Genomic DNA, 57671 nt, shown 5'->3' with positions numbered 1-57671 from the left:
TACAGTTTTATTCTAGAGAATTTGGAGGGTAAAAGATGCCTTCTTTACATATAAATTTTTTACAGTATTTACAGAATGGATTAGACATACTAATAGTTTGGTTTGTTATTTATAGATTAATTATCATTATTCAAGGGACAAAGGCAGTCCAACTCCTAAAAGGTGTTACAATCATTATCGTTGTAAAAGTATTAAGCAGCCTATTTGGCTTGCATACTCTACAATTCTTAATGGATCAAGCATTAACATGGGGATTCTTGGCGGTTATTATTATCTTTCAACCAGAATTAAGGAGAGCACTAGAACAGCTTGGACGTGGCCGTTTCTTCTCTAGAACGACTGGTAATGGGATTAATGACCGAAATGATATTGTTGAAAACATTGCAAAAGCCACTGAATACATGGCTAAACGAAGAATAGGTGCACTTATTTCTTTTGAGAGACAAACAGGAATGGGTGACTACATAGAGTCCGGTATACGTATGAATGCTAATTTATCATCAGAGTTATTGATTAATATCTTTATACCAAATACACCACTACATGATGGAGCTGTAATTATACAAGGTGAAAAGATTACGGCAGCAGCTTGTTATTTGCCTCTGTCTGAGAGTGCATTTATTTCAAAGGAATTAGGAACCAGACATCGAGCTGCAGTTGGAATCAGTGAAGTTACTGACAGTATTACGATTGTAGTTTCCGAGGAAACAGGTGCGGTTTCAGTTGCAAGGAACGGAAATCTATACAGGGAGTTATCAAAAGACGAGCTTATAAATTTATTAAATACTGAACTAAAATCACCAGAAGAGTCCACTACATCTAAATGGAATTGGAAGGTGAAACGTAATGGATAATTTTATGGATAATCGTTGGATATTAAGAGGAATCGCTTTATTAGTAACATTATTACTTTTTATGTCTGTCAATCTAGTCCCACAATCAAGTTCATCGGGCTTAGGAGACATACCGTTTGTTAATAATAAAGAATTAGTGCGAGATGTACCAGTAACTCCTATTTATGATCAGCACAATCTAATTGCAACTGGGATTCCAAAGAATGTTTCAGTGCAATTAGATGGACCCAATAGTATTGTAAAAACAGCTGAGATGAAGAAGGATTTTGAAGTATATTTGGATTTAACTTCGTATGCTTTAGGTACATATGAAGTTCCTTTAAAAATTAGAAATATTTCAGATAAAATAAAAGCAACTATTAAACCAAGAACAGTTAGAGTAACAATTAATGAAAAAATTGAAAAAAATGTTTCAGTTAAAGTTGTTTATCTAAATGAAAAAAAGATTAAACATGGTTATAAGGCAGAGAATGCAATTGTTAAACCAGGTTTAGTTACAATAGTAGGATCAAGATATGATGTATCACAAGTGGCATATGCAAGTGTTGGTGTGGATGTTACTGATGCGAATCAGACATTTAGTCAGGTGCTACCTGTTCGATTATACAATAAAAAAGGTGTTCAACTTCCGTTCATTACAAGTCCAAGAAAAGTTGAAGTAACTGTCCCTATTGTTTCGGAAAGTGCTAGCTTCCCGATTAAGTTAGTGCAAACAGGAACACTTAAGGATGGTTTAAAACTAAGTAGTCTTGCTAGTGATGTTAATGCAGTAAGAATTTATGCGTCAAAAGATTGGTTGGACAAGTTTAATGGACCAATAGAAGTGCCAGTTGACATATCTTCATTTAATCAAAGTGGTACATATGAAGTAAATGTACCTACTCCAAATGGAGCATTTAGAGTTGACTCAAGCACGATTAATGTAAACGTTAATTTTGATCAAGAAATGGAAAAGAAATTTAGTAATATCCCAATTAATTTAGTGGGTGAAAATAATCAATTTGAATATAAGTTTACTAAGCCCCCTTTAGGAAAAGTAGTAGTTACTGCTAAAGGATTTAAGAAAGACTTGGATGCGATTAATCCAAGCGATTTAAATATTACAGCAAAAGTTAATGGACTAGAACCAGGAACTAGAGATGTAGCGCTTACTATTACCGGCCCAAAAGGAGCTATATATAGTTTAGATTTTGATACAATAACGATTGAAATTACTGATAAAAAATCATCTGCTCAAACTGATGAAAATGAGAATTCAGGCGATGTAGGACAGTCATCGAATTAGAAGGAGAGTTAAAATGGGTAAATATTTTGGTACTGATGGTGTACGAGGAGTTGCGAATAAAGAGTTAACTCCTGAATTAGCATATAAAATTGGACGCTGTGGCGGTTATGTTTTAACAAAAAATAATGTCAAACCTAAAATTATAGTTGGGCGTGACACACGTGTATCTGGACATATGCTTGAAGGAGCACTAGTTGCAGGTTTATTATCAATTGGTGCTGAAGTTATGAGATTAGGTGTTATTTCTACTCCAGGTGTTGCCTATTTAACAAAAGCACTAGGAGCACAAGCGGGTGTTATGATTTCAGCTTCGCATAATCCTGTTGCAGATAATGGAATTAAGTTTTTTGGTCCAGACGGTTTTAAACTGTTGGATGAGCAAGAAGATGAAATTGAAGAATTAATGGATGCAGAAGTTGATCGTCTACCAAGACCAACTGGAAATGATTTATGTCAAGTTAGCGATTATTTTGAAGGTGGGCAAAAATACCTACAATTCCTTAAAAACACAATTGACGAAGATTTCTCAGGCTTATTAGTTGCTCTAGATTGTGCACATGGTGCCACTTCTTCATTAGCGCCATATTTATTCGCAGATTTAGAAGCAGATATTGTTACAATGGGAACAAATCCTAATGGATTTAATATAAATGATGGTGTAGGTTCTACACATCCTGAAGCTTTAGCAGCTCTTGTGAAGGAAAAAGGTGCTGACATCGGTTTATCATTCGATGGAGATGGAGATCGTCTAATCGCAATCGATGAAAATGGTGAAATCGTTGATGGTGACCAAATAATGTATATTTGTGCAAAATATTTAAATGAAAAAGGTCGTCTAAAACAAAACACAATTGTATCAACTGTTATGAGTAACTTAGGCTTCTACAAAGCAGTAGAAACAAATGGAATGAAAAGTGCAGTTACAGGTGTTGGAGACCGTTATGTAATGGAAGAGATGAGAAAGAATGGGTTCAATCTAGGTGGCGAGCAATCTGGTCACATCATCTTTTTAGATCATATTACGACTGGTGATGGTATGTTAAGTGCGATTCAGCTCGTTAGTATTGTTAAAGAAACAGGTAAAACTTTATCACAATTAGCTGGAGAAATGAAAAAGTATCCACAATTATTAATTAATGTTCGTGTTACAGATAAAAATGAAGCACTTAATAACGAACGCATTAAAGCAATCATTTCAGAGGTAGAAGAAGAAATGAACGGCAATGGTCGTATTTTAGTTCGTCCTTCTGGTACTGAGCCACTTATTCGTGTAATGGCTGAGGCTCCTTCTGAGGCAGAATGTAAACAATATGTGGAACGTATTGTTGCTGTTGTAAAAGAAGAAGTTGGAGAATAATATAAATTAAAAAAATATGCATTGATGAGCACTTTTGTGTAAGTCTATGCATATTTTTGTTATATACAGCTATTCTATAACTTTTTTTCAACATATTTTTGTTGACCAGTTTTAATACAGTATAGTATAGTTGTTTTATTGTTTTCCTAACAGGGAAGGAGTATAGAAATAATAAAGTATTAAAAAAGCGCCAGAACTACACTAGACGTGAATGTGTAGTTGACGAGGTGGAGTTTTATCGAAGTTTCGGCGGATGACTCCCGGTTGCTGTATCACAACCGAAATTATTTATGTAAAACACATGGGTGACTGTGTGCACAAACGTAAATAATCTGATACACCGTTTAAAACAAAAAAATGAACTCGCTAATGAGCGGAATATGAAAGGTAGGTGGATATTGCTTGTAAGTCCTCTACCATTATTAAACATGACGAGGGAATAGAAAATTAAATAGTTAAACGGTTAGGAAAACAGCGTTCCATTCCTATACATTTTGTATGTCTTGTTTTAGGACTTACTAAGCAATAGTTAATTATGTGTGGAATCGTTGGATATATTGGAAATGATAATGCGAAAGAAATTTTATTAAAAGGTTTAGAGAAATTAGAGTATCGTGGATACGATTCTGCTGGGATTTCTCTTTTAACTGACAATGGTGTAGAAGTTTATAAAGAAAAAGGTAGAATTGCAGTATTACGTAAATCAATCCCTACAAAAGCGGACGGAAACGTTGGAATTGGTCATACAAGATGGGCAACACATGGTGCTCCAAGTAAACGAAATGCGCATCCTCACCAAAGCTCTACTGAACGTTTTACACTTGTTCATAACGGCGTTATCGAGAACGATGTACAATTAAAAAACGATTATTTAAATGATATTGATTTTACAAGTGATACAGATACTGAAGTAATTGTTCAGTTAGTAGAACTTCATATTAAAAAAGGTTTATCTGTGCTTGATGCTTTTAGAGAAACACTTAAGCTTCTTAAAGGTTCTTATGCAATTGCATTATTAGATAAACAAGACGATGACGTAATTTATGTAGCAAAAAATAAAAGTCCATTACTAGTTGGTGTTGGTGAAGAGTTTAATGTTATTGCATCTGATGCGATGGCAATGTTACAAATTACTGATCAATTTATTGAATTAATGGATAAAGAGGTTATTTTAGTTACTAAAGATCGTGTTCAATTAATGGATCTTAACGGAAATATTAAAGAACGTTCTCCGTATACTGCAGAAATTGATGCTAGCGATATCGAAAAAGGAACTTATCCTCATTTCATGTTAAAAGAAACAGATGAGCAACCTTTAGTAATCCGTAATATTATCCAAAAGTACCAAGATGAAAATGGCGAGCTTGTAATCGACGCAGAAATTAAAGCGGCTTTAGCAGAAGCTGACAGATTATATATTGTTGCTTGTGGAACTAGTTATCATGCTGGTCTTGTTGGAAAACAGTTTATTGAAAAAATGGCGGGAGTACCTGTAGAAGTACATGTTGCAAGTGAATTCTCTTACAATATGCCACTGCTTTCAGAAAAACCATTATTCATTTATATTTCACAAAGCGGTGAAACTGCTGATAGTAGAGCATGTCTAGTACAAACAAATAAATTAGGTCATAAAGCAATTACACTTACAAACGTTCCAGGATCAACATTATCACGTGAGGCTGATTTCACTCTTCCTTTACACGCAGGTCCTGAAATCGCAGTTGCATCAACGAAAGCTTACACTGCACAATTAGCAGTACTTGCAATTGTTGCAAATGCTCTTGCAAAAGAAAAAGGAAAATCAGTTAACTTTAACCTAGTTAAAGAACTTGGAATTGTAGCAAATGCAATGGAATCAATTACAAACCAAAAAGAAGAGTTTGAAAAAATTGCTACAGAATATTTAGCTACAACTCGTAATGCATTCTTCATCGGTCGTAACGTAGATTACTTCGTTTGCTTAGAAGGCGCATTAAAACTAAAAGAAATTTCTTACATCCAAGCAGAAGGATTTGCTGGTGGAGAGTTAAAACACGGTACAATTGCTCTAATCGAAGAAGGGACTCCAATCTTCGCATTAGCAACACAAGAATCAGTAAACTTAAACATTCGTGGAAATGTAAAAGAGGTTGTTGCTCGTGGTGCTAACCCTTGTATCATTTCTATGGAAGGATTAAATATGGAAGGCGATCGCTTCATTTTACCAAGAGTACAAGAAGAATTATCTCCAATCCTTTCAGTCGTACCATTACAATTAATTTCTTACTATGCTGCTTTACATCGTGGTTGTGATGTTGATAAACCACGTAATCTTGCAAAATCAGTTACTGTTGAATAATAAAATTAGTAATCTCAAAGTTTATTAAAAAACAGATTTGAAAATAAAAACTGAGCAGGGAGTGTAAAAAGATGACCAAATTTAACGATGAAAATATCATCCCTACAAAAGACGATTTTCACGTTAGTGAAGTTGATGAGCGTGTTGTAATAAGAAAACCAATTAAATAACTTTAAATTTAAAATACAGGGGACTAGTGGTGATAACCATTAGTCCTTTTTTATTTTGAACATGATAATACATACAAGCAGCAAAAATTTAACAAAACTAAGAATAAAACTAGAACAAGCAATCCATCTTAAGAATATGGGAAAATTCGCATTTAAATACTGAGCAGGAGTGAAAAATGATGATAAAAGTTTACGATGAAAACTTCATTCCAACAAAAGATGACTTTCATGTTAGTGAAGTTGATGAGCGTGTTGTAATAAGAAAACCAAATCAGGTTGAACTTTAATAGAAAAGAGGCTAAGTTGAAATCTAAATTTTCAGCAGCCTCTTTTTTGTTTCTTCCGTAAATTATCGAACAAAGTGATGATATTTAAAAAAATTGTTTTTTATACACGTTTTTCTTATTGCCAATATTTACGAATATCCACATGATATTCGTACAAATTAATAAAGAGGTGATGTATATGAAGTTTAAATCAATTCAAAATAACATTGATTTTCAAAAACGTAGCCTAAAAAAATATAATAAAACGATCACTCTTTACTATTTAAATTCAGTATGTGATGGGAATAAAATTACTGAACTTCTTATTACACCTTTTTATGAATATGAATCATTTGTTTTATATAAAAACTACCTTAAAACATTAAATAATTGGGAGATCGTTTCCGAAGAATCAGTCATGGTTGAAAAGATTCTAAACGGAAATATTATTATAAATTTAGATGAAATAAACTACTCAATTATGATCAGCGAATTTAGTGCAAGTTCTGTTGGAGTGTCGACCGAAGAAAATGTGTTACAAGGACCAAAGGACGGATTAAATGAAAAAATTGATGTATCTTTAAACTTGATTCGTAATCGGTATAGAAAGAGTACTTTAAAGGTTGAAAACTATATTGTAGGAAATTTATCAAAAACTAAAGTACTTGTGTTATATGATGAGAACTTAGTAGATGGTAATGTATACAAACATCTCATAGAAAAAGTTAAAGGGATAACAATTGATGTATTACAATCCTGCGGTCAACTTCAAAAAATATTAATTAATAATAAGTGGAGTTTATTTCCTCTATTTCTAACTACTGAGCGGCCAGATCGAGTCGTATTTAATCTATCAACTGGAAAGATAATTTTACTTGTTGAGGGAACGCCATGGGCGCTAATTGGACCTGCGACTTTCGCCGACTTCTTTAAATCGATGGATGATACGGTGGAACTAACGTTAGTGTCGAAGTTTTTTATTTCAATCCGTTATATAGCTTTAATGATTACAGTGTTTTTACCAGCTATTTATGTCGCAGTTATTTCTTATTCTCCAGAAGTTTTACAAGTCCAATTCGCCTTACTCGTTGCCGGAAGTAGAATGTCAGTGCCGTTTCCTTCTTATATTGAAATTCTTTTTCTCATGTTAATGGCAGAATTTTTAATAGAAGCAAGTTTGAGATTACCTAAATCAATTAGTTCTACAGCTACTACTGTAGGGGGGCTAATTTTAGGGCAAACTGCATCACAGGCAGGTCTAGTAGCAGACATCATGATTATCGTTGTTTCATTAGTTGCCATCTCTTTATTTAGTATTCCAATTAATGCGATGCATCAAGCAATTAGAATTGTTCGATATCCGATTATACTATTTGCCTCATTGTTTGGGATGATTGGCGTTATAGTAGGTACACTAGCTATACTTTGCCATTTATGTAATTTAAGAAGCTTAGGAAAACCTTATTTGACACTTTTTAATAAAAATTAAATAATGGGGTGCATTTTTTGCTAGGGAAAAGATATATTACATACCTATTTTATTTAAATACGGTTATTAGCATAACTGCATTTGGGCCACAAATATTGTATAGGAATAGTTTAGATGGAAGTATTACAAGTATTGGTTTGGCCATTATAGTAGGTGGCTTTTTTATTTATATTTTACAAAAGTTATTTAGTAAATTTCCTGAACAAAATATTAGTCAAATCATAAAAAATGTAGTTCCCGACTGGTGTCGAAAATGCTACATAATTTATAGCTTAATTTTTTGGTACTTGACGGGTGCATTATTTATTATTGCGTTAATTCACGTTGTAAATATATTTATCAATCCAAATACCCCTATCTTAATAACTTATATTGTATTTCTCTTAGTAATAATTTTTGCGATTTTACTAAAAACAGAATCATTATTATACGTTACAGAAATACTCGTAATACTTCATATTCCAATTGTTTTATTTGTGCTTATAAGATTTTTGACTGATCGTTTTGTTGTAGTCGATTCCCTTTACCAATCTATTAACTATTTCAAACATCTACCAAAAATTAGTGCGTTCACCGCTGCCCTATTTGTCTTTACGGGATTCTCTAATTTAATTATTTTTAATGAAAAAATAAATTTAAATTTTATAACCAAAAAATTTCTTCTTTGGATTTTTCTATGTGGGATGTTTATAATCTGCAGTAATTATTTAATACCAATCGGATACTTAGGCTTAAACGGTGTTAGGAAAGAAGTGTTTGTTTGGTTAACGACAGTTGATAGTATGCATTTTGACTATTTGATAGTAGAGAGGGTTATTTACATTCTACTGTTTGGCCAAATCATTATTTCATTAATATATATCATACTTAGCTGGCATACCTCATTAGAGCTTTTTAAAACTCTCAATTTAAGTTATGGAGGATCTTATAAATGGTTATTAATTTCCTTCTTTATCTGTTTAACTACAGTTATTCAACTTCTAATAAGAGAAACAGATTTAGTAAAATATTTTACTTTGTATTTCAATTTAAATGCTATCTCAAACTTCTTATTAATCATTTCGTTATTGTATGCGTCTATAAAAAAAAGGAACGTTATTTAAGTCTTAGCTTTTTTATGATTGGTGCAACGCTCCTATTATCTGGATGTACCTTTAAAGATATTGATAAGAGAGCATTCGTAACATCTATTGGAATTGATCAATCTGAGGATCCTCAAAAAAAATATAAAGTGATGATTAAAGTAGCAATTCCTAATGGAGATCCGAAAATACCAAAATCAGAATTTCTTATACTCACAGCAAATACTGACTCGATTTCAGAAGGTCTTAACTTAATGAAATCACAGATTGATAAGGAATTGGTTTATGGACATAGTAGTGCGATTGTGATTGGAGAAAAATTAGCTAAAAGTAATATACAACCGCTATTAGAGTTTTTTGTAAGAAGACCGGATATTCAAATGACGTCTTATTTAAGCGTTGCTAAACCGAATGCATTTGAAGTGCTTAACTTTAAACCTATACAAGAACAAGTATCAGGCGGTGTTTTAAAATCATATTTTGATTTTAGTAGAACTGAATCGCCATACATAGATTCAGTTTGTCTTTTCGACGCATATAGGAGAGAAACAGAAGACGGAATAGACATCGTTATGCCTATTATTGAATCAAATAAAAAAGATTTATTAGTAGACCGAATAGCATTATTTGATAAGAGTAAAATGATTATGGACCTCAGTCCAAGTGAATCAGAAACTTATCGACTTTTAACGACTGGAATTTACGATGAAAGCTTAAAGGTCAAAAACAAGAAAGTTATGTTTGTAATGAATTTAGAAAAAGGAAAGGCAAATTACAAATTAAAACATCAAAATAAAAATATTGTTGCCAATTATACGATTAAGGTGAGAGCGGTTATAGAAGAAAAGATTGATGACCTTGATTCGATCAAAGAAAGTGACATACCAAAACTTAATAAGCAATTGGAAGATAAAATAAGTGCAGAGACTAAAGCTTTACTAATTAAAATAAAAGAAAAAGACATTGATCCAATCGGTTTTGGTTTAAGATACTTATCTAGGAATAGCGAAAATAGAAATTTATCATTATGGAACAAAAAGTACGATAGCCTAGCCTTTAAGATTAAGTCTGAAGTGAAAATTAAAGGGACCGGATTAATCAAATAATTTTAAAAGAAAAAGAGATAGGAATGCAGATGAAAATCTGTTACCTATCTTTTTTTATGAACAAAATTAATTTTTGGTTTTCACCATAATTTCACCATCCTCTATTAGAATTCAATTTATTAAGAAATGAGAGGAGGGAAATAACATGAATAAAAGAGTAAAGAGAATATTTACGTGGGTCTCTATAACTGCAGTTTTTGTTTTAGGGGTACACTTTTTTCTTAGATTACTAGGTGGCTTTCATGAAAGACGTTTTGCTGATCAACATTCAATGTACATGGATAGAGGCGGTCGAAACGAATTTAGATCACATCAGATAATGCATGGTCCACACCATTTTCATGATTTTTCTTGGATTGGTTTAGTATTATTCCTTTTAATCGCAATTGCGGTAGTGACTTTTATCTTTAAAAAGTTAGTTAAAAAGGGACAAGCTAGCCAGGTTAATCAAATTTCATTAGATACAACTAGTTTTAATACACCTATAAACAGAACAAACGCAGACTTATTGGATAAATGGGAAAAAAATCTATTGTCAAAAAAGGAGAATAAATAAAATGGGCATTTTTAAAAGAATGAAATCAATATCATTGGCTAAAGTGAATGGAGCATTGGATGGTTTAGAAGATCCAATCTCAATGTTAAATCAATATATTAGAGAAATGGAAGAAGATCTTTTGAAAGGTCAGGAAGCACTCTCTCGTCAAATCTATCTAGAGAATAAGCAAAAAGCATTGATTTTAGAGACAGAAGGGCTGGTAAACAAAAGAAGTGGACAAGCTAAGCTAGCAGTTGAAAATGGTGAAGATTCCATTGCAAAACTGGCAATACAGGAAAAACTTGTTCATGAAAAACAGTTAAGTCTCTATACAGAGCAACTAAATACAATTCAAAATCAAACTCAGTCACTTTATGAAAAATTAGATGAACTGAAAGGTAAATATGATGAATATCTGCATAAGAGACTGTTACTAGTTTCTAGAGCAAATATTGCAAAATCAATTAAACAAATTCAACAAACATCTGTTTCATTTAATTCAGAAACAATCGCAAATGGCATATCACGTGCAGAAGATCGAATACTTATGATGGAGGCAGAAGTACAAGCTCAAAATAAATTTGCATATCATACTAACCTATCTAATGGATATAAAGATAACGTAATGAGTGAAGAAGTAGAAGAAGAGCTACAAAAGCTAAAACAGCTAAAACAGCATGCTGTGGAAACTGCGTAAGGTCATGATCTAAAAGAAATATAGGGGAGCACCGTATTAATTAACGGGTGCTTCCTTTTATTTTATAATTGATTTGAAAATGGAAAAGATGAAGAAGATAACCGAAAAAAAATAGAGATACTTATATAAAACGAGGGAGTATTTTTGATGATGAATATACTAGTAGCTGAAGATGATTTGAAACTCGGTGAGCTAATCAGTTATATGTTAAAGAAAAAAGCAGGTTATAAAGTGGAATGGGTTACAGAGGGAGAAGAAGCCTACTATTACTCTACAAACAGTCATTATGATGTATTAGTATTAGATTGGATGATGCCAGGTGGAACAGGAATAGAAGTGTGTCGTAGGTTACGCAAAGAAGGATATTCAGGAGCGATTTTAATCCTTACGGCTAAAGACGCCCTAGAGGACCGCATTGTAGGACTGGACTCAGGAGCTGATGATTATTTAGTTAAACCTTTTGAAATTGATGAGCTACTTGCTCGATTAAGAGCGCTTTCTAGACGTAATTATGCTCCTATATTAGAGGAAGAAATTATTATTAGTGATATGATTCTTAATCGTACAAGCCAATCAATCAGAGGTGGAGATACTGAAATTCAATTAAGCCCTCGCGAATTTCAATTAGTTGATTTTTTAATACAAAATAAAGGGCAAGTATTACCTCGTGAAATTATTTTGGAGCGGGTATGGGGTTTTGATTCAGATGTTGCAATGAAAACGATTGATGCCACTGTTAAACTTCTTCGAAAGAAACTAGATTTGCTTGGTAAACAAGATTTGCTACAAAGCATTAGAGGGGTAGGATATAAATTTGATAACTAATCTTATTTCTTCTTTACGTGATTTTCGAAATCGCGGAGGTAGAGATGTTTTTAAGCGTACGCAAAATCGCCTAACGATACTATATAGCGGACTTGTTATGCTTTTTCTAATTATATTCATCATCATCGTCTTTGCAGCGTTATATGTAGTCATAATGAATGATCAAAGACGTACAGTGGAATCATTGGCTAGTCAAGAAGCAAAGATTATCGAAAACTATATGATTCAAAATCAACAAGGAAACCTCCAGGATGATGACAAAGAGGTAGTTTTAGCAGGTGTCGATCAATTTTTTTATTATGTCGTTAATCCAAATGGTGAATTAATAATGGGACAGGAGGATATCCCACAAATAAGGTCAAGGCTGTTTGGGCAAATAAAAGATTGGATTCCTAAAGGAAATGAAACACGAAAGGTAAAAATTAAATTAGAACATGAAGAGTTTGAAAAGGACATGAGAAAATTCCATGATCATGAAATACATGTTCCTTCAAATCGAAAAGAGATTAGTTTGATGGTATCAGGTAAACCACTATTTTATAAGGGAGATTTCATCGGTACGATCTATGTTGGAAAAGATATTTCAGATGTTTACCATTTATTTAAATTTGTTGTCATCATATTGGTTGGCTTAACAATCGTATTTTCTGGAGTTGCACTATATATCAGTTTTTTTATGTCAAAAAAAGCGATGATTCCTATCTTTAAATCATTTAACCGACAACGCGAATTTGTTGCAGATGCTTCTCATGAATTAAGAACACCATTAAGCGTTTTGTTATCGTCGATAGATGCAATGGAAATGACGATTGATACAGAGAAAGATGATTTTTCTCGAAAGCTTTTATTTAATATGAAAGACGAAGTAAAAAGGATGACAAACTTAGTCAGCGGATTATTAACTTTAGCTCGTTCAGACTCAGATCAAGTTGAAATTAAATTAGAAAAGTTTGAGTTTCGCTCCATTGCAGAAAAGGCGATAGGATCTCTACAACCGTTAGCTGCATCTAAACAAATCAATTTAAACTTAACTGCTTCAGAGAATGTAATCGCTGAGGGAGACTCTGAAAAGTTATCACAGCTCTTATATATATTAATAGATAATGGGATTAAGTATACGCCAATTGGAGGAGAGGTTCAGTTAGTTCTTTCGAATAAAGAAAATGAACTATGTATTCAAGTAACAGATACTGGTATTGGGATTAAACCGGAGGACCACGCCCGAATATTTGATCGTTTTTATCGATCAGATAAAGCTAGATCTAGACAAATTGGTAGCCATGGTTTAGGCTTGGCAATTGCAAAATGGATCGTGGAAATTCATAATGGAACTATTCAAGTAAATAGTGAAGTTGGAAAAGGAAGTACGTTTACTATTCGGATTCCAACTTCTAATATGAGTAGTAAAAAGACATATGCCACAAGAGTAGAATAACCGATACAAAGAAGTAAAAAATATAAATGGTAAATTTGAATGGCGTATTTCCCAATGTTTAAAAAGAACAATTGCCGAAATTGGAAATCCATTTTTCCTAAAAGAGAGGAATGTTGACGTTGAAAATTGCTTTCATTGCACACGATCAAAAGAAAAAAGATTTAGTAAATTTTGCAATGGCATATGAATCTATCTTATCAAAACATGAATTATATTCAACAGGAACAACTGGAACAAAAATAATGGAAAATACAAATTTAAAAATACACCGATTTAATTCTGGACCACTAGGGGGAGATCAAGAAATCGGTGCCTTAATAGCTAAGAATTTGATGGATATTGTAATCTTCTTTCGCGATCCACTCACAGCGCAACCACATGAACCGGATATTTTGGCTTTAATTCGTTTATGTGATGTTTACTCAATTCCTTTAGCAACAAACATGGGAACAGCAGAAATTTTAATTCATGGTTTAGAGCGAGGGGACTTAAAGTGGAGAAACATCGTACATGATAAACAAATTCGAGAAAGATAAGCAAAAAATCCTAAAAAAGATGTAGTAATCGAATAATTAACTTTGATGAAGGAAATAGTAATTCTAGTTCAGTTGAAAAGGAGGTTTATCATGGATAATCAAGGATTTGGACATACACATGATACAGGTGAAACAGTTATGATCTCGGGCTACTATACTGACGCAGACGGGGAGCATATTGAATTAGAAGCAGGACAAAAGTTCCCTAATTGCCCTAAATCAGGAAAACCAACTAAATGGAGACATGGAAGTTAAGATAGAAATTCAGTAAAAAAAGATTGTACTATGTACAATCTTTTTTTACTGAACAAATACGCTATACATTAGTCCAAGATACATTGTAAACAAAAAGCAAAGACTAAATGTAATTGGTAACATGATTTTTGTCTTTTTCATAAAGCTGATGACTAGTAATACTAGGAAGATGATCGACATACTCATTAACATCGTTCCTTCAACCGTAAAACTAAAAGCTATTCTAATAGGTAAAGTAATATCAATCCCCATAATCCATTCAATCCATTTAGATGGACCCTCATTTTGCAAAGTTAAATTAATATTATGCGGTGGAGATTTAGTACCCATTATAGCTGTAAAAAAGAATACAATTATGATGGTAATATACTCTGCTTTTAACCAACTACGAATATTACTCGAAGGGCCTTCAGCGGACTTTCTCATTAGTACACCATTGAAAAAAGCAAAAAACAATACTGGAATGATGCTGATGTGCTTCAAGACTAACATCTGTCCATAAGGAAGCAACCAAGCATTTGTATAGTCTTTTAATTTAACGACTTCTAGCATTAAGACTACACCACTAATAAATATAATAACAACACATATGATGGCTAAAGGTGTAAACCATTTTAAGAAACGACCATAGTTATTAGTGTCCTTAGCTAGCCAAGTGACGTTAAATAGAATTCCACTCCAAATAGAAACCATTAGAAAATGACTACTTTGAAAGATAAAACCCGTCCAAAAATTCATAGAGGTTATATGACCAGCATAACCGATACTTAAAATCATCATAAATAGCCAAAAGAAATTAAAAAACTTTTTACCATCGCTATAAATATTAATGACAAGCATAATGGCAAACATACTCGAGTAAATCCATGCATTACCAACAGCTGTTTTTATGAAAACAGAATAAAGGGCTGTTTTAAGATGAACATCATCTAAGAAAAAAGTAATAATTCGTAGAGCAGGAAATAGTGAAAAGAATAATATGCCGACAATAACTAAATAAACAGCACCTTTCGAAATTCTGATTGTTGGTTTTTTATCTGACGGTACAAAATCTAAAACAAACTTTCCTGCTAATATCGAATAAAGGATATATGTTATGAACTCCGTGATTGGAACAATATAACTCATTTTCTATTCCAAAGAACAACTCCACCAACCATTAACGCGATTCCAAAAAGCCCAATTGCGATTAATGGAATAAGATATTTAGATCTTTCTTTTTTAGGAGTAGCCTCTTTTTGTTTTTCTTTAGCTGGCGTTTGATCCTTAACTGCTTTGTCAGTTGTTTTACTTTCAGTTGTCGTTTTAGTTTCAACTTGCTTCAATTGCACTTTGAATGGAATTTGACCTGTTACTGGATGACCATCTTCACTTACAACTTTCCACTCAATCTTATAATCACCATTTTCTAGATCGTTTGGTAAATCAGCAATTAATTTATTCTCTTTAACTTGCACATTTGTAACAGCTGTAGCAGTTCCAGCTTTATACAATTTGATCGTACCTAATTGCTCAAGTGCTTCTTCAAATTCAAGCGTAATTTGTTTAATTGGTTCAGTGATTATTTGCCCATTTGATGGATAAGAAGAAACAAGCTTGGTATGGGCACTCGCCATAGATGGGAATAAAAATAGCAGTAAAATAATAATTGATAAACCTTTTTTCATATAAATCTCCTTCTTTGTGTAAAATTCGTGCTTAATTTAATATAATGTAAAACCTTGTGATTATGAAATATTATTGTTTTAGTTAAATTAACCACTCTATTCAATTAGATAGTTTAGTTCAAAAATGTGATGTATTTGTGAAGAAGACGGAACTAGTCAGTTTATATTTGAATGCTAAGAAAAGTTGTGGTTGGTTTTAATTAAGAAAATTAATATAGTAAAAACAATTCTTAATACTCTATTTACAGAACCTCCAAAGTAAATTAATAAAATTTCATTAAAATTAAGAGGTGAAATCTAATGAAATTTTAATTTTTAGGGGGTTTTTTTATGTTCAGAAACAAACTTAAGAAAAAGTTAATTCCAGTGGCGGTGCTTTCAACAATGGCATTTGGTTCGTTTATTGGCTCATTTGCAAATCATAAAGTACAAGCTAAGGAAACAAACAAGAATGAAATCAGAAATGTAATCTTTTTAATTGGAGATGGAATGGGTGTATCATACACGACTGCCTATCGTTATTTAAAAGATAATCCAAAAACAAATGTAGTAGAACAAACAGAATTCGATCATTACTTAGTAGGGCAACAAATGACATATCCTGAGGATCCAAAGCAAAATATTACTGACTCTGCAGCAGCGGCAACAGCTATGTCAGCGGGAGTTAAAACATATAATGCTGCAATAGGCGTAGATAATGATGGCTCAAGTGTAAAAACAGTACTAGAGGCTGCAAAGGAAAAAGGAAAAGCAACAGGGCTTGTAGCTACTTCAGAAATTACACATGCTACACCGGCGTCTTATGGAGCTCACGATGTAAGTCGTAAAAATATGAATGCAATTGCAGATGATTATTATGATGAACTAATTAAAGGTGGACATAAAATAGATGTCATGCTTGGTGGCGGATTAAGTAATTTTGTACGAGAAGACCGTGATTTAACAAAGCAATTTAAAAAAGATGGCTACTCTTATGTAACGAATAAAAATCAAATGTTAAATGATAAAAATAATAAAATGTTAGGCTTATTCGCACCAGGTGGAATGCCGAAAATGATCGATCGTGATGATTCAATGCCATCATTAAACGATATGACAAATACAGCTATTAATAAATTAAGTAGAGATAAAGATGGCTTCTTTTTAATGGTAGAAGGTAGTCAAATTGATTGGGCTGGACATGACAATGATATTGTAGCAGCTATGAGTGAAATGGAAGATTTTGAAAAAGCATTTAAAGCTGCAATCGCATTTGCTAAAAAGGACAAGCATACATTAGTCGTTGCAACAGCTGACCACTCAACAGGTGGCTATTCTATCGGTGCAAAAGGTGATTACAATTGGTACGGTGCACCGATTGCTGCAGCTAAACGTACGCCAGATTTCATGGCTGAACAAATTAGTAAAGGTGCAGAAGTAGAAAAAACATTAAAATCGAATATTAACTTAGAATTGAAGCCTGAAGAAATTCAATCTGTTAAAAAAGCAGCAGAGTCAAAAAATATGGTAGAGATTGATAATGCAATCGAAGCAATTTTTGATAACCGTTCAGTAACTGGTTGGACTACTGGTGGTCATACAGGTGAAGACGTAAATGTTTATGCATATGGACCTGGCAGCCAATTATTTGCAGGGAAAATTGATAATACTGACCAAGCAAAAAACATCTTTAGAATATTAAAGAATGGTAAATAAGTAATAAATCAGATCCCGTTAAATGAACTTATTTAACGGGATTTAAGGATGAAAGGGGATTTAGATGAAAAAATTGATTCCATTTATTTTACTTTCTTTAATGCTTTCAGGATGTAGCTTAGTTCAGAAAGAGAAAACAACTGCTTCAGCAGAGAATATAAAAAAGGTCTCTACAATCTCTAAAAGCCGAGCAAAGTCTTTAAACGATGTATATGTTCCTAATCCACAGGTTTCAGATGATACGGGTTTACTCCTTAAAGGTCAAACACTTAAAGATGATAAAGGAGAAGTTACTTTAGAGGGCATTGCTTCATTAAATGAGTCCTATTCAATTGGTCCAATTGAAATGAAACTTAAACAGATTAAGCTGATTAAAAACTTACCGACCTATTCTTTAATGGATTATTTTCATTATTATACAGAAAGCTATGAAAGTTTTCGATTCATTAAGGTAGAGGTAGAAATCATTAATCACTCGAATAAACAATTACACTTTGGTCCAGTTGCCCATTTGATGACGAGTAATAATGAAGTAAAGGAATTTAAAGATGACTTCTATATTGAATATTTAGGTGGGGAAATGAGTCCTAATAGTTCAAAGCAAGGAGCAATGGGATTTATAGTTGATCATACGGATCCTAGCTTGAAATGGATTGAGCTAACAACTAGCGATGTATTGGATAATCAGCATAAAGTAATTGCGAAAGCACAAAAAATAAAAGTTAATTTTAATTAGATTGCAGATAAAAACTCCTTTCATTTAGAAGGAGTTTTTTCACGCTATTGAAAAACAATTTTGTCAATTAAATTACCAAATTTTCGTAAAAGGAGTAGAGTGATGTTGATTTCCACTACTGGATGCTCGCTTTCCATGGGGCGAGATTCTTTAGCCTCCTCGGCAAGCCTGCGGGGTCTCAGCCTTCCCGCTTATCCCATAGGAGTCGAGCACCCCTCCGTTCCAATCAACTTATTCATCAAAAAAAGTCTCTGCAATAAATACTAATCAAATAGCCTTTACTAAAGTAACCTAACAGTTGTTTATTAATCAGTTTGTAGGTCAATTAATATCGAACATTATTTAAACTAAACTAATCAATTGAATTTGTTTTTCTAAAAATTAGCTCATAATTTTTTAACTTCTGAAAAAAATCATTACTTGTGTTATTAGAATCATGAAATTGCTCAAACATATTAACATTTAAAACCATTAAAAATGATAATTTCATCATTAAATAATGTTCATTTAATGTCTGTTTCCCCTATTAACCATTTTATATTTCAACACTCTTAAAAAAACTCCTTTCAATAGAAGGAGTTTTTATTTTATAGAGTTACTTCATCCTCAACTGGTGGAAGAAGTACGTCATTTTTATTAGGATACATTGTTTCAATATGGTTTTCTCCCCAAGTGCACAGTAGATCTAATACTTCTTTTAAAGACCATCCGTAATCCGTTAAGGAATATTCCACTTTTGGAGGAACCTGATTAAATACTTTTCGATGAACGATATTGTCTTCTTGTAATTCTTTCAGTTGTTGAGTTAACATTTTTTGGGTAATGTTCGGCATTAACTTTTTTAACTGAGAAGTTCTTTTCGTCCCTTTTGTCAAATGACAAAGAATTACTACCTTCCATTTACCACCAATTACATCTAATGAAGCTTCAACCGGAATATTGTATTTTTTCATTTTCTCCTCTCCCTCATTCATATTTAAACAAAACGACCTATGCAACATATTTTTAATGATTAAAATATCATAACATTCTCTTCGCAAACTGTGTAGTTTCAAGTCTGTTAAAAAACTTTTTGTAATTTTTTCTCTGTTTTAAGCCTTTATTCTCTTAAATGTTACTAAAAAGTAACTATATCACTTCAAAGTACATACTTCTCTAACTTATTCCTATCGCTCATAATGACAAATAGTTAATTGATTAACAAACATTTACTAAAAAGTATTTTTATAAAGAAACGTTGATCATTTTACTATTCCATTTCATTTATGTTTTGAATGACAATGAGACTTTATTCAGGCGCCACGTCTCTTGTATTCAAACTAATCATAAAAAATAACAATAACAAGGAGGATTCTCTATGAGTTCAACCGCTGCTTCAATTGAGATGCAAGAGAAAAAAAGTGGCACTCCTGCGTTAATGGCTCTTGCCATTAGTGCATTTGGTATCGGAACAACCGAATTTGTTCCCGTTGGTTTATTATCAACTCTTGCTGGTGATTTGAACATTTCAATCACTTTAGCGGGATTATTAATTTCTGTATATGCGATGGGTGTTGCATTTGGAGCACCAATTTTAACCGCATTAACAAACAAAATTGGTCGAAAATCGTTACTAATGCTATTAATGGTTATTTTTATCATAGGAAATAGTGTTGCTGCTTTTTCAACTAGTTTTGGTTTATTGTTAGTTGCTCGAATCATTACTTCATTTTCACATGGTGTATTCTTCTCAATCGGTTCAACAATTGCCGCCGATGTAGTGCCTGAAAACAAACGTGCAAGTGCGATTGCATTTATGTTTACAGGTTTGACTGTTGCGACTGTAACAGGTGTTCCATTAGGCACGTTTATTGGTCAACATTTTGGATGGAGATCAACTTTTGGAGCTGTAGCATTACTAGGTGTTATAGCAATCATTGCAATTGCAATACTAGTTCCAAAAACAATTAAACAGCCACCGGCATCAAAATTTAGTGATAACCTGAAAGTTTTAAAAAATGGACCATTACTTTTAGCTTTTGCTATTACAGCATTAGGATATGGAGGTACTTTTGTAGCATTCACATACTTGTCACCAATCCTTGAAAATATTACCGGCTTTGCTCCAAACTCTGTAAGTATTATCTTACTTGTTTATGGAATTGCAGTAGCACTTGGTAACACGATCGGTGGAAAAGCGGCTAATAAAAATCCTTTAAAAGCATTAACGTGGATGTTTGCCGTTCAAGCGATTGTTCTCATCATTCTATCGTTTACGGCTCCATTTAAACTAGTAGGAATTGTAACGATTTTCTTTTTAGGCTTGCTTGCTTTTATGAATGTACCTGGTCTACAAATTTATGTTGTGAAATTAGCTGAGAAGTATGTCCCATCTGCAGTAGATATTGCATCAGCGTTAAATATAGCAGCATTCAACGTAGGTATTGCAATTGGAGCATTTATTGGTGGTTTAGTCGTTGATACAATTGGCTTGATTCATACACCGTGGATAGGTGGAATCATGGTATTAGGAGCAGTTCTGCTAAGTATATGGAGCGCTTCTTTAGAAAAGAAAAAGTAAATTTTAAAAAATAAAATAGATAAAAGGAGAAATAAAAATGAATAATTTAGTTAAGTTAAATAATGGTTTAGAAATGCCAGTTATAGGGTTAGGAGTTTTCCAAGTAGAAGACGGACAAGTCGTAATTGATTCTGTAAAAGCTGCAATACGTAATGGCTACCGTAGTATCGATACTGCAGCGATCTATCAAAACGAAGAAGGTGTAGGGCAAGGGATTAGAGAAGCTCTTGAAGAAAATGATCTTAAACGAGAAGACTTATTTATTACTTCAAAGGTTTGGAATGCCGATCTAGGCTACCAATCAACTATCGATGCTTTTGAATTAAGTTTGAAAAAACTAGGTCTTGATTATTTAGACCTATATTTAATCCACTGGCCAGTTGAAGGTAAATATGTTGAATCATGGAAAGCACTTGAAACACTATATAAAAACGGAAAAGTAAAAGCAATTGGAATGAGTAACTTCCAAATTCACCACTTGAAAGAAGTCATGGCGCATGCTGAAATAATGCCTATGATTAATCAAGTTGAATTACACCCAATGCTAAGTCAAGTTGAACTAAGAGAATTTTTAAAAGAAAATTCAATTCAAGTAGAAGCGTGGGCTCCATTAATGCAAGGACAATTATTTGAAAACGAAACCTTATCACAAATAGCAAACAAACATAATAAATCAATTGCTCAAGTTGTATTACGTTGGCATTTACAAAACGGTGTAGTAATCATACCAAAATCAATCAAAGAACACCGCATTCAAGAAAACGCAAATATTTTTGATTTTGAACTAACAGAAGAAGATATGAACCAAATTAACTCACTGAACCAAAATCTTCGTGTTGGCCCAGACCCTGACAATTTTGATTTCTAATTTTAAAAAAGTAAACGACTGTCAAACCTTTGACAGTCGTTTTTAGAGTGTTGAAATATAAAATGGTCAAAAGTATAGTAAGTGAATTGATAATTAATTCATTTTTAGATTTCTTAATAATGATTTTAAATGTTAGTTGTTTAAGCAGTTTTATAATATCAACGAACTCTAGTAATTGTTTATTCCGGAGAAGTAAAAATATTTGAGGGCTAATTTTTAAATGATTATTTTAATACTCTGATGTTATATCTAAATTTATCTATAAACCCATTATCAAACTGTTATGATACTCTAAGTAAAGGATTTTAGATTGGTTTTTTAGAGTAACCTTTCTTTTGATGAATAAGTTGATTGGAGCGGAGGGGTGCTCGACTCCTATGGGATATGCGGGAAGGCTGAGACCCCACAGGCTCGCCGAGGCGGCTCAGGTCTCGCCCCATGGAAAGCGAGCATCCCGGAGTGGAAATCAACATCACTAAGATTCCTTTACGAAAATTTGGTTATTAGTTGACAAGGTTGTTTTCAACAGCGTGTAAACGACTTTCAAATCTTTTTAAAAAAATTAATATATTCGATCTAAATCATAGAGGCATTTTGTACTAAGGGTCGAATATTCGAATATAACAATTTCAATTACAAAAACTTCCTCACCGTAAGACTTAAGACTTAGTAAGTTTAATACTTAAGTTCGTTTCAAATTATTTACAGTTTCGTTACGATAAACATAGTAGCGAAAAACATTGAACGGTCAAGCTGTAGTAGAGGAGTTGATTACTTTGAAGAAAGAGAATAAACAGTTTAATACGATGAAAGAACTTACGCTACACATAGTATTAGCTACAATATCGATCTTAATATTAGTCACTAGTTTACCTACTGTCGTAACGATCTATAAAATATCATTCATTTTTGCAATCATGGGAATTCTGCTACTAGATTTCTATCTAGTTGTCTCGAATCATAGAAAGTTTTTAAAGGTTACAAAAATAGCGCTAATTAGTTTACTACTTTGTATAGCAGTAGTTGGAATTGTATTTTATGCTAGTCAATTTCTAGTATTTATAGATCAGTACGGAGTTGAGCGATTATTAACCAATCATATCGCAACTGCAAAATTACTATTTTTCTTAATCTGTTTATTTCAACCGATTTTTTTACCTTTACCAGAAGCACTTACTATTCCTGCTGGTAGTGCAGTAATTGGATCGTTTTCAGGAGCATTAATTGGATTTTTAGGTTCAACTTTAGGTATTGTCATTATGTATTTCTTAGCAAGAATAGGTGGACTTAAACTAGTTTCAAAGTTTGTTAAAGAAAGACAGTTAAAAAAATATCAGGAATATGTCAAAAAAAATGAAACAATTATATTAACTTTAATGTTTATCATTCCGATTTTACCAGATGAAATTATTTGTGTCGGGGCAGGAATTAGTAAAGTATCTTTCAAAAAGTTTCTATTAATTGCTTCGATTTCAAAATTAATTACATCATCTCTACTATCATACTCTGTCTATTTGGCTAAATTTTTCTCCTTAACAACATCGCAAATAGCTTTAACTAGCTCCATTGTAATTGCCTGCATCTTATCTTTATCATTTATAATTAAGAAATCAATTAAACGAACTAATTCAAAAGAAGCTTATGTTACCCAAAGTGAATAATAAAAAAAGGCAATGTAATGGTTTAACATTACATTGCCTTTTTACTTATTAAGAAAGTTTAAAATTGCATTTGTCGAAATTGAAAATTTCCTGAGAAATAATGTAGAAAACATGACGAATTTACATCAGCACTTTAATACCTTGAACAATATTCCATATAAAGACGATTAAATTAACAATGAATGCTAATATAAATCCACCTATAAGAGCAAAACCTGCACCGTCACCAAAAGTATTAAAAGTGAAAAGGGAAATAATCGCTAAAATAATAATTGTTAGAAATGGTAGGATATGTGAAAAAAATGCTCGTTTAGAATGCGATTTTAGTTGTTGATCCTTTGCGACGAAATAAACAATTATTGGGAATAAGAAAGGTGCGAAGAATACGCTAAAATAACATAATGAGGACAAAATCTTATTTGTTTCCATCTTTTTACCTCGGTTTCTTAAAAAATTCTAATTAATCTTAGTATAGTTTAATTTATATATAAAAATCGATTTATTTATTAATAATTTTTTAAAATACATATTGAAAAAGTTTAGGCTGAGAAATGTGTATCCTTTTTTTGTCTCTTTTTTAAAGAAATGAAAATGAAAAATCCGACTAAGATTGTAGCAGTAATACAGATTGTAATCCACGGTGAGCCAAGTAAGAAATTTCCGTATAACGTATAAAGAACTGCAATCGGAATATTACCAGCAAACACAATTGCTATATAGGACAAGTATTTCATATTAGTTGAGGCTGCGATGAAGCATGCACCATCTGTTGGAGCTAGTGGAGTGGCAACTGTTAAGAATAAGTATCTCTTTCGGTTCGAAATAATCTCTTCAAATAGAGAGGGATATTTATTCTCCATGAATTGCTGGATCGAATCACTAAAAATACTTCTACTTAATAAGTAAATAATTGTTTCTGTGATGGCCATTCCAATTAATGATAAGAGAATGGTTTCAAACGGGTGGAAAAACAAGCTACCTACTACAATTAATACAGAGCTCGGAATGAATAGAAAGATTCTTGCACAGAAAATTGCGACAAATAATAGCATCGGATTGAAGGAAGAATTAGCAATAAACTGTTTTATATCTTGCAATGATAAATGAAATAAATGATATCGAATTGCGAGTAGTAGCATTAAAATCCAAAAGCCGATTACAGTTAGTGGAACGACTTTTTTCATGATTCATGCTCTCCTTTTGAGTTAGAAAATCTTCTGTTATAGTATTCTATTCCTCAAAGACAAGAAAACTGATTCATTTTTAAAAATTTATAATAAAGGTCATATATATGTCAAAAAAAGAATAAAAATAATTATGCACTAAATATCTCAAATTAAAGAGAATTGAGGTGGAGATATGCTTGATGAAGGCCTATTAGTTATTAGACTTGTTTTAGGTATTATTTTATTAGGTCACGGGGTGCAGAAAGTATTTGGTTGGTTTGGTGGTTACGGTATTAAAGGAACTGGACAATGGCTAGAGTCGATTGGAATCAAACCTGGAGCATTTTTTGCTTTTATAACAGGAGTGGCAGAAGTTGTAGGTGGATTCTTTGTAGCGGCTGGGGTATATACAGAAATAGGTGCATGGTTGATAATAGTAGTGATGGCAGTAGCGGTAATAAAGGTTCATATAAAGAACGGATTCTGGAATAGTTCGAATGGATTTGAGTTTAATCTATTAATTATTGCAGCCGCAGTAGGGTTATTGCTCACTGGTCCAGGATCAATGGTATTATTTTAAGGCATTGATTGTTAATAAGACTGGAGGGAGTCTCACTATTGAGGCTCTTTTTTTGATTCTTAATGATCGTTTAAACAGTCATCTGTTCTATCGAGAAAACATCTTTTTCATGAAAAATATCCCTCATTCGTGATACGATCATTTTAGTAATAATATGATATGGAGGGATCAAGATGGCAGATGCTATTTTTGAACAACTTAGGTTTACAAGAGTTTATACATTGAAAGTTCTTAGTTCTGTTTCAAAAGAATCTGTAGATGTAATACCGGCAGGATTCAATAATAATATTCTTTGGAATGCAGGTCATGTGCTAGGGGCATATGAGCAATTACTTTATGCTAACACTGGTGATGCTGGCCAACTTTCAAAAGAATTCATTGATTTCTTCAAGGGTGGGACTAAACCAGGTGACTGGCAAGCAGAGCCACCATCATATGAGGAAATTGTTACTTTATTAGAACAGCAAGTTGAACAAGTTATTTCTACATATGAAGGACGTTTAGATGAAATCATTTTAAAAGAGATGAAACTAGGTAGTTTTGAAATAAAGACTGTTCGAGACATGATTAGCTTTAACATTTTCCATGAAGGGCTACATGCTGGATTAATAAACGGTTTAAAAAGATCACTTCGCCAGTAAAGTTATTTTTTGACTTTGTCCACACATTAAATCTAAGAGTTTATGCTCTTAGATTTTTTTGGTATAATCATGTTTAACAATTTGTCATTTTGATAGTTTGAAAATTGTGGTTATTCAAAATAAAATATGGCTCTTTCTAATTGATTTTTGTTTTTTAGTAACAATAATAATAATATAAAATAGCAATGATTATGACGAAAAAGACCAAAAAAAACGAGGTTATATAAATGAAGAAAGAAAGTAATTTAATTATTTACGATCTAATTTTGTATTTAGTATTTCCGCTTGTTTTATATAAAGTTTTACAACACTATTTTAGTGATTATTGGGCGATGCTTTTACCGACGGTTCCAGGGATCTTATATACTTTATTTCGTTTTTGGTATACAAAACAGTTTAATGTTACTGGTATTTTTATTATCTCAACATTAACTGTAAGTACAGCTGTTGATTTAATGGCATTAGGTTCTGCGAAAAACTTAATTTTGTATAATGTGTATTACCATTTTGGGGTTGTCGCAGTATTTTTAGTTTTATTAGCTTTGAAAAAGCCATTACCATATTATTTTATGATTGATATTGCTGCAATACAGGGGCAAGATCGTGAAGAAAGTAAAAAATTATATAAACATCCTTCACTATTTAAAGTATTTCAATATTTGTTTGTCGCATGGATTATTAAAGATATCGTTTTTGCTGTTGCACAATGGTGGATGGTTGATACGTATGGATTAAAAGCATATTACTCACGTACGATTATCTTTACAGTTGGTGGATATGTTTTTGGCATAATTATGGCGATTGGCTATGCGATGGTTACGATGAGAGCTCAAAAATTAAAAGGAGACGACCCAGAGCAACCTTCCGATGAAATTATTATTTAGTAAAAGCCCTTTAAATAGAATGAACCCCACAAGTTCTTTGTGGGGTTTTTTTAATTACTGATGTCCATTTATCCCTTGAATGAATTTCCTACTCTTTGTAATTCCTGCTCTTCTTTGTTTGCTGCGTTTATGAAATCACGTTTTTGTATTCTTTCATTTTCTGGTTCGACATGAATTAATATTTTAGGATCAACTAAAACCTTTTTTATTTCTTCTTCTATTTTGTCACATAGTAAATGGGCTTCTTCAATGCTCATGTGTGATGGTAATACTAAATGGAAATCAATATGCTCCTCAGCACCCGAACGTCTCGTGCGTAAATCATGGTATTCGATAAATTGGGATTTAAAAGAATATAATACATTTTCGATTTGTTTTAATTCATCTGTAGATAGCCCAGTATCAAGTAGGGGGGTAAACGACTTACGCCCAAGTTCGATTGATTCTTTCATTATATAAATTGCGATTCCAATTCCGATCAATGCATCGAGAAATTCCCAACCAGTAAGACTTACTAAAATTAAACTTACTGCGACTCCGAGTGATGAATAAACGTCTGTTAATAAATGCAAAGCGTTTGATTGCATTGCGACAGAATGAGTATCATTACCTACTTTTTGAACGATTTTTCCTACTCTCCAATTGATTAACGCTCCAATTAACATAACGATTACACCGATCATTGGCATTTTAATTGGAGTAGGATGAAGTAACTTTTCAACAGATTCAATGATAATCCAAATACCAGCTACAAATATTAAGATTGTTTCGACTGTACCTGAAATATTTTCAAACTTACCATGACCATAAGGATGTTCCTTATCAGGTGGTCTATTTGAAATCCTTACAGAGAAAAATGCAATGACTGAAGCGACTAAATCCAATAAAGAATGAATTGCCTCAGAGATAATTGCTACGGAACCAGTAAAAATCCCGACAATTAATTTTAATAAAACGATGAATGTGTTACTACATATTGAAAGTACTGCTATTTTGCTTGAACGCAATCTATTCACCCCTGTCCAATTTTTTCTACTTAAGTTAAGAGTTTTGTAATAAGGCAACAAAAAAGAAAAACCACTAACAGTTTGTTAGTGGTTTGTTTTTTTTTAGATTTAATTTAAATTTATTGAAATGATTTTTCATTTTTGAATCACCTTTTCTCTCGCATAAAACATATTCTATATTATAGATATTATTTTGAAAAGGAAAAGCTGTGTGTATGAAGTGAATATAAATCGACAATATTATTCAAAAATGGTTTGACATCTATTTTTAGACTGTGTTATACATAGACTAATATAAAAAATAACAGTCTATTCGTAGAGGTTGCATTGTATATGAGTATCATTTTAGAGAACTGTGGGTTTTATGACAAAATGAGAAAGGATCCTATGCCGAAGAAATAAATTGCCACACATTTTATTTCTGGGACTACATTTAATAAATGTAGTACTGTCACATGTGTTTGTGAAGAGCTATTGAAGAGATGTGATTGGCTAAGTCCTTTTTTTAAAAGCGATAGGCACATGAACATATCCTTCATGTGTCTTTTTTAATACACTAATACATTGAGGGAAGCTTCTTAGAATGATCTTACATTTGATTTGAAGGGAGAATACGAATGTATTTACATGGTAATAGTCGAATTAATAATGAAGGACATTTAGAAATCGGAGGTTGTGATACTGTAGATTTAGTAAAAAATTACGGTACCCCTCTATACATTTATGACGAAGCATTAATTGAATCAAAATGTAGGGAATTCCATGAAGCTTTAAGAGAAACGGGAATGAAATATCAGGTTGCTTACGCGAGTAAAGCGTTTCTATGTGTTGAACAAGCCCGCTTAATAGAAAGAGAAGGTCTATGTTTAGATGTTGTTTCTGGTGGAGAGCTATATACAGCTTTGCAAGCAGGATATCCAACTGAGAAAATTCATTTTCACGGAAACAACAAAACAATTGAAGAAATAGAAGAAGCTTTAAATGCAAAAATCGGTTGTTTTGTAGTTGATAATTTCTTTGAGCTAGAAGTATTACAGGCCTTAGCTGAACAACGAAATGAAGAAGTATCAATCTTATTACGTGTTACGCCAGGTGTTGAAGCACATACACATGAATATGTAATGACGGGCCAAGAAGACTCTAAATTCGGTTTCGATATTATGTCAGGTCAAGCTAATGAAGCAGTTGAAGTTTCGTTAAATTCAACTAACCTAAAATTATTAGGAGTACATTCACATATAGGATCTCAAATTTTCGAACCAGATGGATTTGTTCATGCAATCAATGTATTAATGAGCTTTTTAAATGGACTTAAAAATGATTTAGGTTTTACAGCTGATATATTAAATGTAGGTGGAGGCTTTGGTATTCGTTATACTTCAGAAGATGAGCCTTTAGCTATTGCTAAACATATAGAAAAAATTACTACTATTATTAAACAACAATGTGAAGAGCTAGACTACAAACTACCAGAACTATGGTTAGAGCCTGGACGCAGTATTGTTGGTGAAGCTGGAACAACACTTTATACGATTGGTTCAACAAAAACTCTTCCTTCAATTCGTAAATATGTATCTGTTGATGGGGGAATGACTGATAATATTCGTCCTGCACTATACGGATCAAAATACGAAGCGATGCTTGCAAATCGAGCAAATGATGAGAATAAAGAAGTTGTATCGATTGCTGGTAAATGCTGTGAAAGTGGCGATATGCTAATTTGGGATTGTAACTTACCTGTTGTACAAAACAAAGATCTATTAGCTGTATCTTGCACTGGTGCTTATGGCTATTCAATGGCTAATAATTATAACCGTATCCGTCGCCCAGCAGTAGTATTTGTTAAAGATGGTGTTTCAAGAGAAGTAGTCCGTCGTGAAACATATGAAGATTTAGTTAGAAATGACAGAGTTTACATCGAAAACTCTAGTAGATAGATAATTAACGTTTTTGTGTTATTTGTATCAATACTGACACTTCTATATAATATAGAAGTGTTTTATTTCGTTTCCTTTAATAAAAGATGATAATTTATCGACATATAAAGACATATTTATCATTTATATTACAATATTGTAACAATTGCGACTCTCTTCGGGAATCTATGGTATAAATATTTACGTAGATTAGCGAGAGGAGAAACGCTGAAATGTTAAGAAAAAAACTAGCAGTGCTGGCGATGGCAAGTACAATAGTATTATCATTAGCGCCAAATGCTTCAGTATTAGCTGATAGCAAAGTTGAAACAAAGCAAGCTGAAGTAGATAAGTTCCAATCACAATTTAAAGAATTAAGCAACGAGATAGAGAAAATAGATCAACAAATTAAAACTACTAAGCAAAACATAGAAGCTAAAAAAGCAGAAATTTCTGAAACAGAAGAAATTATTAAAGATAAAAATGCAAGAATTACATACTTACAAGACAGAATTCAAAAACGTAACGATTTATTAGAGGATCGTTTAGTTGCAATGCAAAAGCAACCAAAAGTGAATCTAGTAACAGACGTTTTATTTAATTCAGACTCAATCGTAGATTTCTTTAATCGAGTAAACTCAATTTCAACACTTTTTGAAGCTGATGAAAATATCATTAAAGAACAAAAGTCTGAACAAGCAGAAGTATTAAAAGAAAAACAACTTGTTGATGAGAAGAAAGCATCTTTAGTAACAGCAAAAGAAGATTTAGTTGCTCAACAAAGTGAACTTTCTAAATCACAAGCTGAAAAGCAAAAATCATTAATTACTGCTGAAGCAAACTTAAAGTTAGCTGTTAAAGAACTAGAGAATGCAAAAGAAGATGAGAGAGTTCAACGTCTTGAGCAACAATCTCTTGAATTAGCTGCTTTATCTAGCGATGATGGTGAAGATGACAGCGTTAGCAGCACTCCAGCCGCTAAATCTAGTTCAAATTCTGATTCGAAATCTGATTCAAATTCTAGTTCAGATTCAAATTCAAATTCTAAACCTGATTCAGGTTCAAATAATGATGGTCCAGTAGCAACTGGAGGCCTTGTAGATTATGCTTTACAATTCCAAGGTGTACCTTATGTATTTGGTGGAACGTCTCCAAGCGGTTTTGATTGCAGTGGTTTCATCTGGTATGTATATTCACATAATGGATATGGCATCTCTCGTGGAAATGTAAAAACATATTGGAGCAATGCGACAAAAATCAGCTCTCCACAACCTGGTGACCTAGTATTCTTACAAAATACTTATATTAATGGTCCTTCACATATGGGTATTTATATTGGTGGAAATAAAATGGTTCATGCTGGAAGTAAAGGAATCAGCGTAATCAGCTTAAGTAATAGCTGGGTTCGTTCTCACTTCTTAGGTTATGGAAAATTCTAATAGTTTATTAACCTCGTATTATAATTAGTATAGTACGAGGTTTTTTATATATTCTTACGGGTAATCAAAAAGGTATAAGCTTTTAGCTTATACCTTTTTGATTTGAAACCTGTTCTTTTAATAAATCACGTATTTCAATAAGTAGTGCTTCTTCTTTAGTAGGAACCACAGGTTTTGCTTCTTCTACTTCTTTCTTTCTAAATGAAAGTCTATTAATTAATCGAATAAAGAAAAATACTGAGATTGAGATGATTAGGAAGTCGACTACTGTTTGGATGAATGAACCATATTTAATTTGAGTTTTATTGTATGTGTACATTAAACTTGAGAAATCTACACCTCCAGAGATCAATCCGATTAGAGGCATCATAATATCTCCAACTAAAGAAGATACGATCTTACCAAAAGCACCCCCAATAATTACCCCGACTGCTAAATCAAGTACATTCCCTTTAAGGGCAAACTTCTTAAATTCTTCAAACATTTTTATTTCCTCCTGTGTAATTATCGTATAAGTTTACATACAAATCTCAATTCTTTCAAGTTAAGAATTGGTCTTTTTTAAGCAAAAATATTTATATCGGCTATTAGATATGGTAAATATAATTAATGACAATTTTTAGGAGGAGTAAAGGTATGGGCACAGAATTGGCTACATTTGCTGGTGGATGTTTTTGGTGTATGGTAAAACCGTTTGATCAACAGGACGGAATTATAAAAGTTGTTTCAGGCTATACAGGTGGGGAAAAAGAAAACCCGACATATGAAGAAGTATGCACACATTTAACAGGTCATTATGAAGCTGTTCAAATTACATTTGATCCAGAAGTCTATCCGTATGAAAAATTATTGGACTTATTTTGGCAACAAATTGACCCAACAGATGTAGGTGGGCAATTTAATGATCGAGGTAGTTCGTATAAAACTGCAATTTTTTATCATAATGAAAGTCAAAAAGAGCAAGCTCTAGCTTCGAAAGATAAACTAGAGAAAAGTGGCGTTTTCAAGAAATCAATTGTGACTGAAATTTTACCTGCAAAACCATTTTATGAAGCAGAAGAATATCATCAGCATTATTATAAAAAGCACCCGGTTCGTTACCAACTTTACTTTAAAGGATCTGGTCGTCAAAAATTTTTAAAGGAACACTGGAAAACGGGCCAAGAGGAGCTTAAGCAAAGACTAACACCGATTCAGTATGCTGTTACTCAGGAAGATGCAACTGAACCACCATTTAGAAATGAGTTTTGGAATCATAAAGAAAAAGGAATTTATGTTGATATCGTATCAGGACTTCCTTTATTTAGTTCATTAGATAAATTTGATTCAGGCTGTGGATGGCCAAGTTTTACAAAGCCGATTCTAAAAGGTGAAATTGAGGAGAAGAAGGACTATAGTCATGGAATGTTGCGTATTGAAGTCAGAAGTTCTGAAGCTGACTCGCATCTAGGGCATGTATTTGATGATGGACCTGGACCTGAGGGCCTTCGCTACTGTATAAACTCTGCGGCATTAAGATTTGTTCCATATGAAAAAATGGATGAAGAGGGCTATGGTAATTATAAGAGTATCTTTCTTAAATAGACACTAAGGATATTTAACTAGGTACAATCAAAGTGAAATAATTAAAATTTTAACCGAGATGACTATTTGTCTCGGTTTTTTTGTTTTTTATTTAGAAGGGGGAGGTTTGTTACTATTGAACAAAATATTTTCAAAAAAGTTTTCTGAAAATATTTACAATTGTGAAATAAGTGTGTTACTATAAAAGTGTCACAAAGTTGTCACAAATTAGGTATTGCAATTCACAAAAAAGATGAAAACAGGAGGTTAATCATTATGAAGCGAACTGATTATGAAATCGTTGAAACATATACTCAATATTCTGGTATTGCCTTTTTTATTGGTCTTATTCTTTTTTTACTATATTTTACTGGAAGCGGTTTCTTACATACAGGCATAAGCTTAACGGTGAGCATAGTATTGATGGGCTCTTGTTCAACCTTATTTCTATTAGGTACTTTTTTGGGATTGATGTTCTCAGTTCCTTCAAAAGAACAAGTTTAAAAGTTAAAAAAAGAGTGGGTGTTCAAATGGCGATAAGTCAATTTGAACGCCCTTTTGTTTTGTATAACATATTTTATCGGATACGTATATAAAGTAATTTGAAACTTAAAATTCTTCCGATATGATTAAAATATGGAAGTTATGATGCACTAGGAGGTGCTGCTAAGGATGAATTTTTTTAAAAAGTTAAAAGGTATGGATCGTAATGTGTGGATTCGAGTAATCGGAGAAACGATTACGAGTAGTGCAATGATGATGCTTATGCCATTTTTTGCTCTATACCTAGAAGGAAAAGTTGATTCAATGCTAAAGGTAGGATTTATTATGTCGATTTCACCTATAGCATCATTATTTGGTTCGATGGCTGGTGGTAGACTCGCTGATTTATATGGACGAAAACGTATGATGGTTTTTTCGACGCTTGGAACATCTCTTATTTTAGTATCCTTTGCTTTAGTAGAAGGCTATACAGCATTTTTAATTTTATCAATTTTACTAGGTATTAGTAACTCGTTCTTTAGTCCAGCAGCTTCTGCTATGGTAGCTGATGTTACTAAACCAGAGAAAAGAACTGAAGCATATGGATTATTAAGGGTTGGAAGTAATGTAGGTACCGTAATCGGTCCGTTATTAGGAAGTTCTGTTGTTTACTTTTCGAAAGACAGTTTATTTTATATTGCAGCAATCACTTTAGGGCTTTATAGTATTGCACAATTAATTCTATTAAAAGAAACACTTCCTGCAGAAAAGAATGTTAAAGAAAAGACTGAAGTAACGAAAATACCTTTTAAAAAGGTTATGAAAATCATTAGATCTGATAAATTATTAATTTTTTACGTAGCAACAGGTGTAATTATTTCAATGGGTTTCTCACAAATTGAGGGAATGTTACCACTTTATTTTAAACAAACCTTTCAATCTCAATTTGGTATGTGGAATCCTTACCCATTTTTAATGTCGCTTAATGGATTGTTAGTTGTTCTTTTGCAATTTCCGATTTCAAGTTATTTATCGAATCGTTCAATTGGAAAAACGATGTTTTATGGAACCATCTTATTCGGCTTAGGTATTTTATCAATCGGCCTTGCACCTCCATTATTACTTACAGGTGGTGTAGGTAAGTGGATGATTCTATTTTTCTTAGCAATAATCTTCATATACTACACCTTTGGAGAAATGGTTATGTCACCAGTTCAAATGACATTTGTGGCCAACATTGCACCTGAAGAATTAAGAGCGACCTATATGGCGGTTGGTAGTATGAAATGGACGATTGGTGGATTTCTTGGGCCTTTATTAGGTGGATTTTTATTTGATTTAAAACTTGGAATATGGCTATTTATAATTCTTGGAACAGGAGTTGTGCTATCAGGAATAATGTATCGCTCACTTGATGAAAAAGTAGCGATTAGAGATAATCAACAGGGTATAGCGCAATAGGTCGCAGGATGCTTGTTTCTTTGTTGCTTCGTCAATTGAGCAGTGCTTATTACACTTATCAAACTGCCCGAAAACGCTTGTAATCAATCTGAAATTCAAGTTTTTATATTCTTGTCTACGAACTAAGTATAGCTTAAGTAGAGCTATGCTTTTTTTAGTTGTAAAGAAATCACAAAACAGATATCATTGCATATGTTGTAAAGAAAAATAGGTTTCTACCCATAAAAGCTTATACACATTTGTATAAAGTGGTACAATAGGGAGAGCAAAAAATAGTAGGGGGAACATCATGAAGATTAAGTTAGGATTATTATATGGCGGTAAATCTGCAGAACACAAAGTATCATTACAAACAGCTTTTGCCGTTATTTCTGCTTTAGATCACACAAAATTTGATGTGTATCCAATTTATATAACAGAACAAGGCGAATGGTTACAAGGGAAACAAATTGAGGGGAAAGTAGAAAGTGTTGCAGCTTTAAAATTCTCAAATGAAGATCAACATGTAAATGAAATCGCTCCTGTCGCGTTAACTTCATCAATTATTCCTGCAGCTTCAAATCAAGATTCAACTGGCCCAGTTGACGTTATTTTCCCATTATTACATGGACCAAATGGTGAAGATGGAACAGTTCAAGGTTTACTTGAGCTATTAAATATCCCTTATGTAGGAAATGGTGTATTAGCTTCAGCGGCTGGTATGGATAAAGTGATTATGAAAAACTTATTTGCTCAAGCTGGAATTCCTCAAGCTAAATATGTACACTTCTTAAAAACAGAGTGGAAATCAAATGCAGAGTCTTGCTATGAAGCAGTCGAGAAAGAATTAGGCTATCCTGTATTTGTTAAACCTGCAAACTTAGGTTCAAGTGTTGGTATTACGAAAGCTAAGAATCGTGAAGCATTAATGGCTTCATTTGAAGAAGCATTCCAATTTGACCGTAAAATAATTATTGAAGAAAATATTGTTGGACGTGAAATTGAAATTGCTGTATTAGGTAACGATCAAGTTGAATGTTCTGTTGTTGGCGAAATCAAACCATCAGTAGAATTTTATGATTATACTGCAAAATATGAGAGTGGCGATACTGGTCTAATTATCCCAGCTCCTGTAGAAACTGAAACATATGAAAAAATTAAGCATTATGCAGAAGTGGCGTTCAAAGCAATCGATGGATCAGGCTTAACTCGTGCTGATTTCTTCGTAACAGAAGATGGTGGCGTATTAATGAATGAAGTTAATACAATGCCTGGATTTACTCCGTTCAGTATGTATCCACAATTATGGCAGGCTACTGGATTAACATATCCAAAATTAATTGAAAAATTAATCGATCTAGCAATTGAACGTTACGAACAAAAACAACAAATTAAATATAATATTTAACAATTGAAAACACTATTCATGGTTGAATAGTGTTTTCATGTGAATAGAAGAAAAATGCTATAGAAGAGGAGTCGGTGACAATGTCAATCGTACGTACTTTATCTCAAATCATTAACATGATCCCCGGTAGCGAATTAAAGGGTAAAGATTTAACAATCAACGGAGTTTCAACAGACTCTCGTGTAGATTTAAATGGAAAATTATTTATACCGCTAATTGGTGAAAAATTCGATGCACATCAATTTTTACCTCAAGCAATTGAAAATGGTGCTAGTGCAGTACTTTGTTCTAGAAAGTTTTCAAATGTACCAACTAATGCATCTGTCATCTTAGTTGATGATACATTAGAAGCCTTACAAAAACTGTCCAAATCATATTTAAGTGAGTGGAATGGAAAAATAGTTGGTATAACAGGAAGTAATGGGAAAACATCGACAAAAGATATTTTAACTAGCATTCTTTCAGCAAAATATAAAGTACATAAAACACAAGGGAACTTTAATAATCATATCGGACTTCCGTTAACAGTTTTAGCGATGGCAGAAGATACAGAGGTTGCTGTCTTAGAAATGGGTATGAGCAATTATGGAGAAATTGAATTTTTGTCTAATTTAGCTGAGCCTGACGCGGCAATCATTACAAACATCGGTGAGTCTCATATGCAGGAACTAGGCTCAAGGGCTGGGATCGCAAAGGCGAAGCTTGAGATTGCTAGCGGACTATCAAAAAATGGTTTACTTGTCATTAATGGCGATGAACCATTATTAATCGAAGGTACAAAAGACAAAAACTTAATCTATACGATCGAAACTTTTGGTTTAAGCGAAAGTAATGATGTATATCCAACATTTATTGAAATGAATGAATCTGGAAGTGAATTTGAAATAAATAAAGCGAAGGATTTCCGTTTCAAATTGGCCGTACTAGGCAAACATAATATTAGTAATACATTGGCAGCTATTGCAGTTGCGAGGAAGTTTTCATTAACATGGGATGAAATTAGTTCTGGAATGCAGAATTTAGAAATGACAAAAATGCGTATGGAACTATTAAAGAATGAAAATAATGGAATAACTGTTATTAATGATGCCTATAATGCAAGTGTTACATCAATGAAAGCGGCTCTTTTATTTGCTTCGGAACTGAAGAGTTATAATCGAAAATTTGTAGTATTTGGCGATATGTTAGAATTAGGTGATCAAGAAATTGCTTTTCATGAAGAAATTGGAGAAGAAGTTGTAAACCTTCATTTCGATTTTCTTTATACTTTTGGACCATTAAGTAAATTTGCAGCAACGTCAGCTTTTGAACAAATGGACTCTTCAAGAGTAAAAAGCTTCGATGATAAAAATAAGTTAATTGAAGATTTATTACAACAAGTTCGACCAAATGACTTAGTATTAGTAAAAGCTTCTAGGGGAATGAAATTAGAAGAAGTTGTAAATGCGTTAGTAAATCAAGTGTAAGCATATAATAAGGAAGGGAAGGCAGGAGAAATAGGGATTAAAAAATTTCCTTATTCCATTCGTTCTGCTCTTCGCTTCTTGTATGTAAAAATATGCGAAGTGAAAACTTTATACGCGTAATTTAACAAATGAAAACTGTTCGTAATATAAGGGATGAAGAAGGCTATAAACATGATTTTATAGCGAATTTAACTATAATATAAGGGCAAAATATAGTTTGGAAATCAAATTGTTAGAATATAACTTCATTTGCTTTTTAGATAGAATGTCCGTATAATGGGTAGATATTGTTTCCTTTTCATGATACTTCGGACTATTGTTTTCCACTAAAAACGAACCTTCCATATGAACAGTCACGAAACATATAATTTTTTTAAATTTTTATAGATCAATTGAGATACAAAGGAGATTAACCAAATTGACAACATTTCAAGAATTAGGATTAAGTAGTAAGATCCTGTTTGCGATTGAAAAATTAGGCTTCGAGGAAGCTACTCCAATTCAAGCGCAGACTATTCCATTAGCAAAACAAGGCCATGATGTAATTGGTCAAGCGCAAACTGGTACTGGTAAAACTGCCGCTTTTGGTATTCCATTACTAGAAAAAATTGATGTAGATAGTAACAATGTTCAAGGACTTGTTATCGCACCTACACGTGAGTTAGCTATTCAAGTTGGTGAAGAATTACACAAAATTGGTATGAATAAAGGTGTAAAAATCCTTCCAATATACGGTGGACAAGATATTAATCGTCAAATGCGTTCATTAAAAAAATTCCCACATATTATTGTTGGAACTCCTGGTCGTATTCAAGACCATATTAACCGCCGTACAATTCGCTTAAACAATGTAAACACAGTTGTTTTAGATGAAGCGGATGAAATGTTAAACATGGGATTCATTGAAGATATTGAAGCGATCTTAAAAGAAGTTCCAGAAAACAAACAAACACTTCTTTTCTCTGCTACAATGCCTGATCCAATTCGTCGCATTGCAGAAACTTTCATGACAAATCCACAAATCGTAAAAGTAAAAGCAAAAGAAGTAACAATGCCGAACATTGAACAACATTTTATTGAAGTTCAAGAAAAGAAAAAGTTTGACGTTCTTACACGTTTATTAGATATTCAAACACCAGAATTAGCAATTATTTTCGGACGTACAAAACGTCGTGTTGATGAATTATCAGAAGCGTTAAACTTACGTGGTTATGCTGCAGAAGGTATTCATGGTGATTTATCACAAGCAAAACGTGAGCAAGTACTTCGTAAATTTAAAGCTGGTTCAATTGATGTTTTAGTTGCAACTGATGTAGCAGCTCGTGGATTAGATATTTCTGGCGTTACACATGTATACAACTTTGATATTCCTCAAGATCCTGAAAGCTACGTTCATCGTATTGGACGTACAGGACGTGCTGGGAAATCAGGTATAGCGATGTTATTTATTACTCCTCGTGAGTTTAATCAATTAAAAAATATCGAACGTACAACTAAACGTCGTATGGAACGTATGACTGCACCTACATTAGACGAAGCAATTGAAAGTCAACAACGTATCATTGCAGAAAAATTAACTTCGACTATGGAAAGTGATAATTTAGCGTTCTACAAACGTATTGCAGAAGAATTACTTGAAGAGCATGATTCTGTAAGTGTTGTAGCTGCAGCTTTAAAAATGTTAACAAAAGAGCCTAATGAAACACCAGTTCGTTTAACTGATGAGCCACCAATGGTCAAACGTGACCGTGGCGGACGCGGAGGAAACGGTGGCGGCGGCGGTGGATTCCGTCGTGGTGAAAATAGACGTGGCGGTGGAGATGGACGTCGTAGCGATAATCGTCGTGGAGATGGACGTCGTGGAGACCGTGACAACCGTGGAGGAAACTTCCGTGGCAAACGAAACGAAGGTTCTCGCGATAACAACCGTGGTGGACAACGTAAACCACAAGACAGCAGTAAATAAGATAATAGATAAGGTGCATGGATAATATTCCATGTACCTTTTTTATTGCCAATTAATATAAAAAACTGTGTGAATTTGGACAGATTCCATACACTAACTAAAAACGTATGAGAGTTGGAATAAAAATGTTAGTAAGACTTGGATATGTCGCAATGAGTATGAATTTACAAAACGCCTCACCATCAAAGACAATGACGGTTACTCAATTTTTAAAACAAAAGGATAAAGATGCGGCGATTCGTAAGTTAGAGCAAATTGCTAATACTAATATTAATAACTGTCTAAGATTACTAAAGCACAACAAAGCACATGATATATCTTTTTTTCGCCTGAGCAGTAAATTAATCCCTTTAGCAAATCATGAAGAAGTAGCAGACTGGAATTACATAAAGCCATTAAAGGAGAGTTTACTTGAGTTAGGTAAATTTGCAATTACGAATGAAATGAGGATTGATTTTCATCCGGATCATTTCGTAATCTTAAACTCAACTGATGAAGAGTTATTAAAAACATCGGTAAAAACCTTGAAAATGCATTATCAGCTTTTAAAAGCAATGAAGATTAATACAGAACAACGATGTGTACTCCATATTGGTGGAGGGTATGATGATAAGGAAAAATCACTTGAACAATTAATAGAGAATTTTAGCCTTGTTCCTGCGCAAATTCAAAAAATGCTAATGTTTGAAAATGATGATACTACCTTTACGTTTGATGAAACTTTATTTGCTTGTGAAAAATTAGGAGTCCCACTTGTATTTGACTATCATCATCATCTAGTTAATCATACAAATGAAGATTGGGTAAAAAATTGGGGTTATGCAGTTGATACATGGAAAACTTCAAACTTGCCTATGAAAATGCATATATCAAGTCCTAGAGATGAGAAAGACATACGTGCTCATGCTGATTTTGTGGACCCTAACATGTTTATTACATTTTTAAATGAAATTTATGGCTCGGTTAAGCAAATTGATTGTATGATTGAAGCAAAACAAAAAGATAATGCACTATTTCAATTAATGGATGATATGAAAGCCCATCCGTCTATTGAAATAATTAATGATTCAAGCTTTTATTTTAAACCGTAGTACTCGAAAGTTAGGGTGTGGAAATATGATTGTAGGTATTGGATTAGATTTAGTAGAAATTGAACGAATGAAAGAAATTATAAGCTCGCAGCCACGGTTTGCGAAAAGGATTTTAACTGAAGCAGAATATCAAATATACGACAACTTATCAGAACGAAGAAAACTTGAATTTTTATCAGGAAGATTCGCCGCAAAAGAAGCTTGTTCAAAAGCTTTTGGTACAGGAATTGGGAAAGAATTAGGGTTTCATGATATTGAAATCTTAAATGACGAAAAAGGTAAGCCTGTATTGACCGTTGATTTGCCATTTATACCGTTTTTATCAATTACGCATACAGAACATTATGCTGCAGCTCAAGTGGTCTTACAGCAAATATAATACCCTTTTAAACAGTCACTCTTTTGAGTGGCTTTTCTTTTTTGTACTCGACGTAGTTGCTAAATTTAAGGATTAATTAATATGTGTAACAATACCATTGTCTTCACTTACACCCCTCGCCAATCTGAACGTTTTCTTTAAATTTTTTAAATTAGCTTGTCATGCTAGTCTGCATATTTTAGAGCTTGACCTCATATAGTTTCATGAGGATATGAGAAGCAAGGTTGCAACGTGCATGAATAAATCAAGATTTTACTTCTAAGCTACTCGCGCACATTTATTCATAAGCCTTTGCATAAAATTCTCTTTTTTTCAATTTAAGAGGAATAAAGGAGCTGGGGAGATGAAGAAAAAGCTTGTAGCGATGCTTTTGACAATCATGTTAGTACTATCATTGGCTGCATGTGGCAAGAAATCGAAAGATGATGTTGTAGGTTCACTTAGCAATCAGATGGAAAAAATGAATGGCTATAAGGCTGATGCAACATTAACGATTAATAATGGGAATGATCCTCAAAAGTATGAAGTAGTCATTTGGCATAAAAAGCCTTCTTACTACCGAGTACAATTAAAAAATGCTAAGAGTGATCAAAACCAAATTATTTTAAGAAACAAAGAGGGTGTCTTTGTTTTAACGCCAGCATTAAATAAAAGCTATCGCTTCCAAAGTGATTGGCCATCAAACAGCAGTCAGCCATATTTACCGGAATCATTAGTTAATGACTTAGTACAAGATAAGAATGCAACGTTTAAAACAACTAAACTAGGGTATGTGTTTGAAACAAAAACAAATTACACAAATAGACAATTGCTCCCAACACAAGAAATTACTTTTAATAAAAAAGGTCTGACACCAGAATCAGTAAAACTATTAGATACAGATAAAAATGTTGTGTTGGATGTTAAATTCGATAAAGTACAATACAATGCAAAGTTTGATAATGATGCTTTTGATGTGAAGAAAAATATGACAAGCGCTCGTTTAAGTGTACCTACATCTACAAATCCAAATAATGATCCTAATTTATTAGTTACACTTTACCCTAATTATTTAATGAAGGGTGTTGTGTTAGATGACCAACAAGAAGTAAAAACAAACAATGGTGTTCAGGTTATACTTTCATATAAAGGTGATAAAAAATCGTTTACTTTAATCGAGGAAAAAGCAAGAATTTCAGAGTCTGGAACAACGATGGAAATCACTGGTGAACCAGTAGATTTAGGTAAAACAGTAGGAGCTTTATCAGATAAGATGATCACATGGTCATACGGTGGAACAGATTTCACGATTGTTTCTAAAAACTTAACTCAAGGTGAGTTAATTCAAGTTGCCCAATCAGTCGGAGATACAGGCACAAAATAATATTTTTTTCAAACTTAAAAAGGGCGTGATGATGCTTTATCACGCCTTTTTAAATTTTAAATAAACTATAAATGAGTAGTATATTGGTTGACATTTATAGTAAAATAAGCAAATAATTTTACACATATAAAAAAGAGTAATGGGTAAATCGATAAGGAAGTGTAGATCATGACAGAAACATCATTTTATCGCGACACTTGGGTAGAAGTAGACTTAGATGCAATTGAGGAAAACATCAAAAATATTGTATCGCTTTACCCTAATCATCAAGAAATATATGTAGCTTTAAAAGCGAATGCATATGGACATGGTTACGTTGAAGTAGCGAAACAAGCATTGGAGTCTGGAGCAACAAGATTATTAGTTGCTTTTATTGATGAAGGGATTTTTCTGCGTAACGCGGGTATAGAGGCGCCGATATTAGTTTTAGGAGCTACTAGACCAGAGGATATTAACGTTGCCATCAAGAATAAATTAACTTTAACGGCATATAATGTTGATTGGTTAGAAGGTATTTCTAAAAATCTAAAAAGCACAGATCGTACAATGATTCATATTAAATTTGATACTGGGATGGGTAGATTAGGCCTAAAAACAAAATCTGAATGGGAGCAAGCTGCATCGATCTTACGAAAAAATCCATCAATTATACTGGAAGGTTTGTTTACACATTTCGCTACTGCAGATGAGCTAAATAGATCCTATTTTAAAGAGCAAGTCGACAAATTTTATGAATGTATAGAATGGGTTAAGAGCAGTGGATTCTCTCCAGAGCTAATTCATTGTGCTAATAGTGCAGCGGCTGCATTAGAAACAAATTTATTTAATACTGTACGTGTTGGTATTATCATGTATGGTTTAACTCCATCTTTAGAAATAAAACCAATGTTACCATTTATATTAAAGCCAGCACTATCGCTTTATACGAAAATCTCTCATATTAAGCAATTACCAGCTAATAGTGGTGTAAGCTATGGTGCAACGTATTTTACTTCTGATTCTGAGTGGATTGCGACGTTACCAGTTGGGTATGCAGATGGCTGGCTTAGAGATATGCAAGGATTTTCTGTGTTGGTTGAAGGTGAAAAGGCAGAAATCGTTGGTAGAGTTTGTATGGATCAGTGTATGATCAAGCTTTCTAAACATTATCCTGTTGGTACAAAAGTAACTTTAATAGGAGAAAGTAAGGATGGAGCAGTAACGGCTGAGGAAGTCGCTACACATATGAATACAATCAACTATGAAGTAACTTGCCTTATAAATCATAGAGTACCAAGGGTATATAAAAAGGATGGAAATATTAAGTCCATAAGTAATTATCTAGTATCAGATAAATTGTAATTTGATGTATTAAAGTATGAAACACTGTTATTTGGTTAAGATAAACGAAGATATGTGTCTTTCCAATCACTGAAAATAATGGTATGATGTAGTATAGGGAGATATATGGGTAATAGTTGATTCTGGAGGTGCTGAAACTTGTCCGAACTAAATGCGACAACTGAAATAACAGTACGTTTACCAAAACATGTAGTAAGCGAACTAGATGGATTAGTAAAGCAAGAAAACGGTAATCGAAATGAGTATATTTATCAAGCGACTAAGATGTTTTTAAAAGATCGTAAAAGACGCCAAAGTCGCGAACAAATGCGACGTGGATACATGGAAATGGCTAAAATCAACTTATTAATATCTTCTGAGTCATTCTATGCTGAGTCTGAAGCGGATTCTAAAGTGGAGCGCTTAGTTAGCGGGGGGTAATCACTTGATAGTAAAACGTGGCGACGTATATTTTGCAGACCTTTCCCCTGTAGTTGGCTCAGAACAAGGTGGAGTTCGTCCGGTTCTCATAATACAAAATGATATCGGTAATCGTTTTAGTCCTACCGTTATAGTCGCTGCGATTACAGCACAAATCCAAAAAGCAAAGCTTCCAACACATGTTGAAATCGATGCTAAAAAATATGGATTTGAACGTGATTCGGTTATACTACTAGAACAAATTCGAACGATTGACAAACAACGATTAACCGATAAGATAACACATCTTGATGATGAGATGATGGATCAGGTTGACGAAGCGTTGCAAATCAGTTTAGGACTTGTTGATTTTTAAAGTTGCTTTTATAGCAGCTTTACCTACATAGATTATAATAAATTGTTTTGTAACCCTTTCGTCTTGAAAGGGTTATTTTAGGTCTGTTAAAATTGCCAAAAAATTGGAGGCGTTATTTTTGTCACAACAATTGATTAATAAAATTGCATCTGATTTATCGATTACTACAAAACAAGTAGCTACTGTAATTGAATTAAAGGAAGAAGGAAATACGATTCCCTTTATTGCCAGGTATCGAAAAGAAAAAACGGGTTCTCTAGATGAGGTGCAAATTCATTCCATTTTAGAAAAATATGAGTATGCTGTAAATCTTCAAACTAGAAAAGATGAAGTAATCCGTTTAATTGAGGAAAAAGGGAAACTGACTGAAGACTTACGTAAAAGTATTACATTAGCTACAAAGCTACAAGAAGTTGAAGATTTATACCGACCATATAAAGAAAAAAGAAGAACTCGCGCTACAGTTGCAAAAGATAAAGGGTTAGAACCTTTTGCAGAATGGTTATTTTCAATGCCAAAAGAAGGTTCACTTGCGGATGAAGCGTTAAAATACATAAATGTTGAACTAGAAGTTAATACAGTTGATGAAGTTATTCAAGGTGGAAAAGATATTATTGCGGAATGGATTGCAGATGATGCTACTTATCGCAAGTGGATTCGTGAAGTCACTTTCAAAAAAGGAACGATTGATAGTACGGTAAAAGACTCCGAAAAAGACGAGAAAAAAGTATATGAAATGTATTACGAGTACTCTGAACCAATTTCAAAGATTGTTCCACATAGAATATTAGCCATGAATCGTGCTGAAAAAGAAGATATTTTAAAGGTTGCAATTCAATCTCCTTTTGATGAGATTATTTTATACTTAGAAAAAAGAGTTATTACAAAGGATACTTTTGTACGACCAATCTTAATGGAAGTCGTTGAAGATGCATATAAAAGATTAATTCAGCCTTCAATTGAAAGAGAGATTCGTAAAGAATTATCTGAAAAAGCTGATTCACACGCGATTAATATTTTCTCAGAAAACTTGCGTTCATTATTACTACAACCACCATTAAAAGGGAAAATCGTTCTAGGAGTAGACCCTGCATTTCGTACAGGTTGTAAACTAGCAGTAGTAGATGAGACGGGCAAAGTACTCAAAATAGATGTGATTTACCCTCATCCTTTCAGAGGAGAAAGGGAAGAGGTTCAAAGAAATAAACGAGAACAAGCAATTGCAAAAATTAAAGATATTCTTATCAAATATAAAATAGAAATGATCGCAATTGGAAATGGTACGGCTTCGAGAGAAACAGAGCTGTTTATATCTGGTATTTTAAAAGAAATGAAAAATAATACTTACTATGTAATCGTAAATGAAGCTGGCGCAAGTGTTTATTCAGCATCTGAGCTAGCAAGAGAAGAGTTCCCAGATTTCCAAGTTGAGGAACGAAGCGCTGTATCAATTGCTAGAAGACTACAAGATCCATTAGCAGAACTAGTTAAAATTGATCCGAAATCTGTTGGGGTAGGATTATATCAACACGATGTGTCTCAAAAGAGCTTAAATGAATCATTATCATTTGTCGTTGAAACTTCTGTTAACCAAGTTGGTGTAAATGTAAATACAGCATCAGTTTCATTACTTCAATACGTATCGGGCTTGTCTAAAACAGTAGCGAAAAATATTGTTAATTATCGTGATGAAAAAGGAAAAATTACAAACCGAAAAGAGCTTAAAACAATACCGAGATTAGGCGCTAAAACATATGAGCAATGTATTGGATTTTTACGTGTTCTTGAAGGAGATGAGCCATTAGACCGTACAAGTATTCACCCGGAGAGTTACATACAAGTAAAAAAATTATTAAAGCAATTAAATTTCTCAACGAGTCAAATTGGTTCAAATGAATTGAAAGAACAGTTAAAAACGATTAATTTAAAAGAAGTATCAGAGCAACTAGATATTGGTGAAATTACGTTAAAAGATATTTTTGCATCATTAATGCAACCTGAAAGAGATTTACGAGATGAATTAGCAGCACCAATCCTTCGCCAAGATGTTCTTCAAATTGAAGACCTAAAAATAGGGATGGAACTTGAAGGAACAGTAAGAAACGTAGTCGATTTTGGTGCGTTTGTTGATATTGGATTAAAGAACGATGGCCTTGTTCATATTTCTAGAATGAGTAGTAAATTTATTAAGCACCCACTTGATGTTGTATCGGTAGGTCAAGTAGTAAAAGTATGGATTGCTGAAGTAGACCAAAAGAAACAAAGAGTAGGTTTATCTATGCTACCAATTGAATCGAAAGAAATCGTCAAAGCTTAATTTTTTGATAATAAAACCAACATTGATTCAATAATTTAATTTGATAACGGTTTTTTTCATAAAATGCTTTTTGAATTTGAGTTTTAAGCCAACTAGGCATTACCATGATGAAAACCTCCAACTTAAAAATCTTCGCCCATCTTTTTTGAGGATGGGCGATGAAATAAATGAGTGAGGGGTAACCTTCCGATACATTGTATAAAAAGGATAACTGTATTGTTCATTTTGATAGTAAAAATTACGCCGTTGTAGAGAGATTTACTAAGAGCAGCCCATTTAGCATAAATCGTACTAATAAGATCTTTTGAAATTCTCATTTGTAAGTTTAATGTATGCGCATACCCAAGAATTTGTGAGTTGTTCAGTTAGAATAAAGAGAAAAAAAGGATGGAGATTCATAAATGGATAATGAGGAGATACAAAAACTGGTTGAAGAACTATCAATCACTTATTTCGATCGACCATTTCTCCACCAAGCTTCTTTTAATACTAGATTGAGGACAACTGGTGGTAGGTATTTATTAAAAACAAGCAATATCGAATTAAATAAGTTTTATTATGAAGAACACGGAATTGAAGAGTTAAAAGGGATCATATTACACGAGCTCTGTCATTATCATCTTCATATTATGAAGAAAGGCTATAAACACGAAGATAGAGATTTTAAAGAGCTATTAAAAAAGGTAGGTGCTCCTAGGTATTGCAAACCACTAAATTCAATAAAAAAAAGAACGCATTCATATAAGTATAAATATAGATGTTCAGGGTGTGGGCAAGCTTTCTTAAGAAAAAGAAAAGTGGACATAAACCGCTATGTATGTGGATTATGCAAAAGTCCATTAAAACTATATAAATAGTGTTGACATCTAATATGCATTTAGTTTATATTAATACTTGTCATCATGTTTCAGCACCTGATGAAAAGATTAGTATTTTTCCGCAGTAGCTCAGTGGTAGAGCACTCGGCTGTTAACCGAGTGGTCGTAGGTTCGAACCCTACCTGCGGAGCCATTATTATAGAGAAGTACCCAAGTGGCTCAAGGGGCGCCCCTGCTAAGGGTGTAGATCGTTTACGCGGTGCGAGGGTTCGAATCCCTTCTTCTCTGCCATATTTTTTTTTGGCCCGTTGGTCAAGCGGTTAAGACACCGCCCTTTCACGGCGGTAACACGGGTTCGAGTCCCGTACGGGTCACCATTTTATCCTGGAGGATTAGCTCAGCTGGGAGAGCACCTGCCTTACAAGCAGGGGGTCGGCGGTTCGAGCCCGTCATCCTCCACCATTAACTTCATATGGTCCCGTGGTGTAGCGGTTAACATGCCTGCCTGTCACGCAGGAGATCGCCGGTTCGATCCCGGTCGGGACCGCCACTAATTACTACAAATTGTAGTATTTTTTTCTTTATTTGGAGAAAATTAGTAAGAGTGGATGGTTGGAGTTGGATTGAATGTCGGATTGTTTTTTATCTTGAGGAGTAATTCGAGAGGTAGAAGCAATACAAATTCTACGGTGTGGGTTCATGTAGGATATTCGTATCTTTTATAAAGATGAGTGTCGAAATGTCGGATTGTTTTTATCTTGAGGAGATTATTCGAGAGGTAGAGGCATTACAACATAAAAAAAATCCTGCGGTGTGGGTTCATGTAGTTAATTCGAGGGAGTTAGTTCATGATGCTAAATCAATGGGCTATAGCCAAGCGGTAAGGCAACGGATTTTGATTCCGTCATGCCCTGGTTCGAATCCAGGTAGCCCAGCCATTTTGTTTTTTTGTAAGATAGAGTATATTTGTATTTTTTTAGGATGTCGGATTGTTTTTTATCTTGAGAGGTTGATTCAAGAGGTAAAAGCTCATGAAGATTACTCGTATTCTATAAAAAGATGTATACCGAAATGTCGGATTGTTTTTATCTTGAGGAGTAGATTCGAGGGGTTAAAACAATACAACATAAAAAAATCCTGCGGTGCAGGTTCATGTAGCATACTCTTACCTTAGGTAGAGATGAATACCGAAATTGTCGGATTGTTTTTTATCTTGAGGAGTTGATTCGAGAGGTAAGGACAATACAACATAAAAAAAAATCCTGCGGAGCGGGTTCATGGAGTTAATTCGAAGGAGTTAGTTCATGATGCTAAATCAATGGGCTATAGCCAAGCGGTAAGGCAACGGATTTTGATTCCGTCATGCCCTGGTTCGAATCCAGGTAGCCCAGCCATTTTAGTTTTTTATAAATATGTTTAAGGTAAGGGGATTGGCTTTTATCTTAGACGCGATCGTGTAAACAGTAAGTTGGTTTAAAAATATATGGTTTTTAGTTATAATTGTAATATCTTATATTATGAAAGTGTAATTGCTCTCTGGGGCAAGAACGTCTTTTAGAAACAGGCTATATTTTATAAACTTTGTTATTACGAGCCATTAGCTCAGTAGGTAGAGCATCTGACTTTTAATCAGAGGGTCGAAGGTTCGAATCCTTCATGGCTCACTTTTGTTTATTCGCGGTCGTGGCGGAATGGCAGACGCGCTAGGTTGAGGGCCTAGTGGAGGTTTCTCCGTGGAGGTTCAAGTCCTCTCGGCCGCATCAAATTTAATATATAAGTAATAAGGCTTCTACGTAATGTAGAGGCCTTTTTTGTGTTTAAAAATTGTTTGAATTTTATAGGTTAAGTTGAAGTAAGGTACTAAACTTTAGAAGTATTGGTAAACCGTTTCTTAAAATCATTGTTTGATTGGAATCTGGACTTTGCGGTTTTTAAAAATGAATATTAAAAATTTTTAAAATTCATTGTATTTTATGTTACTCTTGATTATAATACAAAGCATAACAAATAAAACAACTTTGAGAGAAAGGAGGTAATTAATGAAAGTAGCAGGGATGAATATTACATTCAAGCATTATCCTATCCAATATTTTTTTGATTGTATGGACCAATTAGGCATCAGTAGCATTGAATTATGGGCTGGTGAACCTCACCTCTATGTTTATAGAAACTTGCTTTGCAATTTGAGAGAGATAAAGAAAGAAATTAAGGCTAGAAGTATGGAAATAGTCTGCTATACTCCAGAACAATGCATTTATCCATACAACCTTGCTGCTTCAGATTCAAATTGGCGAAAAAAGAGTATTGATTATTTTATTGAAAATATTCACTCTGCGGTGGAGTTGGATACTGATAAGATGCTAATTACTTCAGGGATTGGCGATTTCTCCCTAACAAAAGAAGAATCGTGGAAATATGTAAGTGAATCAATATATCAAATTACAAAGGTGGCAGAGCACGAGGGGATCACACTTGCACTAGAACCTTTAACAAGATTTGAATCTAATTTAATTATTAATACACAGGGATTAAAGAGAATGGTTGATGAAATAAAATCCCCTTCCTTAAAAGGGATGATTGATACCGTTGCTATGAACTTGGCGGGTGAAACACCAGATGATTTTTTCTTATTGCTTCCTGAGTTATGTCATTTCCATTTAATAGATGGTGATAGCAAGACAGATTCTCATCTTGCTTTAGATGATGGTAATTTACATTGGAGGGAATATGTGAAAAGCGTGCAAAAGCACCAATACGATGGGGCATTCACTCTTGAAATTATGGGGTCAACTTACTATCAAAATCCACTAGATGCTGTTAAAAAATCCTTAGTTAAACTAAATGAATTAGGAATTGTATAATCTAAAAATTTGGAGGAGCCTTTATGAGTAATACTATGCTTACAAGAAAGCTCGGATTTTGGTCGGCATTAGCAATTGCTGTTGGTACGACCGTAGGATCAGGTATCTTTGTCTCGTCTGGTGATGTAGCAAAAGCAGCGGGAACCCCCTCTATTTCTATATTAGCTTGGATTATTGGCGGTATTATTGCTATTCCGCAAGTGATGGTTCTTGCTGAGTTGTCGACTGCTTATCCTGAAAATGGAAGCGGTTACGTCTATTTGAATAAAGCAGGCTGGAGACCTTTAGCCTTTTTATATGGATGGGCAACATTTTGGGCGCTTGATCCACCGTCAATTTCAATTATGGCTCTAGCAGTCGTTTCATACTTGGCAAGCTTTTTCCCGTTTTTCTCTGGAGTTGCTGGCAAGTTGTTAGGGGTTGCGATAATTTTAATAATTACTTCAATTCATTATCGAAGTGTAAAAGAGGGCGGGCTTTTTCAAGTAATTATTACCGCTGTGAAAATCATTCCGTTCATTATCGTTATTGTTCTAGGTTTAATGTATATGCACCCGGGGAACTTCTCCTATACGGCTCATGGAGAAGTGGTAAAAACAAGTCTAATCGGTGGTGTCTCTGCTACAACATGGGCTTATACCGGTATGGCCGCTATTTGTTTTATGGCAGGTGAATTTAAAAATCCCGGAAAAACGCTACCTCGTGCCTTGATTAGTTCTGTCTTTATTGTATTAATTTTGTATACTTTGCTTGCAGTCTGTGTAATTGGGTTAATGCCTTTTAGTAAATTGATGAGTTCTAGTGCAGCTGTTTCTGATGCGGTTAAGTATATACCAGGCCTATCTCATATTGCTTCTTCGTTTGTTGCGATTACTGCAATTATCGTTATTTTAGGCTCACTAAGTTCATGTATCATGTTTCAGCCTAGGTTAGAATACGCGATGGCGAAGGACGGGCTGTTTTTCCAGCGTTTTGGTCGTGTCCATCCAAAGTATGAAACTCCAAGTTTTTCAATTATTGTTCAAGTTACCTATGCATGTATTCTAGTTTTTGCAACTAATTTAACGACTTTACTAGGCTATTTTACATTAATTCAATTAGTGATTAATATTTTGGATTTTGTAGCAGTTTATAAATGCCGTAAGCGTGAGGACTATAACCCGATTTACAGGATGCCAATGTGGAGACTAACGACGATTTTAGCAATTCTTGGAGCTTCTTGGCTTGCTTGGGGTACGTTTACTTGGGCTCCATGGCAAGGGATGGTAGCAGCATTCATTGTCATCGCTACCGGACTACCTGTTTACTTTTACTGGGAAAAACGGTACGGTCCGAATAAGAAAAATGACGGTAATCTAGTAACAAAGAAGAATTCAATTATCTCAGGAAGCTAGTGAACTTTTGCTAGCTTCTTAATTTTTTGAAAAAGCAATTGCTTTATTTGTTATATTTAATTATAATACAAGGCATAACAAATATGTTTTAGGGGGATCTAACCATGTTAAAATTTGATGAAGCGTTATTTTTAAAACTTGTAGAAAAAGAAGGACTTGCATTTAGAAGTAAAATTGAGGATATCGTAGATTCAATCTGTCAAAAAGGTTACAGCAATCTTTTCCTGATTGGTGCTGGCGGAACGATTGCAATGATGTATCCTTATAAATATATTTTAGAATCAAACTCTACAATCAATGTACATGCCGAAATCGCAGCCGAGTTTATGGTCATGAACAATAAGCACTTTTCAAAGGATTCCGTATGTATTTTCACCTCAGTTTCAGGGACAACACAAGAAACTGTAGCGGCGGCAGAGTTTTGTAAAGAAAGAGGGGCTACTACAATTGCTTTAGTAGCGGAACCAAATACTCCATTAACGCAAGTAGTAGATTACTGTATTACAACCGGCTCGGAAAAACATTCGTTTGATACATTCTTTATGCTGTTGTACATCGTAGTATTTCGCTTCATGTATAATAACAATGAATTTCAGCAATATGAACAGTTCACAAAAGAAGTTTCCTTGTTGCCACAAGCTATTTTAGCTGCTGTAAAAGACTTTGATAATAAGGCTGAGGAATTTGCTATTAAACATAAGGATACAGATTATCATATGATGGTGGGTTCAGGTAACTTATGGGGTAACACTTATTCATATGCAATGTGCATTTTGGAGGAAATGCAATGGATTCACACAAAATCCATCCATGCAGCGGAGTTTTTCCATGGTACGCTTGAGCTAGTAGTTGAAGATACTAGTGTTATTTTACTGAAAGGTGAAGATGAAACAAGACCATTGATGGATCGAGTAGAAAGGTTTGCGGAAAAAATTACGAATCAATTAACTGTTATTGATACAAAGGACTTTGAATTGCTAGGTATTAGTGAGGAATTTAGAAAACACTTTTCTGTCAGTGTTAACTGGGCAGTTTTAAGTCGAATTAGTGTTTACCTTGAAAGGGAAAGAAATCACTCATTAGACCTAAGAAGATACTACCGTAAAGTAGAATATTAAAAAAATTAGTGGGCACTACATAGTAGTGCTCGTTTCTTAGATTAAAAAGAAGGTTGGGATTAGATGAGAATTGTTACAGTCGGCGATAACTGTATGGATGTCTATCTTGCAAACGAGAAAGTGTATCCTGGAGGAAATCCGGTAAATGTTGCTGTCTACTTAAAAGAGCTTGGGGCAGACTCTTCGTATATAGGTTGGGTTGGAAGTGATTCCTTTGGTGAACAAATGATTAAATCGATTCAAAGTAAGGGGGTCGATACATCATTTATTTCTAAAAAGATAGGAAAAACAGCAGTTACCCATGTAGAATTGGTTAATAATGACCGCCATTTTGGAGATTACGATGAAGGGGTAATGGCCCAGTTCACATTAACTGGTGAAGAACAGGAGTTTATTCAAACCCATCAACTTGTCCACGCTGGTATATGGGGACATGTTGAGGAGTATTATCCACTTTTTAAACAAAAAGGATTGCTTACTGCATTTGATTTTTCAGACCAGTTAGAGCACGATTTAGTAAAGACGCTACCTTGTTATGTGGACTATTCCTTTTTTTCTTATAAAAAGGATGATGAGTTTATCAGGGGATTTTTAAAGGATGTAAAAACACAAGGATCCAAGGTTGCCGTTGCCACGCTTGGAGAAAATGGATCTCTAGCTTTCGATGGGAAACATTTTTATCAATTTGGTGTATTGGAAGATAACGTTGTAGATACGATGGGAGCAGGAGATTCTTTCATAGCTGGATATATTTATGGTACTTTACAGGGCTTTTCGATCGAACAGTGTTTGGAATTGGGAACTAAAACGGCTGCAAAAACAATTGGCTATTTCGGTGCATGGTGACGATAACTAGTCGGCAGTGTATAATAATGTTGAAAAACATTGACGGATAGGATGAAAATTATGAACCTAAATTCTTCAACCCCACAACCTCTCTATATGCAGATTAGGCAAATGCTACAGAATGATATTCAACAAGGGAAATATAAACCAGATCAACAGATTCCCACAGAAGCTGAGCTTTGTGAAATGTATAATGTCAGTCGAATCACTATTCGAAAGGCCATTGAGGAATTAGTGAAGGATGGTACATTAACACGCATACCACGTAGGGGCACGTTTGTAGCTTCAAATAAGTTTAATAATGAACTGTTATCTGTAAGCGGATTCTCAGAGTTTAGTCACCAACTAGGAATGATTCCAAATTCCCGAATCCTTAGAAGTGAAGTCATCCCGGCATCAAAGGATGTTGCAGAACATCTTAAAGTTGAAGAGGGAAGTCGAGTACTTGAGCTTGAGCGACTTATGTATGTGAATGAACGTCCACTTTTTTATGATATTGCACATTATTCACTAACTCGTTTTCCTGATTTGGAAAAGAAAATTGCAACAGACGAATCTACATATAAAGTACTCTCAAAGGACTATAATACAGAAATCCTAAGCAACGATAAAATTATCGACGTAATAGGAGCGACAAAAGTATATGCCAATTACCTTGAATGCGATATAGGAGCCAATCTTTTTAAAATCCTAAAAATTGCCTACGATTCAAATGAGGAACCTGTCCACCTTTCAACGTTTATGTGTGAAACAAGTAAAGTAACCTTAACCGTTCATCGTACAAAATAGAGTTAACTCTATTTTATATGAATTACATATTTTAATAAAAAAACTCACTTTTGATTTTATTCAAAAGTGAGTTTTTTTATTAATAATTTGCAGGATTTACCTGGATAGCTTTAAAGTTTTGATTATTATCTGAGTAATGCCACCATTCTTTAGAATAGCCTACAAAACCTACTTGTCTCATTGCCTTATCCATAATATGATAACTCTTTTCCTGTACACTGCTTCGTTTATAGCTTCGAGATGCTCGTGAAGAAAAATCATCGAAATTAGATTGCATTTGTACTTCTTTTCCATCTAAAGTACATAGTGTTATATCCACCGTTGCACCAAGTTGGTGTCCACGGATATTTTTAGGATCAGGTTTAGCTACATAATCCGAATTAGGATATGCGTTCCAAAGTGTTTGTTGTGCAGATAAAGGTCGGTAAGCATCCCATACTTTAATTATATATCCTTGTTTTTTAAGTATTGCGTTTGCTTTTGCTAATTTTTTTGCTGTACTTGTCCTAAGTATTGCTTGACTAAAATTATAAATACGTTTGCCAGTGAAGTTATTAGTTGTGTTATATTTCAAATCAACAATAATACTTTTATCTAATGATTTAACGTTATTGAACTCCGCTATCACATATTTTCCATTTATAAATCCTATTGTCTTTTTAAACTTAATTTTATACCATCCATTGGAGTGTTTATTAATAACCGTTAAAAGTTGGCCTTTTTTAACTGAACCGATCAACTTATATGATGTACTAGGCCCACCACGGACATTCAATTTATTTGCAGTTACAGTATAAACTTTATTTGCTGCATAGGTAGATGTTGGATTTGTAAAGAAACTTATCGATAGAAATGAAAGAGTGGAAAAAAATACAAATATCTTCTTAATAATTCTCATATTTCACCTTCTTTGATTTTTTAATAATCTGTTAACTATAACCATTATTCTACAGAATGGCTCACATCACCTTTCATTTTGAAACTATAAAGATAAAATAAAAAACATTACTATTAAGTAATGTTTTTTATTTACAATATAGGAGATAAGAGGCGTGAGATTGCTTCTTTTAACCTGATTAAGACTGATCGCTCTTGATATTTTTCAATTGTAAGCTCACTACTATGATGACTATCAAGTAAAAAAAAGTTTTGTAGTTCAGAAGCTTTTTCTTCTGAATAGGTAATCGCATTAATTTCAAAATTTAACTTAAAACTACGTGTATCAATATTCGTAGTTCCTACTGAAGCTATTTCGTGATCAACAACGATGGTTTTAGCATGTAAAAACCCATTCTCGTAAAGTAAGATTTTTGCACCATACGATAAAAGTTCTCCAGCGTATGATAGAGAAGCCCAATACACGAATGGGTGATCAGGTTTACTTGGGATCATTATTCTTACATCGATACCGGATAAAATTGCGATTTTACACGCATCCATAATACTTGTATCTGGAATAAAATAAGGTGTTTGAATATAAACACATTTTTTGGCAGACATAATTAACTTAACGTACATGTTTTTTAAATGTTCTGTTTCTGAATTTGGCCCACTAGCAACAATTTGGATAGGGGTACTTCCAATATTTTTTTCATTATTAAATGAGAATTCTTCTATATTATGTACAGGTTGATTAGTAGCTTGTTGCCAATCTAAAATAAATCTACCTTGAATTTGGTTTACTGATTCTCCCATTATACGAAAATGAGTGTCTCTCCAATAACCAAATTTCTGATCAATTCCAAGATATTCATTTCCAATATTGAACCCACCTATATAAGCAATTTTTCCATCTATAATACATAGTTTTCTGTGATTCCTATTATTTAACCGGAAATTGATGAGTCTTAAAAATGAAGGGAAGAAAGCTCTCACTTCGCCACCATGTTTAACAAGTTCTTTGAAAAAAGAAGGGGTAATTCTTTTGGAACCAATGTCATCATACAGGACTCGTACTTTCACACCTTCTTCTGCTTTTTTCGAAAGTTCATCTCTAAGTTTCTTTCCTAACGAATCACGCTGGATAATATAGTACTGGATATTAATTTCTCTTTGGGCAAGTTGTATATCTTTAAATAGTGAATTAAATTTTTCGTGTCCATCTCGAAATGTTTGGATCTCGTTATCTGTCGTTAATAAAGCATTAGCTGACTTTAAATTCATCATAATTAAATGTGAATGCTTGGATAGTAGCTCATCTTGAAGAAAACTTTGATCATTATGAATTTTATTAGCCTGGTCTGTAACCGCCAATTGTAGATAAGTTCTTTCTTTAGTCGATAGATGGTAGAAATTCTTTTGTTTTAGCTGCCTACCTAAAAATAGATATAGTAAAAATCCTACTATAGGTATAAAAAGTAAGATCATTAGCCACGCCCATGTGGCAACAACATCTCTTTTTTCTATAAATACTAGTACTCCTGCTAGAAGTATATTGATGATAAGGAGGATTGTAAGAAAATTATTAATATCCATTTTTCACACTTCCTATTAGTCAAATTTCCTTATATTAGTTTAATATCTTTTTTAATGCTCATTAATAATATTTTTTATATAAAAGAACAAAGTATTCGAAAACACTTCATAGTAACTCCAAAATACAGTAATATTATTTATCCCGTTAAAATATCAAAAAATGAAACATAGAACTTTTTTATAAGAAAAAGGAGCTGCGCTACTTTTATCGGGTCTTGTCCTTAAATTGTACTATAGTAAGTCGGATATTGTTGAGTCGTACTTTGTCAGAAACGTTAAATATGTACTGTTTAAAGCTACATTATTAACTTAAAAAGCACTTAAACCAAGTTAAATCAAATAAGTAATAAACTTATGATTTTTTTTATTTGAAAAGTGTTGACATTAAATGTTCGATGCTTTAATATAGTTTAAGTCACGTCAGACAAGTTAACGAAGTCAACGAAAGCTTATCGTAGTAAGCTTTTAAAGTTTAAAAAAACTTTTAAAAAAGTGTTGACATAAACAGTTAGATGTTATAAACTGTAAAAGTCGCTAACGAAGACGACACACTTTATAATATGCGCCCGTAGCTCAATTGGATAGAGCGTTTGACTACGGATCAAAAGGTTATGGGTTCGAGTCCTTTCGGGCGCGCCATATTACGGGAAGTGGCTCAGCTTGGTAGAGCACCTGGTTTGGGACCAGGGGGTCGCAGGTTCAAATCCTGTCTTCCCGACCATTTC

General features: G+C 33.5%; 52 protein-coding genes, 11 tRNA genes and 1 riboswitch. Of the genes, 53 read left to right on the top strand and 10 right to left on the bottom strand.

Annotated features, from left to right (window positions below):
- Positions 1–35: 35 nt before the first annotated feature.
- The 13 genes from cdaA (at position 36) to BED47_RS23735 (ending at position 14233) form a co-directional block, all read left to right on the top strand.
- Positions 36–854, top strand: a complete 819-nt coding sequence (gene cdaA, locus BED47_RS12415; RefSeq protein WP_025671686.1) for a diadenylate cyclase CdaA — start codon at positions 36–38, stop codon at positions 852–854.
- Complete coding sequence (locus BED47_RS12410) at positions 847–2139, top strand: CdaR family protein (protein WP_069033930.1); 1293 nt, start codon at positions 847–849, stop codon at positions 2137–2139. The genes cdaA and BED47_RS12410 overlap by 8 nt, the downstream gene beginning before the upstream one ends.
- A gap of 13 nt (positions 2140–2152) precedes the next feature.
- A complete protein-coding gene (gene glmM / locus BED47_RS12405; RefSeq protein ID WP_025671688.1) occupies positions 2153–3496 on the top strand; it encodes a phosphoglucosamine mutase in 1344 nt (447 codons plus the stop codon).
- A 535-nt stretch (positions 3497–4031) separates the two neighbouring features.
- Positions 4032–5834 carry a glutamine--fructose-6-phosphate transaminase (isomerizing) gene (gene glmS, locus BED47_RS12400; RefSeq protein WP_069033929.1) on the top strand — a complete coding sequence of 601 codons (1803 nt, stop codon included), beginning with the start codon at positions 4032–4034 and terminating at the stop codon, positions 5832–5834.
- A 635-nt stretch (positions 5835–6469) separates the two neighbouring features.
- The gene (locus BED47_RS12395; protein ID WP_175403495.1) at positions 6470–7759 is read left to right on the top strand and encodes a spore germination protein; all 1290 of its coding nucleotides are present in this window, start codon (positions 6470–6472) and stop codon (positions 7757–7759) included.
- Positions 7760–7776: 17 nt separating this feature from the next.
- Positions 7777–8862: a GerAB/ArcD/ProY family transporter gene (locus BED47_RS12390; protein WP_069033927.1), complete on the top strand. Its 1086-nt coding sequence runs from the start codon at positions 7777–7779 to the stop codon at positions 8860–8862.
- Between the two features lie 14 nt (positions 8863–8876).
- Positions 8877–9947 carry a Ger(x)C family spore germination protein gene (locus BED47_RS12385; RefSeq protein ID WP_069033926.1) on the top strand — a complete coding sequence of 357 codons (1071 nt, stop codon included), beginning with the start codon at positions 8877–8879 and terminating at the stop codon, positions 9945–9947.
- 145 nt (positions 9948–10092) lie between these two features.
- Positions 10093–10503: a hypothetical protein gene (locus tag BED47_RS12380; RefSeq protein WP_069033925.1), complete on the top strand. Its 411-nt coding sequence runs from the start codon at positions 10093–10095 to the stop codon at positions 10501–10503.
- A gap of 1 nt (position 10504) precedes the next feature.
- The gene (locus tag BED47_RS12375; RefSeq protein WP_069033924.1) at positions 10505–11182 is read left to right on the top strand and encodes a PspA/IM30 family protein; all 678 of its coding nucleotides are present in this window, start codon (positions 10505–10507) and stop codon (positions 11180–11182) included.
- A gap of 150 nt (positions 11183–11332) precedes the next feature.
- Positions 11333–12007 (top strand): response regulator transcription factor, encoded by a 675-nt coding sequence (locus tag BED47_RS12370; RefSeq protein ID WP_069033936.1) that lies wholly within the window; start codon positions 11333–11335, stop codon positions 12005–12007.
- Positions 11997–13442: a sensor histidine kinase gene (locus tag BED47_RS12365; RefSeq protein WP_084006897.1), complete on the top strand. Its 1446-nt coding sequence runs from the start codon at positions 11997–11999 to the stop codon at positions 13440–13442. Before BED47_RS12370 ends, BED47_RS12365 begins: the two co-directional genes overlap by 11 nt.
- 119 nt (positions 13443–13561) lie before the next feature.
- A complete protein-coding gene (gene mgsA, locus BED47_RS12360) occupies positions 13562–13978 on the top strand; it encodes a methylglyoxal synthase (protein ID WP_056476125.1) in 417 nt (138 codons plus the stop codon).
- 90 nt (positions 13979–14068) lie between these two features.
- Positions 14069–14233 (top strand): hypothetical protein, encoded by a 165-nt coding sequence (locus BED47_RS23735; protein ID WP_175403494.1) that lies wholly within the window; start codon positions 14069–14071, stop codon positions 14231–14233.
- Between the two features lie 45 nt (positions 14234–14278).
- On the opposite strand, the gene BED47_RS12355 is transcribed toward BED47_RS23735, so the two are convergent.
- Both BED47_RS12355 and BED47_RS12350 read right to left on the bottom strand, forming a co-directional pair.
- Positions 14279–15361: a copper resistance D family protein gene (locus BED47_RS12355; protein ID WP_069033923.1), complete on the bottom strand. Its 1083-nt coding sequence runs from the start codon at positions 15359–15361 to the stop codon at positions 14279–14281.
- Complete coding sequence (locus tag BED47_RS12350) at positions 15358–15900, bottom strand: copper resistance CopC family protein (protein WP_069033922.1); 543 nt, start codon at positions 15898–15900, stop codon at positions 15358–15360. Before BED47_RS12350 ends, BED47_RS12355 begins: the two co-directional genes overlap by 4 nt.
- Positions 15901–16230: 330 nt before the next feature.
- Here BED47_RS12350 and BED47_RS12345 point away from each other — a divergent pair, with 330 nt between their 5' ends.
- Together BED47_RS12345 and BED47_RS12340 are read left to right on the top strand one after the other, a co-directional pair.
- Positions 16231–17595, top strand: coding sequence for an alkaline phosphatase (locus tag BED47_RS12345; RefSeq protein WP_069033921.1), 1365 nt, complete (start codon positions 16231–16233; stop codon positions 17593–17595).
- Positions 17596–17659: 64 nt separating this feature from the next.
- Complete coding sequence (locus BED47_RS12340; RefSeq protein ID WP_069033920.1) at positions 17660–18331, top strand: hypothetical protein; 672 nt, start codon at positions 17660–17662, stop codon at positions 18329–18331.
- Between the two features lie 587 nt (positions 18332–18918).
- Here BED47_RS12340 and BED47_RS12335 read toward each other — a convergent pair.
- On the bottom strand, positions 18919–19284 hold the full coding sequence (locus BED47_RS12335) for a winged helix-turn-helix transcriptional regulator (RefSeq protein ID WP_069033919.1): 366 nt from the start codon (positions 19282–19284) through the stop codon (positions 18919–18921).
- Positions 19285–19688: 404 nt separating this feature from the next.
- On the opposite strand from BED47_RS12335, the gene BED47_RS12330 reads away from it, so the two are divergent.
- The 3 genes from BED47_RS12330 (at position 19689) to BED47_RS12320 (ending at position 23420) form a co-directional block, all read left to right on the top strand.
- Positions 19689–20891, top strand: a complete 1203-nt coding sequence (locus BED47_RS12330) for an MFS transporter (protein ID WP_069033918.1) — start codon at positions 19689–19691, stop codon at positions 20889–20891.
- A gap of 37 nt (positions 20892–20928) precedes the next feature.
- Positions 20929–21759 carry an aldo/keto reductase gene (locus BED47_RS12325; protein ID WP_069033917.1) on the top strand — a complete coding sequence of 277 codons (831 nt, stop codon included), beginning with the start codon at positions 20929–20931 and terminating at the stop codon, positions 21757–21759.
- A 776-nt stretch (positions 21760–22535) separates the two neighbouring features.
- A complete protein-coding gene (locus tag BED47_RS12320; RefSeq protein ID WP_254664598.1) occupies positions 22536–23420 on the top strand; it encodes a TVP38/TMEM64 family protein in 885 nt (294 codons plus the stop codon).
- A gap of 120 nt (positions 23421–23540) precedes the next feature.
- On the opposite strand, the gene BED47_RS12315 is transcribed toward BED47_RS12320, so the two are convergent.
- Both BED47_RS12315 and BED47_RS12310 read right to left on the bottom strand, forming a co-directional pair.
- Entirely contained in the window at positions 23541–23849 is a 309-nt protein-coding gene (locus tag BED47_RS12315) for a DUF4870 domain-containing protein (RefSeq protein ID WP_069033916.1), read from the bottom strand.
- Between the two features lie 110 nt (positions 23850–23959).
- On the bottom strand, positions 23960–24604 hold the full coding sequence (locus BED47_RS12310; protein ID WP_069033915.1) for a TVP38/TMEM64 family protein: 645 nt from the start codon (positions 24602–24604) through the stop codon (positions 23960–23962).
- Positions 24605–24779: 175 nt separating this feature from the next.
- On the opposite strand from BED47_RS12310, the gene BED47_RS12305 reads away from it, so the two are divergent.
- From BED47_RS12305 to BED47_RS12295, 3 genes are all read left to right on the top strand, one after another.
- On the top strand, positions 24780–25166 hold the full coding sequence (locus tag BED47_RS12305) for a DoxX family protein (RefSeq protein WP_069033914.1): 387 nt from the start codon (positions 24780–24782) through the stop codon (positions 25164–25166).
- A 173-nt stretch (positions 25167–25339) separates the two neighbouring features.
- Positions 25340–25807: a DinB family protein gene (locus BED47_RS12300; protein WP_069033913.1), complete on the top strand. Its 468-nt coding sequence runs from the start codon at positions 25340–25342 to the stop codon at positions 25805–25807.
- Between the two features lie 227 nt (positions 25808–26034).
- Positions 26035–26691, top strand: coding sequence for a VC0807 family protein (locus BED47_RS12295; protein ID WP_069033912.1), 657 nt, complete (start codon positions 26035–26037; stop codon positions 26689–26691).
- A gap of 68 nt (positions 26692–26759) precedes the next feature.
- Here the strand turns inward: BED47_RS12295 and BED47_RS12290 are convergent, their stop codons facing one another.
- Entirely contained in the window at positions 26760–27698 is a 939-nt protein-coding gene (locus BED47_RS12290; protein WP_069033911.1) for a cation diffusion facilitator family transporter, read from the bottom strand.
- A 308-nt stretch (positions 27699–28006) separates the two neighbouring features.
- Positions 28007–28180, top strand: a riboswitch (Lysine riboswitch).
- A 135-nt stretch (positions 28181–28315) separates the two neighbouring features.
- Here BED47_RS12290 and lysA point away from each other — a divergent pair.
- Entirely contained in the window at positions 28316–29635 is a 1320-nt protein-coding gene (gene lysA, locus BED47_RS12285) for a diaminopimelate decarboxylase (RefSeq protein WP_069033910.1), read from the top strand.
- Positions 29636–29847: 212 nt separating this feature from the next.
- On the top strand, positions 29848–31053 hold the full coding sequence (locus BED47_RS12280; RefSeq protein ID WP_069033909.1) for a C40 family peptidase: 1206 nt from the start codon (positions 29848–29850) through the stop codon (positions 31051–31053).
- A gap of 82 nt (positions 31054–31135) precedes the next feature.
- Here the strand turns inward: BED47_RS12280 and mscL are convergent, their stop codons facing one another.
- Positions 31136–31537 carry a large conductance mechanosensitive channel protein MscL gene (gene mscL, locus BED47_RS12275; RefSeq protein WP_069033908.1) on the bottom strand — a complete coding sequence of 134 codons (402 nt, stop codon included), beginning with the start codon at positions 31535–31537 and terminating at the stop codon, positions 31136–31138.
- Positions 31538–31689: 152 nt separating this feature from the next.
- On the opposite strand from mscL, the gene msrA reads away from it, so the two are divergent.
- From msrA to BED47_RS12210, 13 genes are all read left to right on the top strand, one after another.
- Entirely contained in the window at positions 31690–32637 is a 948-nt protein-coding gene (gene msrA / locus BED47_RS12270) for a peptide-methionine (S)-S-oxide reductase MsrA (protein ID WP_254664597.1), read from the top strand.
- Positions 32638–32892: 255 nt separating this feature from the next.
- Positions 32893–33120, top strand: coding sequence for a hypothetical protein (locus BED47_RS12265; protein ID WP_069033906.1), 228 nt, complete (start codon positions 32893–32895; stop codon positions 33118–33120).
- Positions 33121–33288: 168 nt separating this feature from the next.
- The gene (locus BED47_RS12260; RefSeq protein ID WP_069033905.1) at positions 33289–34560 is read left to right on the top strand and encodes an MDR family MFS transporter; all 1272 of its coding nucleotides are present in this window, start codon (positions 33289–33291) and stop codon (positions 34558–34560) included.
- Positions 34561–34846: 286 nt separating this feature from the next.
- Positions 34847–35947 (top strand): D-alanine--D-alanine ligase, encoded by a 1101-nt coding sequence (locus BED47_RS12255; RefSeq protein WP_069033904.1) that lies wholly within the window; start codon positions 34847–34849, stop codon positions 35945–35947.
- Between the two features lie 80 nt (positions 35948–36027).
- Positions 36028–37413, top strand: coding sequence for a UDP-N-acetylmuramoyl-tripeptide--D-alanyl-D-alanine ligase (locus BED47_RS12250; RefSeq protein WP_069033903.1), 1386 nt, complete (start codon positions 36028–36030; stop codon positions 37411–37413).
- A gap of 418 nt (positions 37414–37831) precedes the next feature.
- Entirely contained in the window at positions 37832–39379 is a 1548-nt protein-coding gene (locus tag BED47_RS12245) for a DEAD/DEAH box helicase (RefSeq protein WP_069033902.1), read from the top strand.
- 125 nt (positions 39380–39504) lie between these two features.
- Complete coding sequence (uvsE, locus tag BED47_RS12240) at positions 39505–40470, top strand: UV DNA damage repair endonuclease UvsE (RefSeq protein WP_069033901.1); 966 nt, start codon at positions 39505–39507, stop codon at positions 40468–40470.
- A gap of 25 nt (positions 40471–40495) precedes the next feature.
- Positions 40496–40849, top strand: coding sequence for a holo-ACP synthase (gene acpS / locus BED47_RS12235; protein WP_069033933.1), 354 nt, complete (start codon positions 40496–40498; stop codon positions 40847–40849).
- Between the two features lie 343 nt (positions 40850–41192).
- Positions 41193–42212: a LolA family protein gene (locus BED47_RS12230; RefSeq protein WP_091024772.1), complete on the top strand. Its 1020-nt coding sequence runs from the start codon at positions 41193–41195 to the stop codon at positions 42210–42212.
- A 168-nt stretch (positions 42213–42380) separates the two neighbouring features.
- A complete protein-coding gene (alr, locus tag BED47_RS12225) occupies positions 42381–43553 on the top strand; it encodes an alanine racemase (protein WP_069033899.1) in 1173 nt (390 codons plus the stop codon).
- A 138-nt stretch (positions 43554–43691) separates the two neighbouring features.
- Positions 43692–43973 carry a CopG family ribbon-helix-helix protein gene (locus tag BED47_RS12220; protein WP_069033898.1) on the top strand — a complete coding sequence of 94 codons (282 nt, stop codon included), beginning with the start codon at positions 43692–43694 and terminating at the stop codon, positions 43971–43973.
- Between the two features lie 4 nt (positions 43974–43977).
- A complete protein-coding gene (gene ndoA / locus BED47_RS12215) occupies positions 43978–44328 on the top strand; it encodes a type II toxin-antitoxin system endoribonuclease NdoA (protein WP_056476047.1) in 351 nt (116 codons plus the stop codon).
- A gap of 118 nt (positions 44329–44446) precedes the next feature.
- Positions 44447–46645 (top strand): Tex family protein, encoded by a 2199-nt coding sequence (locus BED47_RS12210; RefSeq protein WP_254664596.1) that lies wholly within the window; start codon positions 44447–44449, stop codon positions 46643–46645.
- Here the strand turns inward: BED47_RS12210 and cmpA are convergent.
- Entirely contained in the window at positions 46635–46745 is a 111-nt protein-coding gene (gene cmpA, locus BED47_RS23440; RefSeq protein WP_088044329.1) for a cortex morphogenetic protein CmpA, read from the bottom strand. The two genes, BED47_RS12210 and cmpA, sit on opposite strands and share 11 nt — an antisense overlap.
- 301 nt (positions 46746–47046) lie before the next feature.
- Between cmpA and BED47_RS12205 the strand changes: the two genes are divergently transcribed.
- The 15 genes from BED47_RS12205 to BED47_RS12135 all read left to right on the top strand — a co-directional run bounded on the left by BED47_RS12205 (position 47047) and on the right by BED47_RS12135 (position 54471).
- Positions 47047–47502 (top strand): SprT family protein, encoded by a 456-nt coding sequence (locus BED47_RS12205; protein WP_069033896.1) that lies wholly within the window; start codon positions 47047–47049, stop codon positions 47500–47502.
- Between the two features lie 79 nt (positions 47503–47581).
- A tRNA-Asn gene (locus tag BED47_RS12200) sits at positions 47582–47656 on the top strand.
- A gap of 7 nt (positions 47657–47663) precedes the next feature.
- Positions 47664–47754 (top strand) — tRNA-Ser (locus tag BED47_RS12195).
- 11 nt (positions 47755–47765) lie between these two features.
- Positions 47766–47840 (top strand) — tRNA-Glu (locus tag BED47_RS12190).
- 9 nt (positions 47841–47849) lie between these two features.
- Positions 47850–47925 (top strand) — tRNA-Val (locus BED47_RS12185).
- A gap of 12 nt (positions 47926–47937) precedes the next feature.
- A tRNA-Asp gene (locus tag BED47_RS12180) sits at positions 47938–48013 on the top strand.
- 313 nt (positions 48014–48326) lie between these two features.
- Positions 48327–48401, top strand: a tRNA-Gln gene (locus BED47_RS12175).
- Positions 48402–48782: 381 nt separating this feature from the next.
- A tRNA-Gln gene (locus BED47_RS12170) sits at positions 48783–48857 on the top strand.
- Between the two features lie 197 nt (positions 48858–49054).
- Positions 49055–49127, top strand: a tRNA-Lys gene (locus BED47_RS12165).
- Between the two features lie 13 nt (positions 49128–49140).
- Positions 49141–49223, top strand: a tRNA-Leu gene (locus tag BED47_RS12160).
- A gap of 279 nt (positions 49224–49502) precedes the next feature.
- A complete protein-coding gene (locus BED47_RS12155) occupies positions 49503–50324 on the top strand; it encodes a TIM barrel protein (protein WP_069033895.1) in 822 nt (273 codons plus the stop codon).
- Positions 50325–50347: 23 nt separating this feature from the next.
- Complete coding sequence (locus BED47_RS12150) at positions 50348–51718, top strand: amino acid permease (protein ID WP_069033894.1); 1371 nt, start codon at positions 50348–50350, stop codon at positions 51716–51718.
- Between the two features lie 104 nt (positions 51719–51822).
- Positions 51823–52836, top strand: a complete 1014-nt coding sequence (locus BED47_RS12145; protein WP_069033893.1) for an SIS domain-containing protein — start codon at positions 51823–51825, stop codon at positions 52834–52836.
- A gap of 63 nt (positions 52837–52899) precedes the next feature.
- Positions 52900–53682, top strand: coding sequence for a fructoselysine 6-kinase (gene frlD / locus BED47_RS12140; RefSeq protein WP_069033892.1), 783 nt, complete (start codon positions 52900–52902; stop codon positions 53680–53682).
- Between the two features lie 60 nt (positions 53683–53742).
- Positions 53743–54471, top strand: a complete 729-nt coding sequence (locus tag BED47_RS12135) for a GntR family transcriptional regulator (RefSeq protein ID WP_069033891.1) — start codon at positions 53743–53745, stop codon at positions 54469–54471.
- 79 nt (positions 54472–54550) lie between these two features.
- Here BED47_RS12135 and BED47_RS12130 read toward each other — a convergent pair whose 3' ends face one another.
- Together BED47_RS12130 and cls are read right to left on the bottom strand one after the other, a co-directional pair.
- A complete protein-coding gene (locus BED47_RS12130; protein WP_084006896.1) occupies positions 54551–55369 on the bottom strand; it encodes a M15 family metallopeptidase in 819 nt (272 codons plus the stop codon).
- Between the two features lie 131 nt (positions 55370–55500).
- Positions 55501–56946, bottom strand: a complete 1446-nt coding sequence (cls, locus tag BED47_RS12125; protein ID WP_069033890.1) for a cardiolipin synthase — start codon at positions 56944–56946, stop codon at positions 55501–55503.
- A gap of 562 nt (positions 56947–57508) precedes the next feature.
- Between cls and BED47_RS12120 the strand changes: the two genes are divergently transcribed.
- Positions 57509–57585: transfer RNA gene (locus tag BED47_RS12120), tRNA-Arg, on the top strand.
- A gap of 5 nt (positions 57586–57590) precedes the next feature.
- Positions 57591–57667, top strand: a tRNA-Pro gene (locus BED47_RS12115).
- The last annotated feature ends 4 nt before the right edge of the window (positions 57668–57671 follow it).

This window comes from Gottfriedia luciferensis (assembly GCF_001712755.1).
GTDB lineage: Bacteria > Bacillota > Bacilli > Bacillales > Bacillaceae_G > Gottfriedia > Gottfriedia luciferensis_B.
Note: the sequence above shows the minus strand (reverse complement) of the source record. Positions and strands in the feature narration are given on the sequence as shown.

What these genes read in the sequence shown, in the direction of transcription:
- cdaA (WP_025671686.1), top strand. Translation starts at nt 36, where the DNA reads ATGCCTTCTTTACATATAAATTTTTTACAGTATTTACAGAATGGATTA.
- BED47_RS12410 (WP_069033930.1), top strand. Translation starts at nt 847, where the DNA reads ATGGATAATTTTATGGATAATCGTTGGATATTAAGAGGAATCGCTTTA.
- glmM (WP_025671688.1), top strand. Translation starts at nt 2,153, where the DNA reads ATGGGTAAATATTTTGGTACTGATGGTGTACGAGGAGTTGCGAATAAA.
- glmS (WP_069033929.1), top strand. Translation starts at nt 4,032, where the DNA reads ATGTGTGGAATCGTTGGATATATTGGAAATGATAATGCGAAAGAAATT.
- BED47_RS12395 (WP_175403495.1), top strand. Translation starts at nt 6,470, where the DNA reads ATGAAGTTTAAATCAATTCAAAATAACATTGATTTTCAAAAACGTAGC.
- BED47_RS12385 (WP_069033926.1), top strand. Translation starts at nt 8,877, where the DNA reads ATGATTGGTGCAACGCTCCTATTATCTGGATGTACCTTTAAAGATATT.
- BED47_RS12380 (WP_069033925.1), top strand. Translation starts at nt 10,093, where the DNA reads ATGAATAAAAGAGTAAAGAGAATATTTACGTGGGTCTCTATAACTGCA.
- BED47_RS12375 (WP_069033924.1), top strand. Translation starts at nt 10,505, where the DNA reads ATGGGCATTTTTAAAAGAATGAAATCAATATCATTGGCTAAAGTGAAT.
- BED47_RS12370 (WP_069033936.1), top strand. Translation starts at nt 11,333, where the DNA reads ATGAATATACTAGTAGCTGAAGATGATTTGAAACTCGGTGAGCTAATC.
- BED47_RS23735 (WP_175403494.1), top strand. Translation starts at nt 14,069, where the DNA reads ATGGATAATCAAGGATTTGGACATACACATGATACAGGTGAAACAGTT.
- BED47_RS12355 (WP_069033923.1), bottom strand. Translation starts at nt 15,361, where the DNA reads ATGAGTTATATTGTTCCAATCACGGAGTTCATAACATATATCCTTTAT.
- BED47_RS12350 (WP_069033922.1), bottom strand. Translation starts at nt 15,900, where the DNA reads ATGAAAAAAGGTTTATCAATTATTATTTTACTGCTATTTTTATTCCCA.
- BED47_RS12345 (WP_069033921.1), top strand. Translation starts at nt 16,231, where the DNA reads ATGTTCAGAAACAAACTTAAGAAAAAGTTAATTCCAGTGGCGGTGCTT.
- BED47_RS12340 (WP_069033920.1), top strand. Translation starts at nt 17,660, where the DNA reads ATGAAAAAATTGATTCCATTTATTTTACTTTCTTTAATGCTTTCAGGA.
- BED47_RS12335 (WP_069033919.1), bottom strand. Translation starts at nt 19,284, where the DNA reads ATGAAAAAATACAATATTCCGGTTGAAGCTTCATTAGATGTAATTGGT.
- BED47_RS12330 (WP_069033918.1), top strand. Translation starts at nt 19,689, where the DNA reads ATGAGTTCAACCGCTGCTTCAATTGAGATGCAAGAGAAAAAAAGTGGC.
- BED47_RS12325 (WP_069033917.1), top strand. Translation starts at nt 20,929, where the DNA reads ATGAATAATTTAGTTAAGTTAAATAATGGTTTAGAAATGCCAGTTATA.
- BED47_RS12315 (WP_069033916.1), bottom strand. Translation starts at nt 23,849, where the DNA reads ATGGAAACAAATAAGATTTTGTCCTCATTATGTTATTTTAGCGTATTC.
- BED47_RS12310 (WP_069033915.1), bottom strand. Translation starts at nt 24,604, where the DNA reads ATGAAAAAAGTCGTTCCACTAACTGTAATCGGCTTTTGGATTTTAATG.
- BED47_RS12305 (WP_069033914.1), top strand. Translation starts at nt 24,780, where the DNA reads ATGCTTGATGAAGGCCTATTAGTTATTAGACTTGTTTTAGGTATTATT.
- BED47_RS12300 (WP_069033913.1), top strand. Translation starts at nt 25,340, where the DNA reads ATGGCAGATGCTATTTTTGAACAACTTAGGTTTACAAGAGTTTATACA.
- BED47_RS12295 (WP_069033912.1), top strand. Translation starts at nt 26,035, where the DNA reads ATGAAGAAAGAAAGTAATTTAATTATTTACGATCTAATTTTGTATTTA.
- lysA (WP_069033910.1), top strand. Translation starts at nt 28,316, where the DNA reads ATGTATTTACATGGTAATAGTCGAATTAATAATGAAGGACATTTAGAA.
- BED47_RS12280 (WP_069033909.1), top strand. Translation starts at nt 29,848, where the DNA reads ATGTTAAGAAAAAAACTAGCAGTGCTGGCGATGGCAAGTACAATAGTA.
- mscL (WP_069033908.1), bottom strand. Translation starts at nt 31,537, where the DNA reads ATGTTTGAAGAATTTAAGAAGTTTGCCCTTAAAGGGAATGTACTTGAT.
- msrA (WP_254664597.1), top strand. Translation starts at nt 31,690, where the DNA reads ATGGGCACAGAATTGGCTACATTTGCTGGTGGATGTTTTTGGTGTATG.
- BED47_RS12265 (WP_069033906.1), top strand. Translation starts at nt 32,893, where the DNA reads ATGAAGCGAACTGATTATGAAATCGTTGAAACATATACTCAATATTCT.
- BED47_RS12260 (WP_069033905.1), top strand. Translation starts at nt 33,289, where the DNA reads ATGAATTTTTTTAAAAAGTTAAAAGGTATGGATCGTAATGTGTGGATT.
- BED47_RS12250 (WP_069033903.1), top strand. Translation starts at nt 36,028, where the DNA reads ATGTCAATCGTACGTACTTTATCTCAAATCATTAACATGATCCCCGGT.
- uvsE (WP_069033901.1), top strand. Translation starts at nt 39,505, where the DNA reads ATGTTAGTAAGACTTGGATATGTCGCAATGAGTATGAATTTACAAAAC.
- acpS (WP_069033933.1), top strand. Translation starts at nt 40,496, where the DNA reads ATGATTGTAGGTATTGGATTAGATTTAGTAGAAATTGAACGAATGAAA.
- BED47_RS12230 (WP_091024772.1), top strand. Translation starts at nt 41,193, where the DNA reads ATGAAGAAAAAGCTTGTAGCGATGCTTTTGACAATCATGTTAGTACTA.
- alr (WP_069033899.1), top strand. Translation starts at nt 42,381, where the DNA reads ATGACAGAAACATCATTTTATCGCGACACTTGGGTAGAAGTAGACTTA.
- cmpA (WP_088044329.1), bottom strand. Translation starts at nt 46,745, where the DNA reads ATGCCTAGTTGGCTTAAAACTCAAATTCAAAAAGCATTTTATGAAAAA.
- BED47_RS12205 (WP_069033896.1), top strand. Translation starts at nt 47,047, where the DNA reads ATGGATAATGAGGAGATACAAAAACTGGTTGAAGAACTATCAATCACT.
- BED47_RS12155 (WP_069033895.1), top strand. Translation starts at nt 49,503, where the DNA reads ATGAAAGTAGCAGGGATGAATATTACATTCAAGCATTATCCTATCCAA.
- BED47_RS12150 (WP_069033894.1), top strand. Translation starts at nt 50,348, where the DNA reads ATGAGTAATACTATGCTTACAAGAAAGCTCGGATTTTGGTCGGCATTA.
- BED47_RS12145 (WP_069033893.1), top strand. Translation starts at nt 51,823, where the DNA reads ATGTTAAAATTTGATGAAGCGTTATTTTTAAAACTTGTAGAAAAAGAA.
- frlD (WP_069033892.1), top strand. Translation starts at nt 52,900, where the DNA reads ATGAGAATTGTTACAGTCGGCGATAACTGTATGGATGTCTATCTTGCA.
- BED47_RS12135 (WP_069033891.1), top strand. Translation starts at nt 53,743, where the DNA reads ATGAACCTAAATTCTTCAACCCCACAACCTCTCTATATGCAGATTAGG.
- BED47_RS12130 (WP_084006896.1), bottom strand. Translation starts at nt 55,369, where the DNA reads ATGAGAATTATTAAGAAGATATTTGTATTTTTTTCCACTCTTTCATTT.
- cls (WP_069033890.1), bottom strand. Translation starts at nt 56,946, where the DNA reads ATGGATATTAATAATTTTCTTACAATCCTCCTTATCATCAATATACTT.